The 56,051-nt window shown below is 72.7% G+C and carries 50 protein-coding genes and 2 pseudogenes (2 of these 52 running past the window's edge); 26 read left to right on the forward strand and 26 right to left on the reverse strand.

Annotation, left to right across the window (positions count from 1 at the left end; translation table 11 throughout):
* Both ACH4K1_RS05430 and ACH4K1_RS05435 read left to right on the forward strand, forming a co-directional pair.
* Positions 1-681, forward strand: the 3' portion of a protein-coding gene (locus ACH4K1_RS05430) for a PucR family transcriptional regulator (protein WP_398086904.1). Its footprint begins 1,065 nt before the window's first position; only the last 681 of its 1,746 coding nucleotides appear in the window; its start codon lies off the left edge, out of view; its stop codon occupies positions 679-681.
* A gap of 171 nt (positions 682-852) precedes the next feature.
* The gene (locus ACH4K1_RS05435) at positions 853-1,635 is read left to right on the forward strand and encodes a hypothetical protein (protein ID WP_398086906.1); all 783 of its coding nucleotides are present in this window, start codon (positions 853-855) and stop codon (positions 1,633-1,635) included.
* A 354-nt stretch (positions 1,636-1,989) separates the two neighbouring features.
* Here the strand turns inward: ACH4K1_RS05435 and ACH4K1_RS05440 are convergent, their stop codons facing one another.
* A complete protein-coding gene (locus tag ACH4K1_RS05440) occupies positions 1,990-2,817 on the reverse strand; it encodes a GntR family transcriptional regulator (protein ID WP_398086907.1) in 828 nt (275 codons plus the stop codon).
* A gap of 146 nt (positions 2,818-2,963) precedes the next feature.
* Between ACH4K1_RS05440 and ACH4K1_RS05445 the strand changes: the two genes are divergently transcribed.
* Together ACH4K1_RS05445 and ACH4K1_RS05450 are read left to right on the forward strand one after the other, a co-directional pair.
* Positions 2,964-3,812, forward strand: coding sequence for a (2Fe-2S)-binding protein (locus tag ACH4K1_RS05445; RefSeq protein ID WP_398086909.1), 849 nt, complete (start codon positions 2,964-2,966; stop codon positions 3,810-3,812).
* 192 nt (positions 3,813-4,004) lie between these two features.
* Positions 4,005-5,108, forward strand: coding sequence for a DUF2637 domain-containing protein (locus tag ACH4K1_RS05450; RefSeq protein ID WP_398086911.1), 1,104 nt, complete (start codon positions 4,005-4,007; stop codon positions 5,106-5,108).
* Between the two features lie 24 nt (positions 5,109-5,132).
* Here the strand turns inward: ACH4K1_RS05450 and ACH4K1_RS05455 are convergent, their stop codons facing one another.
* A complete protein-coding gene (locus ACH4K1_RS05455) occupies positions 5,133-5,510 on the reverse strand; it encodes an ATP-binding protein (RefSeq protein WP_398087434.1) in 378 nt (125 codons plus the stop codon).
* 343 nt (positions 5,511-5,853) lie between these two features.
* Between ACH4K1_RS05455 and ACH4K1_RS05460 the strand changes: the two genes are divergently transcribed.
* Positions 5,854-6,288 carry a ribonuclease domain-containing protein gene (locus ACH4K1_RS05460; RefSeq protein WP_398086913.1) on the forward strand — a complete coding sequence of 145 codons (435 nt, stop codon included), beginning with the start codon at positions 5,854-5,856 and terminating at the stop codon, positions 6,286-6,288.
* A 73-nt stretch (positions 6,289-6,361) separates the two neighbouring features.
* Here the strand turns inward: ACH4K1_RS05460 and ACH4K1_RS05465 are convergent, their stop codons facing one another.
* From ACH4K1_RS05465 to ACH4K1_RS05475, 3 genes are all read right to left on the reverse strand, one after another.
* Positions 6,362-8,104, reverse strand: coding sequence for a pyruvate dehydrogenase (locus ACH4K1_RS05465; RefSeq protein WP_398086915.1), 1,743 nt, complete (start codon positions 8,102-8,104; stop codon positions 6,362-6,364).
* A 112-nt stretch (positions 8,105-8,216) separates the two neighbouring features.
* On the reverse strand, positions 8,217-9,953 hold the full coding sequence (locus ACH4K1_RS05470) for a protein phosphatase 2C domain-containing protein (RefSeq protein WP_398086916.1): 1,737 nt from the start codon (positions 9,951-9,953) through the stop codon (positions 8,217-8,219).
* Positions 9,954-10,141: 188 nt separating this feature from the next.
* Positions 10,142-13,909 (reverse strand): S8 family peptidase, encoded by a 3,768-nt coding sequence (locus ACH4K1_RS05475; protein ID WP_398086917.1) that lies wholly within the window; start codon positions 13,907-13,909, stop codon positions 10,142-10,144.
* A 211-nt stretch (positions 13,910-14,120) separates the two neighbouring features.
* Between ACH4K1_RS05475 and ACH4K1_RS05480 the strand changes: the two genes are divergently transcribed.
* Both ACH4K1_RS05480 and ACH4K1_RS05485 read left to right on the forward strand, forming a co-directional pair.
* Complete coding sequence (locus ACH4K1_RS05480) at positions 14,121-15,113, forward strand: helix-turn-helix domain-containing protein (RefSeq protein WP_398086918.1); 993 nt, start codon at positions 14,121-14,123, stop codon at positions 15,111-15,113.
* Between the two features lie 89 nt (positions 15,114-15,202).
* Positions 15,203-15,685 (forward strand): DUF456 domain-containing protein, encoded by a 483-nt coding sequence (locus tag ACH4K1_RS05485; RefSeq protein ID WP_398086919.1) that lies wholly within the window; start codon positions 15,203-15,205, stop codon positions 15,683-15,685.
* Positions 15,686-15,836: 151 nt separating this feature from the next.
* On the opposite strand, the gene ACH4K1_RS05490 is transcribed toward ACH4K1_RS05485, so the two are convergent.
* Both ACH4K1_RS05490 and rsgA read right to left on the reverse strand, forming a co-directional pair.
* Positions 15,837-17,210, reverse strand: a complete 1,374-nt coding sequence (locus ACH4K1_RS05490) for a DNA-3-methyladenine glycosylase 2 family protein (RefSeq protein WP_398087435.1) — start codon at positions 17,208-17,210, stop codon at positions 15,837-15,839.
* A 142-nt stretch (positions 17,211-17,352) separates the two neighbouring features.
* The gene (gene rsgA, locus ACH4K1_RS05495) at positions 17,353-18,510 is read right to left on the reverse strand and encodes a ribosome small subunit-dependent GTPase A (RefSeq protein WP_398086921.1); all 1,158 of its coding nucleotides are present in this window, start codon (positions 18,508-18,510) and stop codon (positions 17,353-17,355) included.
* A 352-nt stretch (positions 18,511-18,862) separates the two neighbouring features.
* Between rsgA and ACH4K1_RS05500 the strand changes: the two genes are divergently transcribed.
* Positions 18,863-19,363, forward strand: coding sequence for a DUF5949 family protein (locus ACH4K1_RS05500; protein WP_398086923.1), 501 nt, complete (start codon positions 18,863-18,865; stop codon positions 19,361-19,363).
* 216 nt (positions 19,364-19,579) lie between these two features.
* Here the strand turns inward: ACH4K1_RS05500 and ACH4K1_RS05505 are convergent, their stop codons facing one another.
* The 6 genes from ACH4K1_RS05505 to ACH4K1_RS05530 all read right to left on the reverse strand — a co-directional run bounded on the left by ACH4K1_RS05505 (position 19,580) and on the right by ACH4K1_RS05530 (position 22,477).
* Positions 19,580-19,987, reverse strand: a complete 408-nt coding sequence (locus ACH4K1_RS05505; protein WP_398086924.1) for a rodlin — start codon at positions 19,985-19,987, stop codon at positions 19,580-19,582.
* 117 nt (positions 19,988-20,104) lie between these two features.
* Positions 20,105-20,311 carry a hypothetical protein gene (locus ACH4K1_RS05510; protein ID WP_398086926.1) on the reverse strand — a complete coding sequence of 69 codons (207 nt, stop codon included), beginning with the start codon at positions 20,309-20,311 and terminating at the stop codon, positions 20,105-20,107.
* Positions 20,312-20,519: 208 nt separating this feature from the next.
* Complete coding sequence (locus tag ACH4K1_RS05515; RefSeq protein WP_073766994.1) at positions 20,520-20,930, reverse strand: rodlin; 411 nt, start codon at positions 20,928-20,930, stop codon at positions 20,520-20,522.
* A gap of 69 nt (positions 20,931-20,999) precedes the next feature.
* Entirely contained in the window at positions 21,000-21,290 is a 291-nt protein-coding gene (locus tag ACH4K1_RS05520) for a hypothetical protein (RefSeq protein ID WP_398087437.1), read from the reverse strand.
* A 258-nt stretch (positions 21,291-21,548) separates the two neighbouring features.
* Positions 21,549-21,782, reverse strand: coding sequence for a chaplin (locus tag ACH4K1_RS05525; protein ID WP_073766998.1), 234 nt, complete (start codon positions 21,780-21,782; stop codon positions 21,549-21,551).
* A gap of 293 nt (positions 21,783-22,075) precedes the next feature.
* Positions 22,076-22,477, reverse strand: a complete 402-nt coding sequence (locus tag ACH4K1_RS05530) for a rodlin (protein WP_398086927.1) — start codon at positions 22,475-22,477, stop codon at positions 22,076-22,078.
* A 544-nt stretch (positions 22,478-23,021) separates the two neighbouring features.
* Between ACH4K1_RS05530 and ACH4K1_RS05535 the strand changes: the two genes are divergently transcribed.
* Positions 23,022-23,717: a chaplin family protein gene (locus tag ACH4K1_RS05535; protein WP_398086929.1), complete on the forward strand. Its 696-nt coding sequence runs from the start codon at positions 23,022-23,024 to the stop codon at positions 23,715-23,717.
* Positions 23,718-23,826: 109 nt separating this feature from the next.
* Here ACH4K1_RS05535 and ACH4K1_RS05540 read toward each other — a convergent pair whose 3' ends face one another.
* The 4 genes from ACH4K1_RS05540 to ACH4K1_RS05555 all read right to left on the reverse strand — a co-directional run bounded on the left by ACH4K1_RS05540 (position 23,827) and on the right by ACH4K1_RS05555 (position 30,754).
* Entirely contained in the window at positions 23,827-24,108 is a 282-nt protein-coding gene (locus tag ACH4K1_RS05540) for a hypothetical protein (protein WP_398086931.1), read from the reverse strand.
* A 118-nt stretch (positions 24,109-24,226) separates the two neighbouring features.
* The gene (locus ACH4K1_RS05545; RefSeq protein WP_398086933.1) at positions 24,227-28,225 is read right to left on the reverse strand and encodes a polymorphic toxin-type HINT domain-containing protein; all 3,999 of its coding nucleotides are present in this window, start codon (positions 28,223-28,225) and stop codon (positions 24,227-24,229) included.
* Between the two features lie 237 nt (positions 28,226-28,462).
* Positions 28,463-29,683 (reverse strand): acetyl-CoA C-acetyltransferase, encoded by a 1,221-nt coding sequence (locus ACH4K1_RS05550; protein WP_398086935.1) that lies wholly within the window; start codon positions 29,681-29,683, stop codon positions 28,463-28,465.
* A gap of 153 nt (positions 29,684-29,836) precedes the next feature.
* On the reverse strand, positions 29,837-30,754 hold the full coding sequence (locus tag ACH4K1_RS05555; protein WP_398086937.1) for a LysR family transcriptional regulator: 918 nt from the start codon (positions 30,752-30,754) through the stop codon (positions 29,837-29,839).
* Positions 30,755-30,921: 167 nt separating this feature from the next.
* Here ACH4K1_RS05555 and ACH4K1_RS05560 point away from each other — a divergent pair, with 167 nt between their 5' ends.
* From ACH4K1_RS05560 to ACH4K1_RS05575, 4 genes are all read left to right on the forward strand, one after another.
* Positions 30,922-31,881, forward strand: a complete 960-nt coding sequence (locus ACH4K1_RS05560; RefSeq protein ID WP_398086939.1) for a CoA transferase subunit A — start codon at positions 30,922-30,924, stop codon at positions 31,879-31,881.
* A 53-nt stretch (positions 31,882-31,934) separates the two neighbouring features.
* Entirely contained in the window at positions 31,935-32,747 is an 813-nt protein-coding gene (locus tag ACH4K1_RS05565; protein ID WP_398087439.1) for a CoA-transferase subunit beta, read from the forward strand.
* Positions 32,748-32,792: 45 nt separating this feature from the next.
* Positions 32,793-34,343, forward strand: coding sequence for a 3-hydroxyacyl-CoA dehydrogenase (locus ACH4K1_RS05570; protein ID WP_398086941.1), 1,551 nt, complete (start codon positions 32,793-32,795; stop codon positions 34,341-34,343).
* Between the two features lie 125 nt (positions 34,344-34,468).
* Positions 34,469-34,918, forward strand: a complete 450-nt coding sequence (locus tag ACH4K1_RS05575; protein WP_398086943.1) for a VOC family protein — start codon at positions 34,469-34,471, stop codon at positions 34,916-34,918.
* On the opposite strand, the gene ACH4K1_RS05580 is transcribed toward ACH4K1_RS05575, so the two are convergent.
* A complete protein-coding gene (locus tag ACH4K1_RS05580) occupies positions 34,801-35,616 on the reverse strand; it encodes a DUF6597 domain-containing transcriptional factor (RefSeq protein ID WP_398086945.1) in 816 nt (271 codons plus the stop codon). The two genes, ACH4K1_RS05575 and ACH4K1_RS05580, sit on opposite strands and share 118 nt — an antisense overlap.
* 9 nt (positions 35,617-35,625) lie before the next feature.
* Complete coding sequence (locus tag ACH4K1_RS05585; RefSeq protein WP_398086947.1) at positions 35,626-36,828, reverse strand: YihY/virulence factor BrkB family protein; 1,203 nt, start codon at positions 36,826-36,828, stop codon at positions 35,626-35,628.
* Between the two features lie 458 nt (positions 36,829-37,286).
* On the opposite strand from ACH4K1_RS05585, the gene ACH4K1_RS05590 reads away from it, so the two are divergent.
* The 13 genes from ACH4K1_RS05590 to ACH4K1_RS05650 all read left to right on the forward strand — a co-directional run bounded on the left by ACH4K1_RS05590 (position 37,287) and on the right by ACH4K1_RS05650 (position 48,974).
* The gene (locus tag ACH4K1_RS05590) at positions 37,287-38,549 is read left to right on the forward strand and encodes a GAF domain-containing protein (RefSeq protein WP_398086949.1); all 1,263 of its coding nucleotides are present in this window, start codon (positions 37,287-37,289) and stop codon (positions 38,547-38,549) included.
* Positions 38,550-38,635: 86 nt separating this feature from the next.
* Positions 38,636-39,226: a GNAT family N-acetyltransferase gene (locus ACH4K1_RS05595; RefSeq protein ID WP_398086950.1), complete on the forward strand. Its 591-nt coding sequence runs from the start codon at positions 38,636-38,638 to the stop codon at positions 39,224-39,226.
* A gap of 255 nt (positions 39,227-39,481) precedes the next feature.
* Positions 39,482-39,565: a putative leader peptide gene (locus ACH4K1_RS05600; RefSeq protein ID WP_310739661.1), complete on the forward strand. Its 84-nt coding sequence runs from the start codon at positions 39,482-39,484 to the stop codon at positions 39,563-39,565.
* A gap of 115 nt (positions 39,566-39,680) precedes the next feature.
* Positions 39,681-41,378, forward strand: coding sequence for a nitrite/sulfite reductase (locus ACH4K1_RS05605; RefSeq protein ID WP_398086952.1), 1,698 nt, complete (start codon positions 39,681-39,683; stop codon positions 41,376-41,378).
* The gene (locus tag ACH4K1_RS05610) at positions 41,375-41,554 is read left to right on the forward strand and encodes a hypothetical protein (protein WP_073767022.1); all 180 of its coding nucleotides are present in this window, start codon (positions 41,375-41,377) and stop codon (positions 41,552-41,554) included. Before ACH4K1_RS05605 ends, ACH4K1_RS05610 begins: the two co-directional genes overlap by 4 nt.
* The gene (locus ACH4K1_RS05615; RefSeq protein ID WP_398086954.1) at positions 41,551-42,267 is read left to right on the forward strand and encodes a phosphoadenylyl-sulfate reductase; all 717 of its coding nucleotides are present in this window, start codon (positions 41,551-41,553) and stop codon (positions 42,265-42,267) included. The genes ACH4K1_RS05610 and ACH4K1_RS05615 overlap by 4 nt, the downstream gene beginning before the upstream one ends.
* Before the next feature lie 23 nt (positions 42,268-42,290).
* The gene (gene cysC, locus ACH4K1_RS05620; RefSeq protein ID WP_398086955.1) at positions 42,291-42,836 is read left to right on the forward strand and encodes an adenylyl-sulfate kinase; all 546 of its coding nucleotides are present in this window, start codon (positions 42,291-42,293) and stop codon (positions 42,834-42,836) included.
* Positions 42,833-43,771 carry a sulfate adenylyltransferase subunit CysD gene (gene cysD, locus ACH4K1_RS05625; protein WP_398086957.1) on the forward strand — a complete coding sequence of 313 codons (939 nt, stop codon included), beginning with the start codon at positions 42,833-42,835 and terminating at the stop codon, positions 43,769-43,771. Before cysC ends, cysD begins: the two co-directional genes overlap by 4 nt.
* Before the next feature lie 2 nt (positions 43,772-43,773).
* Complete coding sequence (locus tag ACH4K1_RS05630) at positions 43,774-45,117, forward strand: sulfate adenylyltransferase subunit 1 (RefSeq protein WP_398086959.1); 1,344 nt, start codon at positions 43,774-43,776, stop codon at positions 45,115-45,117.
* A gap of 224 nt (positions 45,118-45,341) precedes the next feature.
* Complete coding sequence (locus ACH4K1_RS05635) at positions 45,342-46,454, forward strand: aliphatic sulfonate ABC transporter substrate-binding protein (protein ID WP_398086961.1); 1,113 nt, start codon at positions 45,342-45,344, stop codon at positions 46,452-46,454.
* A gap of 48 nt (positions 46,455-46,502) precedes the next feature.
* Positions 46,503-47,294, forward strand: a complete 792-nt coding sequence (locus ACH4K1_RS05640; RefSeq protein ID WP_398086963.1) for an ABC transporter ATP-binding protein — start codon at positions 46,503-46,505, stop codon at positions 47,292-47,294.
* On the forward strand, positions 47,281-48,201 hold the full coding sequence (locus tag ACH4K1_RS05645; RefSeq protein WP_398086965.1) for an ABC transporter permease: 921 nt from the start codon (positions 47,281-47,283) through the stop codon (positions 48,199-48,201). The genes ACH4K1_RS05640 and ACH4K1_RS05645 overlap by 14 nt, the downstream gene beginning before the upstream one ends.
* Positions 48,202-48,209: 8 nt before the next feature.
* Entirely contained in the window at positions 48,210-48,974 is a 765-nt protein-coding gene (locus ACH4K1_RS05650; protein WP_398086966.1) for a sirohydrochlorin chelatase, read from the forward strand.
* Positions 48,975-49,035: 61 nt separating this feature from the next.
* Here ACH4K1_RS05650 and ACH4K1_RS05655 read toward each other — a convergent pair whose 3' ends face one another.
* From ACH4K1_RS05655 to mgt, 7 genes and pseudogenes are all read right to left on the reverse strand, one after another.
* Positions 49,036-49,653: a DsbA family protein gene (locus tag ACH4K1_RS05655; protein ID WP_398086968.1), complete on the reverse strand. Its 618-nt coding sequence runs from the start codon at positions 49,651-49,653 to the stop codon at positions 49,036-49,038.
* Positions 49,654-49,928: 275 nt separating this feature from the next.
* Positions 49,929-50,477: a DUF1697 domain-containing protein gene (locus tag ACH4K1_RS05660; RefSeq protein ID WP_398086970.1), complete on the reverse strand. Its 549-nt coding sequence runs from the start codon at positions 50,475-50,477 to the stop codon at positions 49,929-49,931.
* Between the two features lie 23 nt (positions 50,478-50,500).
* A complete protein-coding gene (locus tag ACH4K1_RS05665; protein WP_398086972.1) occupies positions 50,501-51,958 on the reverse strand; it encodes an NF041680 family putative transposase in 1,458 nt (485 codons plus the stop codon).
* A 97-nt stretch (positions 51,959-52,055) separates the two neighbouring features.
* Positions 52,056-52,544 (reverse strand): hypothetical protein, encoded by a 489-nt coding sequence (locus ACH4K1_RS05670; RefSeq protein ID WP_398086974.1) that lies wholly within the window; start codon positions 52,542-52,544, stop codon positions 52,056-52,058.
* A 288-nt stretch (positions 52,545-52,832) separates the two neighbouring features.
* A pseudogene (locus tag ACH4K1_RS05675) lies at positions 52,833-52,979 on the reverse strand (hypothetical protein); the annotation flags it as partial.
* 114 nt (positions 52,980-53,093) lie between these two features.
* Complete coding sequence (locus ACH4K1_RS05680; protein ID WP_398086976.1) at positions 53,094-54,296, reverse strand: S8 family serine peptidase; 1,203 nt, start codon at positions 54,294-54,296, stop codon at positions 53,094-53,096.
* Positions 54,297-54,865: 569 nt separating this feature from the next.
* Positions 54,866-56,051 (reverse strand): annotated as a pseudogene (gene mgt, locus ACH4K1_RS05685) (macrolide-inactivating glycosyltransferase); it runs 69 nt beyond the window's last position.

Consider the following 56,051-nt stretch of genomic DNA (forward strand, 5'->3'; position numbering starts at 1 on the left):
ATCCTCGTCGATCCGGCGGTCGGCGGCCCCGACTCGGCCGACCGGATCGCCGTCGCCCACACGGGTGAGGAGGCCATCGCGCTGGTGCCGCTGCCCTCCCCGGCGGACCCGCCCTCGGACGCCGGGGAGGGCGCGGCGGGGGCCGCGGCGGACGGCGCGGACGCCGACGCTCCCCACGGGGAGCCCGGACTCCACGCCGACGCGCTGCTCGCCTCCGTGCGCGAACCGCTCTCGGCCGGGCTCGCCGACGACGGCCGGCTGACACTCGGTGTCAGCGCGGCCGTGCACTCCGCCGAGGGGCTGCGCGGCGCGCTGGAGGAGGCCCGGCACGCGCGGCGGGTGGCCGCCGCCCGGCCCGGCCGGGTCTGCGCCGCCGGCCACCACGAACTGGCCTCGCACGTGCTGCTGCTGCCGTTCGTCCCCGACGACGTCCGGCGCGCCTTCACCGCCCGGCTGCTGGACCCGCTGCGCGACTACGACCGGCGCCACCGGGCAGAGCTGATCGAGACGCTGGAGGCGTTCCTGGACTGCGACGGGTCGTGGACCCGCTGCGCGGCCCGGCTGCACCTGCACGTCAACACCCTGCGCTACCGCGTCGGACGAATCGAGCAGTTGACGGGGCGTGACCTCGCGCGCCTGGAGGACAAGCTCGACTTCTTCCTCGCCCTGCGCATGAGCTGACGCTCCGGCGGCGGACGGGGCCGGCGGGCCCCGGAGCGCTCCCGCCGATTGTGAAATATTTCACCTGACATCGTCCGGCCCTCTTGGCCCGGAGTGCCGATCCGTGCTGAGATGCGCCGTACCCAACAGCACGATGGCGCGCTCGGGGAGGGCAATGTGGCGCATACCGCCATGTCTGGTTCCGGAACGACAGCAGATGACGATCCGCCGCTCCAGACCGCGGTATGGCGGCTGCGGTCCCGCGCCTGCTGGACAGACGCGGCCGCCCTCCTGGAGCGCCACGCGGGTACCGACGCGGCGGCCGCCCTCCAGCGCACCGCGCTGCTGACCGAGCGGTGCCTGTACACCGGGCAGGGCTGGACCGAGGCGGAGGACGCCCTGCGGACGGCGGAGGCCGTCGCCCGCAGCGACGACGAACGGGGGTCGGCCGCCTCGGAGCGGGGTCACCTGGCGTACGCCTCCACCCTGCTGGCGGTACGGGACCGGGCCGACGAGGCGAGCGTGGCGCTCAGCCGGTCGGCGGCGCTGCTGGCCCCCGCCTCCCCGGCCCGGCCGCTGCTGGACTTCCGGCGCGGGCTGATCGCCCAGAACATCGCGGAGTCGCCGCAGTCGGCACGGGCCGCGTTCCGCCGGGCGCACGCCGGTGCGGCGGCGCAGGACGACGCGCTGCTGCTGTCGTCCACCTGGCGACACCTGGCCGCCCTCGACCTGCGCGAGGGGGAGCTGGCCGCAGCCCGGCAGGGCTTCGCCGAATCGCTGCGCATCCGCGAGGAGTTGGGGTTCCTGGTCGGTACGGCTCCGGCGCTGATCTCGCTCGCGGAGACGGCGGAGGAGCCGGAGGCGGCCCGGCTGCGCGCCGAGGCCGGCCGGCTGTTCCGGCTGCTGGGCGGCGTGCCCACCTGGCTGGCCCCGTACCTGGGACCGCCTGCGCCCCGCCCGGGCGGGGCGGACTGAACCCTCGGGGTCCACCGGCTCCGGCCCGGCCCCGGTCGTTCGGGGGGCGAGCCGAGGCCGGTGCGGACTGCACGGGTACGGGCCGTGCATCCGCCTGACGGCGCGGGCGACGGGGTCGGGTGCGCCGCCGGTGCGGACGCGACCCCTGCGGACGCGACCCGTTGGAGTGCGGGCCGTCCGGGTGAAAGCGGCGGGCGACCGGGAGGCTCGGGTAGCCGGGAGCCTCCGTGACCAGGAGCCTCCGGTGACCAGGAGGCTCGGGTGGCCGGGAGGCGCGGGTGGCCGGGAGGCGCGGGTGGCCGGGAGGCGCGGGCCTCCCGGGCCGCGGCCCCCTGGGCCACGGCCCTCTGCGCGTCAGCTCTCGGCGCCGGTGAAGTGCTCGCTGACCAGGGCCCGGACGACGGTCAGGTCCTGGGCGACGAGCGCGTCGAGCAGGGCGGTGTGCTCGGAGGCGTCCGCGAGCAGATCGGCCCGGCGGGCGGCGGGCCCCGAGACGGGCGGCCACTGGGCGCGCCGGTGCAGTTCCTCGGCGACGGCCACCAGCTGCCCGTTGCCCGACAGCGCGAGGACCGCGCGGTGGAAGGCCCGGTCCGACTCCGCGTAGGCGGCCAGGTCGCCCACGGCCGCCGCCGCGACCGTGGCGTCCGCCAGGGGGCGCAGGGCGCTCCAGCGGCGCGCCGGGACCGTACGGGCCAGGTCCAGCATCACCGGGACCTCGATCAGGGCCCGCACCTGCGCCAGCTCGGCCAGCTCGCGGGGGCCGCGCTCGCTGACCCGGAAGCCGCGGTTCGGCACGACCTCGACCGCGCCCTCGGCGGCCAGCTGCTGCATGGCCTCGCGCACCGGGGTCGCGGAGACCCCGAAGCGCGCGCCGAGCGCGGGGGCGGAGTACACCTGGCCGGGCGCCAGCTCGCCGTCGACGAGGGCGGTGCGCAGGGCGTCCAGGATCTGTCCGCGCACGGAGTGCCGCCGCACGGCGCGCGGCGCGGGCGGCTCGCCCGGAAGGCGCTCCCCGTGGGTGTGTTCGCCCCGGGCCCGCTCGGGCTCCGGAGCGCGTCCAGGCTCCGGAGCGCGTCCGGGCCCCGGCGCCTGTGCCGGAACGCGCGCCCCGACCACCGCGCGCGGGAACACGCCGGGGGCGTACGCCGGACGTGCGCCGTCGTGCGCGCTGCCCTGCTCCACCCGGACCTCCTCCGCCCGCCGCATGCCGGCTCGCGTGGGCCGGACCTCCTGTGCACGATAGAGGGAGAAGGTCGCGGTTCCTACCTCGACGAGATCGGATAAGGTAAGCCTTACCTGCAACCGATCCCGATTCGGTGGTCCCCTGCATGCCTCTCTCCCCGCCGCTCACCGACGCCGCGACGTCCCCCGCGGCCGCCGCGTACGCCCGCCTGAGCGAGGTGTTCCCCGGCCTGCGGGTCGACGTGCTCGACGGCGACGCCGCCGCCCCGTCCGGCGCGGGCTGGGTCGGCGCGGCGGAGCTGGCGGCCGGCGGGGAGGCGGTGGACTCCTTCCTCGCCTGGGACGACGCCCAGGTGGTGCGCGACTACGGGCAGCGGGCCCGTCCGGACGTGGTGGCCAGCTTCGGACTGCACCGGTACGCCTGGCCCGCCTGCCTGCTGGTGACGGTCCCGTGGTTCCTTCAGCGCCGGGTGCCCCGCGTCCCGGTCGGGGCCGTGGCCTTCCAGCGGGCGCTGGGGCGCCTGACGGTGCGGACCGGGGAGTTCGCCTGCCTGCCGGACGACCCGGCGGCCGCGCTGCCCGGGGCCCGGACCGTCCCGGACGAGGCGGCGCTGCGGGCCGAGGTCCTGGACTCCCTGGCCGAACACCTCGGCCCGGTGCTGGAGGGCTTCGGACCGCGCATGCGGCGCGGGAAGCGGGCCCTGTGGGGGATGGCGACGGACGAGATCGTCGAGGGCCTCTGGTACATCGCGCACCTGCTGGGCGAGGAGCGCCGAGCGATGGCCGAGCTGGAGCTGCTGCTCCCCGGCACCACCAAGCCGTACGCCGGCGGCGCGGGCTTCCGGGAGCTGACCGGGCCCGACGGGCAGCCCCTGCCGACCCGGGACCGGGCGAGCTGCTGCCTGTTCTACACGCTGCGGCCCGACGACACCTGCGTCACCTGCCCGCGCACCTGCGACGCGGAGCGGGTGCGGAAGCTCGCCGCGGCTTCCTGATCCACACCGCCCTTCCGGAGGACGGAAAATCGAACACAACTCGGCTTTACCGAGCGGGAGTTCGAGGAATTTCCACCCATCGATAGCGCCTCCCACCCCCATGGCGTGCTCTTGTCCCGAAACCACCGGAGCGGCACGGTAATTCCGTCACGATGGCGCACGAAACGCCCTACGTGACGCAAGGGACCGCGCATGAGACTGACCGACATATCGCTTGACTGGCTGCTTCCGGGCGCCGTACTGCTCGTGGGGGTCATGGCGGCGGTGACGGTGGTCGCACGCGGCAAGCGTGCCGCCGGCAAGGCCGCGGCGGCCGACGACTCCTGGGAACGCAGCGAGGAACGCCGCAGGCGCAAGGAGGCGCTGTACGCCACCGCCTCGTACGTCCTGCTGTTCTGCTGCGCGGCGGTCGCCGCCGCGCTCTCCTTCCACGGGCTCGTGGGCTTCGGCCGGCAGAACCTGAACCTCAGCGGCGGCTGGGAGTACCTGGTCCCGTTCGGGCTGGACGGGGCCGCGATGTTCTGTTCCGTGCTGGCCGTACGGGAGGCGAGCCACGGAGACGCGGCGCTCGGCTCCCGGCTGCTGGTGTGGACGTTCGCCGGGGCCGCCGCCTGGTTCAACTGGGTGCACGCGCCCCGGGGCATGGACCACGCGGGCGCACCGCACTTCTTCGCGGGGATGTCCCTCTCGGCCGCGGTGCTCTTCGACCGCGCGCTGAAGCAGACCCGCCGTGCTGCGCTGCGCGAACAGGGGCTGGTGCCCCGTCCGTTGCCGCAGATCCGGATCGTCCGCTGGCTGCGGGCCCCCCGGGAGACCTTCGGCGCCTGGTCGCTGATGCTCCTGGAGGGCGTCCGCACCCTGGACGAGGCGGTGGACGAGGTGCGGGAGGACCGCAAGGAGCAGGAGCAGACCCGGCTGCGCCGCCGGGAGCAGGCCAAGCTGGACCGGGCCCGCATCAAGGCCCTGAACCGGCAGAACCGGGCCTGGGGGCGCGGTGTCCGGGGCGGGCACCAGGTGGACGCGCCCGCCCTCGCCCCGTCGCCGGCCGGCTCCGCGCCGGCCGTCACGGAGCCCGCCATAGCGGAGCCGGGTCAGCTGCCCCTGCGACCCCGGCCATCCCTGCAAGCCGTCGGCCCGAAGCAGGCGGACGGCCCGGGTTCGAAGAGCCTGGACGCGCCCAGCCGGGGAAGTGACCCGCGGACCGTCGACCTCACCGCCGAGGACGACACCCAGACACTCCCCCGGCTGGACTCCCTGGAACAGAAACTCAAGGACCTGGAGCAGCAGTTCGGCTGAACCCGTGGTGCGGCGGAGGGCCTTTCAGGGCCTTCCGCCGTGCAGTTCGAACCAGACGACCTTGCCCAGGACCTGTGCTTCCACCCCCCACGCGTCGGCCAGGCTACGGACCAGGATCAGCCCCCTGCCGTGCGTACCGTCGTCGGCGTTCGGTACGTACGGGGCGGGCAGGTCCTCCGAAGCGAAGTCCTGTACCTCGACGCGGAGTCGGGCGGGCGTCGCCGTGGCGGTGACCACGGCGCCGTGCCTCGTGTGGATGAGGGCGTTGGTCACCAGTTCGCTCACCAGCAGCTCCGCCGCCTCGACCTGCTCCCGTCCGGAGCGGTGCTCCAGGAACTCCCGCAGCTCCCGGCGGACTTCCCCCACCGCGGACCGGTCGGCGTGGCCGACTCTTCGGCGCATCCGGGCCGGCTGCGGCGCATCGCCCGGTCTGCGCCCCCGGGGGCCGCGCACCTCGACGACCCCGGCCCTCTTCTGACGTTTCGTCATTTCCCCCGCCCGCACAGTCGCCTACCCCCTTCGGTCCGGCTGCCCGTCGAACAGCCTCACGGGATGCATGCCCCTGTACGCACACGGTCACGCTTGTCGGCTCATCCCTACGTGTGCGGCCGGAAGCGGCGAGGGGCGCACAGAACATCCCACCCGCGCACGCCATCACCACATAGGCGCAGCCGAGGTCAACATCCTGCGAGCAGGGGGTGGTTGGCGTTGACCGTGCGCCGTCTACGCGCGTCATCATGATGGGATGCGCATCCCCCCACGGATCACCCGGTTCGGCGGCGCGGCCGCCCTCCTCTCCCTCCTGATCGCCTCGGGGCCGGTCGCGGCCCAGGCGGCCGGCCCCGCCACGGCCACCACCGTCTCCCACTCCGCGTCCGCGTTCCGTGCGGCGGCGGTCGGGAGCATCTGCTACTCGGCCCTGCCGCCCCAGGCGCACGACACCCTGGACCTGATCGAGCGGGGCGGCCCCTTCCCGTACGAGCAGGACGGCACCGTCTTCCAGAACCGCGAGGGCCTGCTCCCCGACCGGTCAACCGGCTACTACCACGAGTACACCGTGATCACGCCCGGCTCCGAGACCCGCGGCGCCCGCCGGATCGTCACCGGTGAGCAGAACGAGGAGGACTACTACACCGCCGACCACTACGCCTCCTTCGACCTGGTCGACCACGGCTGCTGATCCGACGCCGAGCCTCCCCCCGGGGCCGGCGGTCACCCCGGTGGCCGCCGGCCCCGGCCCGGGCGCCCAGGGGTCAAGGGCGCGGCACGTTGCGGAGGTTGGAGCGGGCCATCTGGAGCATCCGGCCCACTCCCCCGTCCAGCACGATCTTGCTGGCGGAGAGCGCGAAGCCGGTGACCATGTCGGCGCTGATCTTCGGCGGGATGGAGAGCGCGTTCGGATCGGTGACGACGTCGACGAGTGCGGGGCCCTTGTGCTTGAACGCGTCCTTGAGCGCGGACTGCAGCTGCTTGGGCTTCTCCACCCGTACCCCGTAGGCGCCGGCCGCGCGGGCGATGGCGGCGAAGTCGGGGTTCTTGTTGGTGGTCCCGTACGACGGCAGCCCGGCCACCAGCATCTCCAACTCGACCATGCCGAGGGAGGAGTTGTTGAAGAGGACGACCTTCACCGGCAGGTCGTACTGGACCAGGGTGAGGAAGTCGCCCATCAGCATGGAGAATCCGCCGTCGCCGGACATCGCGACGACCTGCCGGTTCCGGTCGGTGAACTGGGCGCCGATCGCCTGCGGCAGCGCGTTGGCCATCGAGCCGTGGCTGAACGAACCGATCACCCGCCGCTTGCCGTTGGGCGTCAGGTAGCGGGCGGCCCACACGTTGTTCATGCCGGTGTCGACGGTGAAGACGGCGTCCTCGTCGGCCATGTCGTCCAGCACGGAGGCGACGTACTCGGGGTGGATCGGAACGTGCTTGTCGACCTTGCGGGTGTACGCCTTGACCACGCCCTCCAGGGCGTTGGCGTGCTTCTTCAGCATCCGGTCGAGGAACTTGCGGTCGGACTTGGGCTGCACCCGGGGGGTGAGGCAGCGCAGGGTCTCGCGCACATCGCCCCAGACCGCGAGGTCGAGCTTGGAGCGGCGGCCGAGGCGCTCGGGGCGCACATCGACCTGGACGATCTTCACGTCGTCCGGCAGGAAGGCGTTGTACGGGAAGTCCGTGCCGAGCAGGATGAGGAGGTCGCACTCGTGCGTCGCCTCGTACGCGGCCCCGTAGCCGAGCAGTCCGCTCATACCGACGTCGTACGGATTGTCGTACTGGATCCACTCCTTGCCGCGCAGCGCGTGGCCGACCGGGGACTTGACCTTCTCGGCGAACTCCATGACCTCGGCGTGCGCCCCGGCGGTTCCGCTGCCGCAGAACAACGTCACCCGTTTGGCCTCGTCCACCATGCGGCAGAGCTTGTCGATCTCGTCGTCGCCGGGCCGTACGGTGGGCCGCTCGGTGACGAGCGCGTGCTCGATGGACTTCTCGGGGGCGGGCTTGGACGCGATGTCGCCCGGCATGGTGACGACGCCGACCCCGCCGCGCCCGATGGCGTGCTGGATCGCCGTCTGGAGCAGCCGGGGCATCTGCTCCGGGTTGGAGATCATCTCGTTGTAGTGGCTGCACTCCTGGAACAGCAGCTCCGGGTGGGTCTCCTGGAAGTAGCCGAGGCCGATCTCGCCGGAGGGGATGTGCGAGGCGAGGGCCAGCACGGGGGCCATCGACCGGTGGGCGTCGTACAGGCCGTTGATCAGGTGCAGATTGCCGGGCCCGCAGGAACCGGCACAGGCCGCGAGGGAGCCGGTGACCTGCGCTTCCGCACCGGCCGCGAAGGCGGCGGTCTCCTCGTGCCGGACGTGGATCCAGTCGATGGAGGAGTTACGCCGGATGGCGTCCACGACGGGGTTCAGGCTGTCGCCGACGACGCCGTACAGGCGTTTGACGCCTGCCCTGGCGAGGATGTCGACGAACTGCTCCGCCACGTTCTGCTTGGCCATGGGTGCGCGCCCTTCCTTGCCCGTGATCCGTGCACTTCGGTTGTCCGGAGACCGGAGCGGCGAAACACCGCGCCGCCGGGCTCCGGAATCCATCAACCCACGGTGGGCGCGGTTACGCCTCCCAGACGGCGGCGCAGGTGCGGTCGTCGGCGTACCCCGCCACCCGGAGCTGGACGTCGGCGAGGAAGGCGGGCAGCCCGGGCGGGCCGCCGCTCCCCCAGCGGTCGGCGAGCTCGGCGGAGAGCTCCGGTTCGCCGCGCATCGGCTCGGCGAGGCCGCTGCCGCAGAGCATCAGCGTGTCGCCGGGCCGTGCCACGGAGGCCCGGAAGCGGAAGGGCTCGGCGGGCGGCCTCGGGGGCCCGCCGGTCTCCGCCGACGGAGGCGCGGTGATCTGGAGGTCCATGGTCAGCCGATCGCCGTCCGCCCCTTCCGCCGGTCCGCCGCCCGGCCGGCCGGTCGCGGCCTCGGGAACGACCGGTTCCAGGTCCTGCCACAGTCCGTCGCGGAGCCGGAAGAGGCCGCCTCCGCCGACGCCGAAGAAGACCCGGGTGCGGCATGCGGGGTCGGCCGACAGCAGGAGGCAGCGGAGGCTCGCGGTGTACGCGTCGGGGGCGACGCCCAGTTCGGCGGCGCGGGCGCGCAGCCTTCCGTACGTACGGTCCGTGAGCCGGTGCAGCCCGGACTTCAGGTCGCCCCGGCGACCGGCCCGTATGTCCTCGGAGAGCCGCAGGTGGCTGCGGGCGACGGCCCCGCCGATCCAGCGGCAGGCGTCGGCGGCGGCGAGGTGCGCCGCTTCGCCGGACCGTCTGCCGCCGGCCACGGCGACGAGGACGAGGGCGCTCTCGGCGGACCCGAAGCGGGCGGTGAGCAGCCCCTCGCGCCGGGGCTCGCCCCGGAAGCGGGCGGAGTCGCCGCGCACGGAGGCGGAGCGCAGGGTGTACGTGCCGTACCGCGCGCCGTCCAGGACGGTGTCGGGGACGAGCGTGTCCAGGTTCTCCGAGGTGGCGGAGGGCAGAGCGGCGGGCTCGGCGTCGTAGGTGGGGGGCCGCTCCCCGAGGTGGCCGACGACGGGCCGGTCCTCGGCGGCGAAGGCCTCGGGGCCCGGCGGACGTTCGTGCGGAGCCCCGGGGCCGGCGGGGGCGGAACCGGCCGGCCCCCGGGGCGCGGTGAAGGTCCGGGGCCCCGTCTGTCCGCCGGGCGTTTCCCAGGGAGCGGGGAAGACGGCGGTACGGGGCGACGGCGGGGGCGGCGGCGACACGGGCGGCGGGGCGGGCGCGCGGCCCTGGGCCGGGAGCGGGAGCGCCACACGCGGGTCCGGGGGCGGGGGCGACACAGGCGGGGCGGAGGGCGGGGGCGACGCAGACGGGGCGGGCGCACGGTCCGGGACCGGCGCCGCGTCCGCGGTCCCGTCCTGGTCCGGCGGCAGGACCTGGAGCCGGGAGGCGTCCCCGTGCGGATCCTGGGGGCGGTCCGCCTCGCGGGCCGCGAACGCCTCCTCCTCGCGGTCCGTCTCCCAGGGCGTTCCCGGCGCCCCGGTCGGCTCCCGGGGGCGGTCCGCCTCCGTCTTCGCGCCGCGGGCCGCGTACGGCTCCTCCTCGCGGTCCGGCCCCTCGTACCGATCGGCGTACGGGTCCTCGTACGCCTCCGCGTACGGGTTCCGGACGGTCTCGCGCACGGGGGCCCGGCAGCCGTCGTCCACCGGGCCGCCCACCGTGTCCGACACGGAGTCGAAGCGGTCGTCGAGGCTGTCGGCCGCGCTGCCGGGACCGGTGTCCGGCGCGGTCTCGTCGTACAGCTTGCGCCACCAGTCGTCCTCGTGGGCGGCGGGCGTCTCCCCCTGCTGACTCATGCCCCTATTGTCCACCACCGGGGCGGTCCGAAAACGGGACATCGGGAAAATGCGGCCCGGGAAAAGGGCCCGCCGGGCGCCTCACCCCCCACGGGAAGGACGCCCGGCGGACCGGTCGGCGTGATCGGCATATCGGCGTTCCGGCCGCTCGTACACTCAGCCGATCAGCGGTTCAGCGGTTCAGCGGTTCAGCGAACGGTGTACGCGTCCTGGACGGTCTGGACGACGGAGTTGCCGTTGGCGTCGGTCAGTTCCGTCCGCAGGGCGACGGACTCGCCCCGCGCGTCCGCGTGGTCGACGGTCGCGGTCCACCGGCCCCCCTTCACCGCGGTGGTCGCCGCGTGCCACGTCTCGCCGCCGTCGTAGCTGAAGGAGACCTTCGCGGCGGTGAGTTCGCCGGGGGCGTACCCGGCGTGCCCGGTGGCGGCGAGGCCGATCCGCTGACCGTTCTTCGCGGGCACGGTCTTCATGCCGTCCATCGGCACGTCGTAGCGCGGGAAGAGCATCGGGAGCCCCTGCGACACCACGTCCGGCTTCCGCTCCGACCGGAAGCCCCAGGTGGTCTCCGTCAGCGTGGACCGCTTCCAGACCTTGGCGGGCGAGCCGATCTTGGTGGTGGTCATGGTCAGTTCGTACGCGCCGTCCTCGGCAGGCACGCGGAACGCACCGTACGGGTAGCCGGTCTGGCCGACGACCTTGCCGTCGCGCTTCAGCCTCATGTTCCCGACGTCACCGAACGAGCCCTGCTGCCCGACGTGTTCGGAGTCGGTCATGAACGCGGGAGCCGCGCCGATCACATTGTCCTGGCGCTCGCCGGCGAGCGCGGTCCCGCCCTTCTCGTCACGCGGAGCCCCGGGAACCAGGAGACCCCGGTACCAGTTCTCCGTCAGGGTCCGGCCGGCCTGGTGGGTACGGGCGTCGCCCGTCATCAACTCGCCCCACGGGAAGCTGGAGGAGAGCATCTTCTGCCAGACGGTGTCGCCCGCCGAGTAGTACTCGGTGCGCTTTCCGGGGGTGGCGACCACGGCCATGGTGGACGCGAGGAAGGTGCCGCCGTACGGGCGGCCGACCAGGAGCGTGTCGACGAAGTCGGTGGCCACGCCCATGGATTCGTGGGTGGAGACGACCGCGCCGAGCTTCTCGTCCTTGACCTTGTAGGTGCGGTCCGAGGTGATCTGCCCCTTCTCGGGGAACGACAGGTTGTAGACATACGGGCTGACGGCCGTGGCCGTCCAGGAGACCTCCGTCCTCCCCTCGCCCAGGGCCTTCTTCAGCACGGCGGCCTCCTCGGCGCGCAGTCCGAGGACCGGCAGGGGCGCGGCCCCGTAGCCGAGGCTCGGCTGCCAGTCTCCGGCCGCGGGGCGGTGCACCAGGAGTGCCTTCGCCCCGGCGGCCTGGGCGGCCCGCGCCTGGGCCACGGCGGTCGAGTCGTCGTCGCCCACCTTCACCAGGGCGATCCGGCCCTTCACTCCGGCGGCCGCCAGTTCGGCGGCGCTGCCCGCACCGGCGTCGACGACCTCGGCGCGGTCGGTGCCGTCCAGGTTGACCGAACCGGTGGTGGCGGGACGAGGGTGCAGGGCCGCTCCGCCGACGAGGCCGAACTTCTGGATCTGCGGTGCGTAGGCACGCCAGAAGGAGGTGAAATCGAAGTCTCCGTCACGGGCCTTGCCCTGGACGTCGACCCTGTAGTCCTTGACGATCCCGGGGCCGGAGATCGACCCGGAGTGCAGCCAGGTGTCGTCCCATGTGCGGCCGAACGACAGGGTGGCGCCCCGGGTTTCGGAGACCCGGTCCTCGGTCCGCACCTTCAGCCGGTGGGCCTTGCGGACGTCGAGGACGACCGTGGTGTCCTTGGTGACCTGGAGCTGGGGGCGGGCCAGGTAACCGACGGATCCGGTCAGCCGGCCGGTCGAGTCGGCGGTGTCGGGCGACTCGATGAAGCTGGAGACGAAGTACGCGCCGGGCCGCACCCGGTAGCTCTGGTCGGTCGCACCGGCGTTGAAGCGGCGCTCGCCCGACGAGGTGTCGGTGCCGATGAGGTCGAGGGAGGAGACGCCGTCCGCGGGCTTGCCGTTGCCGTCGACGAGCTTGACGCGCAGGGTGACCGTCTCCGGGGCCACGTACAGGGAGAAGGGGGTGGAGACCTTCACTCCCCCGGGGGCCGTGGCGAGGATCCGGCCGGTGACGTCGCCGTACTGGGCGGCGGTCAGCCGGGCGTCGGGGTCGAGGGTGAGCGGGACCTCGACGGTCCCGCCGGCGGGCACGGTGACCGACGTGCGGTTCAGCTCGGCGATCCGCGAGCGGACCGCCGAGCCGTCGTTGCCGGTGACCCCCGCGAGCTTCAGCGAGAGCTTCACCGGCTTGCCGCCCGTGTTGGTGTACGGCACGGCGGCGGTGGTGCGGTCGCTCTTGTCCTGCGGCCAGTTGAAGGTGCCGCCCTGCACGGCGGAGGGGCCGAAGACGGGCGTACGGATCGCGCGGGCCACGTCGAGGCGGCCGCCGCCGGTCTCGCGGACGTCACCGGGGACGGCGCTGTGCGCCGAGGAGACCAGGGCCGCCTTGATCTGCTGGGCCGTCCATTCGGGACGGCGCTGCTTCAGCACGGCCGCGGCGCCCGCCACGTGCGGGGTCGCCATCGACGTACCGGACATGGAGCGGTACGCCTCCGAGCCCCGGCCGCCCGCCGCCGCGGCGGAGATGGCGACGCCGGGCGCGGCGATCTCGGGCTTGAGGGTGTGCGCACCGAGGGTGGGGCCCCGGCTGGAGAAGCCCGCGGTGGAGTCGTCGCGGTCCACCGCGCCCACCGTCAGGACGCCGGGTGCGCAGCCGGGCGAGGAGACGGTGTTCAGGGAGGGGCCGAGGTTTCCGGCGGCCACCACGAACAACGTGTCCTCGCTCTCGGCGAGTTCGGTGGCCGCCTGGGCCATCGGGTCGGCGCAGTCGGTGGGGCCGGCGCTGCCGAGGCTCATGGAGACGACGTCGGCCTTGTTGTCGACGGCCCACTGCATGCCCGCGATGATCCAGGAGGTCGCGCCGGAGCCGCCGTCGTCGAGGACCTTGCCGACCATCAGGTCGGCGCCGGGCGCGACGCCCTTCTTCGTGCCGCCGCTCGCCGCGCCGGAGCCGCCGACGGTGGACGCGACATGGGTGCCGTGGCCCTGGTGGTCGTCGGTGTCCCCGGATTCGGTGAAGTTCTCCGACGCGGTGATCCGGCCCTGGAGGTCGGGGTGTTCGGCGTCCGCGCCGGTGTCCAGAACGGCGACCTTGGTGCCGGTGCCGTCGTAGCCGGCGGCCCGGGCGAGGTCCGCGCCGACCTGCTTCGTCGACCGGTCGAGGCTCGCTTCCACCTTGCGGTCGAGCCAGAGCTTCTTCAGGCCGGAGCCGGACAGGGTGCGGGGGGTGGTGAGGTCGGCCCAGAAGTCGGCGGCGCGCTTCTTGTCGGCCTTCAGCGCCTGTCCGCCGATGACGTCGAGGACCGCTCCGCGCTCGGCCCCGCGCGGGGCGGCGAAGGAACGGCGGGCCGCGTCCCCGGTGTAGGTGGCGATCAGCGGGACGGAGTCCGTGCGGCTGTCGTCATAACCCTGGCGGATGAGTCCGGTGACGTTGAACAGTTCCTCGTCCACGGTGCCGGCGGCGAGGGCGGGGACGGCGGACTCGGGGTAGACGTACAGGTCGGGGCCGGACTGCCGGGTCTGGACGAGCGGCACGCTGCCGTCCTCGCGGGGCAGCGCCGTGGCGTTGGACGCACCCGAGGCGTTCTCGGTCACCAGGATCCGGTCGCCGGTGACGAGGGTCACCGTGACGGGCTTCCGGTCCGCGGCGGGCGCCGCGCTCCCGGTGATCGGTCTCTTCGCGCCGGGCGCGTCCGGTGGCACTGCCACGGACGGTGCCACGACGGTGACGGCGAGCACGGCGGCGGTCGCCGCTCCGAGTGCCGTACGCGATATCGGGCGCATCGCTCTCCCCTGGTCAATCCGGAATGAATCAGCCCAAGGGGCAGAATTCCGGGGCTCGTTGGTGCTGCGGTGGCGCCACAGTGGCAGAGGTGCCAGGGGTACGGGGGATGATGGGGGCGGCGGGTTTACGCCGTGGCCCTTTCCCGCCATCCGGGGCCCGGCCGCAGGGGCGCCACCGTGCGCGATCAGCACGTTCGGGGAGGTCGGGAGAATGCTGGGGGCCCTGGGTCTGGACGAGAGGCAGGAGGCGGCGTACCGCGCGCTCGTCGCGGCGGGGGCGGCGGAGCTGACCGATCTGGCGCACCGCCTCGCCCTGCCGGAGGCGGATGCGGAACGGGTGCTGCGGCGGCTGGAGCAGCAGGGGCTCGCCGCCCAGTCGTCGGCCCGGCCCGGCCGGTGGGTGGCGGCCCCGCCCGGGGTGGCGCTCGGCGCGCTGCTGATCCAGCAGCGGCACGAGTTGGAGCAGGCGGAGCTGGCGTCCGCGCTCCTCGCCGAGGAGTACCGGGCCGAGGCGAGCCAGCCGGCGGTGCACGACCTGGTGGAGGTGGTGACGGGGGCGAGCGCCGTCTCCCAGCGTTTCCACCAGTTGCAGCTCGGGGCGGCGTCCGAGGTGTGCGCCCTGGTGACGGGTACGCCGGCCGTGGTGACCGGGATGGAGAACGAGTCGGAGGAGCGGGCGGCCTCGCGCGGGGTGAGCTACCGGGTGGTGGTCGAGCGCGAGGTGCTGTCGACGCCGTACGGGATCATGGAGCTGTCGGCGGCGCTGAGCCGGGACGAGCAGTGCCGGGTGGTGGGCCGGGTGCCGACGAAGCTGGTGGTCGCCGACGGGAGTCTCGCCATGGTCCCGCTCACCGGGCGCGGCGCGGAGCCCGCCGCCCTGGTCGTGCACGCCAGCGGGCTGCTGGAGTCGCTGATGGGCCTCTTCGAGTCGGTGTGGCGCGACGCCATGCCGCTGCGGCTGGGCGAGGACGGCGGGGTGCGTGAGGACGGGGCCGGGCCCGACCCGACGGACCTGGAGATCCTGTCCTTGCTGCTGGCCGGGCTGACCGACGCCAGTGTGGCCAAGCAGTTGGATCTGGGGCTGCGGACCGTGCAGCGGCGGGTGAAGGGGCTGATGGAGCTGACCGGGGTCTCGACGCGGCTCCAGCTGGGCTGGCACGCGTACGAGCGCGGCTGGGTGGCCCGTACCCCTCCGGGGGGCTGAGGGCCCGGCCCGGGCCCGTCGCCGCATCCGCGCAGGTGGCCGGGGTGTGCTGACGGGCGGAGCAGGGCGCTCTCGGGCAGGCTGGTCGGATGAGTGTGTGGCAGCTCGTCGCCGTGGGCCTGGTCCTGCTGCTGGGTCTGGTCGGGGTGCTGGTGCCGGGTGTGCCGGGTCAGGCGATCGTCTGGGCCGCGGTGCTGTGGTGGGCGCTGACGGACATGACCCCGACCGCGTGGGGCGTCCTGATCGGCGCGACGGCGCTGATGCTGGTGAACCAGTCCCTCAAGCCGCTGCTGCCGCCGCGCCGCCCGGGCGAGTCGGGCGCGCCCCGCCGGACTCTGGTGCTCGGCGGGGTGGCGGGGATCGTGGGCTTCTTCGTGGTGCCCGTGGTGGGCGGGGTCCTCGGATACGTGGGGGCCGTCTTCGGTGCGGAGCGGCTGCGGCTGGGCAGCCGGGGCGCGGCCTGGACATCGGTGCGCTCGGTGATGCGGGCGACGGGCTACGCGGTGCTGGTGGAGCTGTTCTGCTGCCTGCTGGTGGCGGGCGCCTGGCTGGGGGCGGTGCTCTGGGGCTGACCGGGGCCCCGGGAGGCCGGAGGGACGGCGGGCCACCGCCCCCGGCCGGTCCGGGAGCCCGGCGGTCCGGGAGCCCCGGCCGTCCGGGAGCCCCGGCGGTCCGGGCCCGGCTCCCGGCCGGGGCCTCGGGACTTCCGGGTGGGGCGGGGCGTCAGCTCGGGTGCGGGGCCGCGTCCGCTTCCAGGTGGCGTACGGCGTAGGAGCGCCAGGGCCGCCACCGCTCCGCGCCGGGCGTTCCGCAGGGGTCCACATCCGGGTCCCCGAGCGCCCGCATGCGGATCAGGGCCGCGGTACGCCGGCCGATCCCGGGCAGCGTCAGCAGGGTCCGCTCCGCCTCGTCCCGGTCGGCGCCGGCGTCCAGCCGCAGCACGCCGTCGTCGAGCGCCGCCGCCAAGGCCCGCAGCGCCGGGTCCTCGGCGGAGTCGGCGAGCACACCGGGCTCCGGAAACAGGTGGGTGAGCCCGCCGCACGGCAGGTCCAGCCTCTTCCCGTACCGCTCGACCAGTTCCTCGGCCTCCGCGCGCCCGACCAGGGTGCGTACCGCGGCCTCCTCCGGGTCGGCCGCGCCCGGCGAACGCAGCCCGGGGCGGGCGGCGACGAGCGGGGCGAGCCGGGGGTCGGCGGCCAGCGCCTCGTCCACCGCGTACGGATCGGCGTCCAGGTCGAACAGCCGGCGCACCCGCTGGACGGCGGTGGTGAGGTCGCGCAGGTCGGTGAGGTGGACGCGGGCCTCCAGCCAGGGGCCGCCCGGCGGGGCCTCGTCGACCGCGACGATCCCGCACCCGTAGGGCAGCCGCAGGGTACGCCGGTAGACGCGGCGGCCGGGCGGGCCCCCCACCTCCTCCACCCGGGCGAGCGCCTCGGCGGCCAGCAGGTCGAACAGGGCGGCGGTGGCGTACGGGCCCCGATGGGCGAGCCTCAGCGGGATGCCGGAGCGCAGCCCCTCGCGGCGTCCGCCGCCCAGGCCGGTACCGGCCTCGGCGCGCAGGGCGCTGGGGGTGCGGGCGTAGATCTGCCGGATGGTGTCGTTGAACTGCCGCACGCTGGCGAACCCGGCGGCGAAGGCGATCTCGGTCACCGGCAGCCCGGTGGTCTGGAGGAGCACCCGGGCGGTGTGGGAGCGCTGGGCGCGGGCGAGCGCGACGGGCCCGGCGCCCAGCTCGGCGGTGAGCTGGCGCTGGACCTGGCGGGCGCTGTAGCCGAGCCGTCCGGCGAGGCCGGGAACCCCTTCGCGGTCCACGACGCCGTCGCCGATCAGCCGCACGGCCCGGCCGACGACGTCCGCGCGGGCGTTCCACTCGGCGGAGCCCGGGACGGCGTCCGGCCGACAGCGGCGGCAGGCCCGGAAGCCGCCCGCCTGGGCCGCCGCCGCGGTGGGGTAGAAGCGCACGTTGGCGCGTTTGGGTGTGACGGCGGGGCAGCTCGGCCGGCAGTAGATGCCGGTGGTCACGACGGCGAAGAAGAACGCGCCGTCGAACCGTGCGTCACGGCTGCTCACCGCCTCGTACCGGGTCCGTTCGTCCATCACACCGTCCAGTGTGCGGCAGCCGGAGCCCCCGGACTCGCGGTTTTCGGACGTCGAAGCCGGGGCCGGACCGCTACCGCACCCGGTCGGCGCCCGGCCCCCCGTCCGCTACCGCACCCGGCCGACGCCCGACCCCGGACCGCTACCGCACCCGGCCGCGCTTGGCCTGCATGGCCGCGCGCCCCTCCGCGCCCTTGCGCTTCCAGTCCCGCAGGATCTCGGCGCGTACCCGCGCGTCGGTCTTGGCGACGATCCGCTGGTTCTCGCGGATCAGCTTGCGGTAGCTCTCCAGCCGCCGCTCGGGCAGGGTGCCGTCCTCCAGTGCGCCGAGGACGGCGCATCCCGGCTCCGCCTCGTGGGCGCAGTCGTGGAACCGGCAGTCGGCGGCCAGCTCCTCGATCTCGGAGAACACCTCCCCGACCCCGGCCCCGGCGTCGTAGAGCCCGACCCCCCGCAGTCCGGGGGTGTCGATGAGGACGCCTCCCTGCGGCAGGACGAGCAGGTTGCGGGTCGTGGTGGTGTGCCGGCCCTTGCCGTCCACGTCCCGCGCGGCCCGCACCTCCATCACGTCGCTCCCGAGCAGGGTGTTGGCCAGGGTGGACTTGCCGGCGCCGGAGATGCCGAGCAGCACACTCGTGCCGCCCGAGACGATGGCGCCGAACACGTCGAGCCCCTCGCCGGTGGTGGAGCTGACGGGCAGCACCTGGACGCCGGGCGCGATGGCCTCGATGTCCTGGACCAGGTGGGACAGGGTGGCCGCGTCGGGTACGAGGTCGGCCTTGGTCAGGACCACGATCGGCTGGGGCCGGTACGCCCCGCCGGTGCCCTCGCCCAGCAGCGCGGCCCCCTCGGAGCTGGACAGGGCGAGCGCGAGGAACCGTTCGACCCTGCCGAGATCCAGTTCGACGGCGAGCGAGACGCAGATGGCGATGTGGTCGATGTTGGTGGCGAGCACCTGGCCCTCGGACCTCTGCGAGGAGGTCGAGCGGACGAAGGCGGTCCGGCGCGGCAGCAGCGTACGGACGAACCGGGGGTCGCCGTCCGCGTCGAGCGCCACCCAGTCGCCGGTGCAGACGATCCGCATCGGGTCGCGGGGGACCACGAACGCGGTGTCGGCGCGGACCGTGCCGTCGGCGGTGACCACGTCGCACTGGCCGCGGTCCACCCGCACGACCCGGCCGGGCACGAGGCCCTGCTCGGCGTACGGGGAGAAGGCCGCCGCCCAGTCCTCGTCCCAGCCGTACGGAGCCAGCGGGTGCGAGGAAGAGACGGTGGAGGAAGAAGAGAACGAGAAAGACAAGGGAAACCCTTCACAGGGTGGCCCCGGCACGCGCGCTCGGCGCGGAGAAGTGGGAGAAGGAGGTCAGCCGGTGGCCACGGGGATGAGGACGATGCTCTTCCGGTTGTGGGCAGTGCCCACCGCAACGACAGTCATCAATGTCCTCACCTCCTGGTTCCTCGGGCTTCCGGTCGCACACGTCAGCGCCGCGTGCGGAACGGACATCACCCTAGCGCTCACCCGGGGACCGCCGTCAACGGGTTTTCCGCGGCGCTGCGGGACCGGGGCTTTTCTCCGGGCTCAGCCGCAGATCTCCCTCTATCGAGTGATACGGGTGCATGAGGCCCGGTCCGCGGCCGTTAGGGTGCCGAGCATGACCACACCCCAGGCCCCCGTCGGCACGTTCACCCAGGCCCACTTGGGCACGCAGATCCTGATCGGCTGGAGCGGCCGGCAGCCCGGCGCCGACCAGGACACCGCCTTCCTCCTCGCCTACTCGCTGGGTGACGGCCAGGACGGTCCGGTGGTCGGCCGCGAGGCGATGCGCGCCGCCCTGGGGCGCGCGGGCCTGCGTGTCGGCGGTCCGATCCAGGACGCGGCCGAGACTCCGGGCATCCAGGCGAAGCTCCTCGTCCAGGCGGGGCAGGCCGTTCTGACGCTGCCTCACCTCTCGGCGCAGTACCCCGCACCCGCGGAGTGGCTGGCCGCGGCCCGGGGGCAGGGGCAGGTGTACGGGATGTTCGCCACGACCCCGTGGCCGGAGGCCGTACCCGGGCTCCCGGTCGGGGAGGACCGGCTGCGGGCCTTCGTCACGGACGAGGACGTCGTCCGCTCGGCCGCGCACTGCCTCCTCCCGGTCCGGTCCCTGGGCTGAGGCCGCCGGCCCCGCCGCCCCGGAGACCCGTTGAGGCCCACCGCCCCGCAGGGGGCGGTGGGCCTCGCCCGTGCGCGCGGCTTCCGTACGCCCGGGCAGGTGTGCCGCCCCCGCGTCGCCGCGGACGGCGTGCAGGTCAGTCGCGGGAACGGCGGCGGGCGGCCCGGAGAGTGACCCTCCGGACCGCCCGCGGTCAACGCTTCAGGCTGGGGAGCGTCAGTTGTTGCCGACGCCGTTGCCCGAGAGGACCGGGATGTCGTCCAGGATGTGCGACAGCGGCTCGTCGCCCTTGGCCTGGGTCGAGTTGTCGGCGCACTGCTGGTTCTGCGGGTTGGAGAGGACGTTGACGTCCTGGACCGCGATCGGCACGATGCCGACGAGCGAACCGACGTTGGCCTTGAGGGGCAGGCCCACGCACAGCTTGTTCAGGGTGCCCTGGACGAGCTGGCTCTGCGGGCTGAAGTCGCCCTCCGTCTCCGCGTTGCCGATCTCCGACTCGGCGCCGTTGCCGTTGAGGGTGGTGGTTCCCCCGTCGTTGCCGATCGCCATGGCCGTGGGGGCCGCGGCCGCGGACAGACCGAGCAGGGACACGGCCACTGCAGCGCCGGCCATCATCTTCTTCATCAACTTCACCTTTCGGAGCGTTCCGTTGTGGAACGTACTGATCAACTGCCGCTGCCCCTGATCGGTTGCGCGGTACCACTCAAATGGGTTGTTTCCGGCGCAAGAACGACGGTTTCCTCAGTTCCCAGGGGCCGGTTCCGAGGTACGCGCCGCCGGTACGAACCCGACGCCGCGGCGCGGGGCCGCGCCCGGGGCCGGTTCGGCGAAGGGGTGGTCGCCGCCGGCGGCCCGCCATTCGGCGACGAGCCGGTCGTAGATCGGAGTGCCGGTCGGTGCGGGGTACTGCTCACCACGCTGCGAGGTCTGACTGTCGTACGGATCCATGGGGAGGCCCTACCCGGCCCGGCCCGGATCGTCAGCCGGGGCTACGGCATCCGGCCCAACCGGATGCCCCGGCCGGAGGCTCCCGTACAGCGGGGTCCGCGCACCCCGAAGGGCCGGCCCCGGCCGTCACGGCGAAGAACGGTCGCCGTGACGGGGGAAGGGACCGGCCCCACGCGGGTCGGACGGTGCGGACCCGGGCTTCCCGGTCTCAGTTGTTGCCGGCGCCGTTGCCGGAGAGGATCGGGATGTCGTTCAGCAGGTGCGACAGGGCCTCGTCGCCCTTGGCCTGGGTGGAGTTCTCGGTGCACTGCTGGTTCTGCGGCGAGGACAGGACGTTGATGTCCTGGACCGAGATCGGCACGACACCCAGCAGCGAACCGACGTTCGCCTTGGCCGGCAGGGCGATGCAGGGCTTGTTCAGCGAGCCCTGGATGAGCGCGAACTGCGGGCTCCAGTCACCGTGGGTCTCGGAGTTGCCGTACGCCTGCGAAGCACCGTTGCCGTTGACCGTCGTGGTGCCGCCGTCGTTGGCGATGGCCATGGCGGAGGGGGCGGCCGCGGCGGAGACGCCGACGATGGAGACGGCGACGGCCGCCGAGGACATGATCTTCTTGAACATGGAAAAGCCCTTCTGGGTACGGATGCGGATCAGACGAAGAAGTCTGGGGAATCAGCCGTGTCGCGGCGGTCAGCCGCCGAGGGGGACGCCGCCCAGCAGCGGAGCCGCGCCCTCGACCGCGCCGGTCGCCCGGCCCGCCAACTTCCCGACCGTGCCGTTCTCCGAGAGCGTCCCGGTGGTCTCGGCGGCCGTGTCCACCAGGGGGTCGACGACCTGCGGGGCGCTGGCCATCACCTGGTTGAGGCCGCCGTCGAGGCTGAAGTTGGGGGCCGTGGGCGTAGTAACGGCGAAGGCGGGGGCGGCCGCTCCGAGGGCGGCCACGGAACCGGCAACGAGGGCGGCGGTCTTCGCGTACTTCACTTTTCTGGTTCCCTTCCGCGCGGCGTCTGCTTCGGTCACGTTTCCGTGCCGCACACAAGGCCTTCTTTGCCTGTGTCTTCTGCCGCTTTCCCTCTGATCAACGATCAGTGCGTATTCGGGAAACTGTGGGACACCGTTTTTCTCCGGTCTCGCCCACCTGTCCGAACGGTGGTGAATACGGCACGGGAAAGGCCCCGGACGACATCTGCCGTCCGGGGCCACCGGATACACGGGCCTGCGGCCCGGCCGGTCACGAGGTCACACGTTGGCGCAGGTGTTGCCGAAGGCCGGGTTCAGCACGCCGATCACGTTGACGGTGTTGCCGCAGACGTTGACCGGGATGTGGATCGGGGCCTGGACGATGTTGCCGGACAGCACGCCCGGGGAGTGCGCGGCGACGGCCCCGGCACCGGCGTCGGCCATGGCCGGCGCGGCGACGCCCATCGCCATGAGCGTACCGGCGGCGACTGCGGCAACCTTGGTGTACTTCACTTCTCTACCCTTTCCTCGGCGGAGTCCGGTGCGGCCACGACTGTCGTGGCCGCCCGAGTCAGGTTCTGATCTCTCACGACTCCGGCGCTGTCCTACGTAACGATGAACGTCCGGAACAGGAACTGTTCGACGGGCGAATTCCCGGATATACGCCCGAATGCCGCAACGCCCGGCGTGCCGCGCCGAGGAGAACGCGCAGGGCGCCGGGGGCCCCGCGCCCGGGCAGAGCAACGGGCCCGAGCCGCTCGGTGGAGGAACGCCGAGGGCTCGGGCCCGGGTCGGGAGGCCGCGGATCAGTTGTTGCCGGCGCCGTTGCCGGAGAGGATCGGGATGTCCTCCAGGATGTGCGACAGGGCCTCGTCGCCCTTGGCCTGGGTGGAGTTCTCGGTGCACTGCTGGTTCTGCGGCGAGGACAGGACGTTGATGTCCTGGACGGCGATCGGCACGATGCCGATCAGCGAACCGACGTTCGCCTTGGCCGGCAGGGCGATGCAGGGCTTGTTGAGCGAGCCCTGGATGAGCGCGAACTGCGGGCTCCAGTCACCGTGGGTCTCGGAGTTGCCGTACGCCTGCGAAGCACCGTTGCCGTTGACCGTCGTGGTGCCGCCGTCGTTGGCGATGGCCATGGCCTGCGTGGCGCCGAGACCGAGGACGGAGGCGGCGACAGCGCCCGTAGCCAGAACCTTCTTGATCACGATTAACCCTTCTCGCACTGATTGCCCCGTGGCGGAGCGCCCTGACCAACCCGGCCCGGGGCCTTTTGGTTGCGCGCGTTCACCCGAATGCCGGACGCGGGGAACGGTCACGCCCCCTGTTTCGCACGGCGCCCCGTTCGTGAAGGAAATGCGCACGCCCTCCCCTGCCCGCGTTCGCCCGAACGGGTGATCGACGGTCACCGGTTCCGATGCCCGGCCTCTTCCGTCGAGGAAGAAATGCGCGGTCAATACCGTGCAACAGACGGCCAGTTGACGGCGAATCGTTTTTCTCGCTCTCTCCGCAGGGGCAGACGGGGATGAGGGACACCACCTATTCGGGTGATGACACATTTTCCCCTCAACTCCAAGTTTCCCGCTCACTCCCGAGTCGTTAGGACAGTCGTCCAGCGTGCACGTCTTCACCACCTTTCACCATGGCGTCCCGCGGGTTCCGGCTGTGCTGCGGCTCCGCCCCACGACAGCCCGGTCCGCGTACGAAGCACCCACGCGATGTCCTCGCGAATGTCCTAAGGAAGGGCAAGTAATGCGACAGGTCTTGAACAAAAGCATGATCGTCATGGCGGCCGCATCGGGCCTCCTGGCGGCGGTGGGCGGCACCGCGCACGCCGACGCGACAGCCGAGGGGGCGGCGGTCGGCTCACCGGGGGTCGGTTCGGGCAACACCGTGCAGGTGCCTGTGCACATCCCGGTCAACGTCTGCGGCAACACCGTCAATGTGATCGCCCTGCTGAATCCGGCCTTCGGCAACAAGTGCGTGAACGCCGACGGCCCGAAGCACGACCACCCGCCGGTCGACAAGCCCCCCGTGGACAAGCCCCCCGTCGACAAGCCGCCCGTGGACAAGCCGCCGGTCGACAAGCCGCCCGTGGACAAGCCGCCGGTCGACAAGCCGCCCGTGGACAAGCCGCCGGTCGACAAGCCGCCGGTGGACAAGCCCCCCGTGGACAAGCCCCCGGTCGACAAGCCGCCGGTGGACAAGCCCCCCGTCGACCACCCGCCGGTCGACGAGCCGCCGGTCGACGAGCCGCCGGTGTACCAGCCGCCGACCGACACCCCCGGTACCGACACCCCCGGCTCCAACACGCCCGGACCCAACACTCCGGGCGCGCACCTCGCCGACACCGGCGCCGCCGACCTGGGGATGGCCGCCGGCGCGAGCGCCGCACTCCTGCTCGGCGGTGCGGTGCTGATGCGCCGCGCCCGCAGCGCGCGGGACTGATCAGGGCTGACAGAGCTCCCACGGGAGAACGAGGTCCGGCCGGGCAGCGGGGACTGTCCGGCCGGACCTTTGCGTCTGCGTCTACGGCAGTCAGTTCGACGCGGTCAAGCTACGGACGCAGACTCCAGATCAGGTCGCGCGGCCCGTCCTGATCGTGCCCCGAACCGCCCTGGGGGCGCCTTCGTTCAGCTGTGATCTTCGCGCACTGCACGTAGCCCCCGCCTGATCGGGAACTCAGGCGGACGATGACGAAGGAATCTCGCCACTTCTCGTCCACACCAGAGCTGTCGAAGACCTCCCGGAATTCTTTCCCGTCCACGGGATGCAGCCGCAACTCCTCGTATCGCATGGCGAGCTGCATGGCGGCGACTCCTTCGAAGAGAAGGTCCACCCCTTCATCCTCGGACTCCCCTGAAGCCGCCCGAAGGAGGAGCTGCGAGTGCCCGACTCCGTATCTCCACACCCGGAACGTGAGGTTGGATTCGAAGATCACCGGCACAGAATCGTTCTTACTCAAAGGGGGTGTCGACCTTCTTTCCGTTTCGATACCAGGTGATCCTATCCCACGCGTGGGAGGATTGACTGATCTGATAGAGCTCCCAGGCAGTGAACCCTTCGAAGTCATTGGCAGGATTGACGCTCTTCCCGCGCGCAGCATAAGCGACGGGATCGGAGATTCCATCCAGGTTGAACGATATACGCGTGGTGTTCCCCTGGGAAAGAAATTCCTTTACGTGGGTGTACCACTGCTTGTCGCCAGGCCAGTGCTTGTACATGTCCGCCCCATGCTCCATGGCGAACTCGACGAGGGCGAACGGGTTGTCGTCCGTCTCCGACTTCCCCAAAGCGATGTGCGGGCAGTCGGAATTGTGGACCAGTACAGGGGTTTCGCCCGCCAGCACGTAGTAGGTGTGGAGGTCGTCGACCGTGAGGTTATAGGTACGGGCGTGCTGGGTGAAGGCCGCGTTGCCCCGGACGGCCGGCCGGGAGCCGTCGTCGCTGAGGAGGGTGTCGCCCGCTTCGAGATCGGCCGCTTCGACCCATTTCCCGCGTGACGGGCTCCAGAACGGGTGCTCGTACGTGGCTGTCAACTCGGCCGGCCCCTGGCGGGTTCCCACCGTGAGGGTGTTGAAGTGCTTGTCGTGTTCAGTGACGATGAGGCGGGTCACCTTGCGCGCGGCCGTGCGGCCTGTGACCGGGTCGGTCGCCCGAACCAGGTCACCCCATTCGACGTCCTCGATGTTCCTGTGACTGCCGTCCGCCATGAGCACCTTGGTACCGGCGGGGAAGCACGTCTCACAGGAGATCCGGTTCAACGCGCGCAGGCCCTCGTAGGCGCCCTTCAGTAGCCTGATCTTGTTGTTGATGGCCGCGTCCTGCGCCAGATCGGCGCAGGCTTCGAGATCGTAGTCCAGACAATTCTTGAGCTGACTGAGGCCGGCTATCGCCACTCCGAGCTCGAACATCGCCTGGGCATAGGGTTCCACTACCTTGGCCATCGCGAGCGAGGTGCAGAAGGGATCGCCAGGAGGTTTCCGGTCGCAGTAGAACGGATCGTTCTCCTTCGGGCACCCCAGAAGACCGCATTTTCGCATGCGTTCGGCCGGGGTGTCCTGCCGAAGCTTTCGGCGTTCCGCCTCGGCTTCCGCCTTGAGCTTGTCGATGGCGACACCGAAAGCATCCCTGGCCGCCTTGTCAGCGGCGGCCCAGTCCTTCCCCGCAGCGACAGCGGACTCTCTTGCCTTGTTCGCGTGGGCCCAGGCGGTGGTGGCGGAAGCCCGGGCCAGTTCCGAGGACACCGTGGCGTCGGCCGCGGAGACACTGGCCCGGGCCGCCGATCTGCCGGCTGCGTCCGCCGCCCGCCGGGCGGTCGCGGCAGCCTCCGCGGCCCTGGCGGCGGAGGCTTCGGCCTCCTGGGCAGACCGGGCGGCCTGCTCCGCGTACGTACCGGCACTCTTCGAGGCGGCCGAGGCCTCCTCCGCGTACGTCTTCGCTTCGTCGGCCGCCTTACGGGCGATCGCCGCTACCCGGTGGGCCTCCGCCGCATTCTGCTGGGCCCGGGCGGCCGTTCCGGCTGCCTGCGCCACAAGCCCCTGCACGCGTGCGACGTGCGTCGCCGCCAGCAGATCCTTGCGCTGGGCCATGTACTGGCCTGAATCGATGAAGCGGTGCAGTAGCTCATCGGGGCCTTCCAGGGCGATCCGTGCCGCGGACCGCACCTCGGGGCCTCCGCTGTCCATGAGCTGTGCCGCGCGGACCCGGTCGTCCTGCACCTGCGCGCTGTGCTGGCCCGTCTCCAGGAACGCACGGTAGGAATCGAGGGAGTGGGAATTCAGCGCGGCACGGGCGGCGTCACTGAGCACAGGGCCACCGGTGTCGGCGAGCTGTGCGATGTGAATCCGGTACTGCGATTCACCGGCCTGGTACTGGCCAGTCTTGAGGAACTCCGCGACGGCGGCCGCGTCCCCGCCGAGGGCCTGCTCCGCCGCGTTGCTGATCGCCGGGACCGGGCTGTCCGTGGAGAGACGGGCCACCTGGGTCCGGTCGTCTTCGTGGGCGGCCTCCAGCCAGCCGCCGCGCACATAGGCGATGACCTCCGCGTCCGGACCCGCGACCGCCGCCTCGGCGGCTGCTTGGGCCCAGGGGCCACCGTCGGTCAGCGTCAGAACGGCCAGGCGGCGCCCCTGCCGGGCCACAGCCGCAGGGTCCGCGTCCGGGCGTACGGCTTCCGCCGCGAGTCTTCGGGCCTCTGCGGCCCGCTCCGCCGCCAGTTGGACCTGCGTGCGCCGGTCCTCAATGCGGGCCGATTCCTCAGCCTTGAGGTCCTTGGCCCGCTCGATGCCGGCGTTGGTGCGTGCCTGCAGTTCGGCGGCCTCGACCTCGCGGGCCAGGGCAAAGATGTCCTTCGCCTTCTTACTGGTCGCCGTCGCGTTGTCCGCTGCCTCCTTGGCGGCGACGGCGTGTGCCTTCGATTTCGCGGCGGCAGTCTCGGCGTGACCCGCCTGATCGGCGGCCTCCCTGGCGGCCTTGGCCGAAGCACGGGCATGCCCGGCCGCCGACCGGGCCGCGTCACGCGCCTCCCCCGCGGCCACAGCGGACTTGCGTGCCAGGGCCACCGCCGCGTTTGCGGCGCGGGTCGCTTCCGCCGCGTGGCGGCGTGCCGCGGCGGCCGCCTGGCGGGCCTCGATGGCTCTGGCGTCGCTCTGATCGGCGTACCCGCCGGCCTCAGTGGCGGCCGTGGCGGCAGCGGTGGCATTCGCACCGGCGGCCAGCGCTGCGGCCGCCGCGTCCCCCGCCGCGTTCGCCGCGTTGGTGGCCTGGTCCGCGGCCTCCGCACCCTCATCGGCACCGCGCGCCGCGGCTTCAGCCTCGTCCGCCGCCTGGCGTGCGGCACTGGCCTTCGTGGCGTCGGTCGCCGCATCCGCTGCCGCGCTTCGGGCGCGGGAGGAGGCTCTGGCCGCACCGGCAGCCGCGGCCGACGCCTGGGCTGCCGCGTTGGCGGCGATGCGGGCGGCGTTGTTCGCCGCGGCGGCGGACGCGATGGCCTGACGCGCGGCGGCGGCGGCCTGGGTGGCGGCCGACGCTGCCCGGCCTGCCGCACTGGCGGCCTTGCTCGCGTCGCCCGCTGCCTTGGACGCCTCGTCGGCTGCTCTGAGCGCCGCCGCCTTGGCCAGCTTGGACGCCTCGACGGCACGGGCGGACTCGGTCTTGGCCGCGGCTGTCTCGGCCGCCGCCTGCCGACCGGCCTCCTTGGCCTGTTCGGCGAGCTGGGCGACCGTCAGGTGCTCCTGGTCGCGCGCCCGGGCCACATGCTGTCCGACTTCCAGGAACTCGCTGATGTCCTCGGGCGAACCCTGAAGGGCGAGTCTGCCGGCCGCCCGGACAGCGGGCCCACCTGTACTGAGGATCTGCACCGTGGCGACCCGCTCGTCCTGCTCGCGCAGTCGGTATTGACCGCGCGCGAGAAACTCCCGTACCGCTTCGGGTGTGCCGGCCAGGGCTGCCCTGCCCCGCTCCTGAACGTTCGGCCCGCCGGCATCGATCACCTGGGCGGCCCGGACCCGCTCGTCCTGCTCGAGGGGCGCGCGCCATCCGAAGTCGAGGAAGGTCCTGAGCCGTTCCTGCGAGCCGGCGAGCGCCGCGCGCGCCGCCTCGATGGTGTTCGGGCCTCCGACGCTGGCGATATTGGCCGCGGCGACCCGATCGTCCTGGTGGGCGTTGGAGGCGGCCTCGGCGAGGAAGCGGTCGATGTCGGTGTCACTGCCCGACAGTGCCACTTCGGCGGCGGCCCGGACACCGGGGCCGCCGACCTTCCAAAAGGTCAAGACCCGTCCGCGATCCGTTGGTTCGGCTACGGCAGCCTGTGCGCTGCCCGTCGTCGGGGCGGCCGCGCCAGCCGGGACGGGATTCAGCAGACCGACCAGGCAGGCCAGCGGAAGGAGGCTCAGACAGAGGAACCGCGAGACGGCTCTCCCCGGTCCGATGATTCTGCGACGGTGGTTGTCCATCGTTGGTGAAGCACTCCATTTCGGAGAGCCCGTGCACCTCTGCGGAACACGAACGTTCAGAGGCAGGCAACCGATGCGCACGGTGCGGCGGTTCGAGCCGGATCACCGCTCAGACCGGGCCTGAGTCCATGTCCACTTCCCGGACCAGGCATCGAGCTTATGTTCGATCGACCTGCGAGACCTCCAAAACCTACGTAGCCCTTCACATCGTGTCCACTTGTATGCGCGAGAACAGGCCTAGTCCGCGATGCGTTCGAAAATCGCGGCGAGCCCCTGGCCGCCGCCGATGCACATCGTCTCCAGGCCGTACCGGCCCTGGCTGCGGTGGAGTTCGCGGGTGAGGGTGGCGAGGATGCGGGCTCCGGTGGCACCGACCGGGTGGCCGAGCGAGATGCCCGAGCCGTTGACGTTGATCCGCTGGTCGTGGTCGGTCTCTCCGAGGCCCAACTCCCGGGTGCAGGCCAGGACCTGGGCGGCGAACGCCTCGTTCAGCTCGATCAGGTCGAGGTCGGCGAGGGTGAGGCCCGCCCGGTCCAGGGCGGTGCGGGTGGCGGTGACGGGGGCGATGCCCATCGTCGCCGCGGGAACCCCGGCGCGGGCGAAGGAGACCAGGCGGACGAGCGGGACGAGTCCGAGGCGTTCAGCGGTCGCGGCGCTGGTGACCAGACAGGCGGCGGCCGCGTCGTTCTGACCGCTGGCGTTGCCCGCGGTGACGGTGGCGTCCGGGTCCGATCCCGCCATCACCGGGCGCAGGGCGGCGAGTTGTTCGGCCGTGGTGTCGGGCCGGGGGTGCTCGTCGGCGGTGACGACCGTCTCGCCCCTGCGGGTGCGCACGGTGACGGGGACGGTCTCGGCGTCGTAGCGGCCCTCGGCGGCGGCGCGGGCCGCGCGCCGCTGGGAGCGGAGGGCCAGGGCGTCCTGGTCGGCGCGGCTGATGCCGTACTCCCGGCGCAGATTCTCCGCGGTCTCGATCATGCCGCCGGGGACCGGGTGGTGGACGCCGCCGGCGGTGACGCGGCCCCGGGCGAGGGCGTCGTGGAGCTGGAGGCCGGGGCCCTTGATGCCCCAGCGGCCCTCGTGGGTGTAGTACGGAGCGGCGCTCATCACGTCGACGCCGCCCGCGATCACCACGTCGCTGAACCCGGCCCGGATCTGCATCGCCGCGTCCAGCACCGCCTGGAGCCCGGAGCCGCAGCGCCGGTCGGTCTGGGAGCCGGTGACCGTGGCGGGCAGTCCGGCGTCCAGAGCGGCGACCCGGCCGATGGCGGGGGCCTCGCTGGTCGGGTAGGCGTGGCCGAGGATCACTTCGTCGACCCGTGCGGGGTCGATGCCGGTCCGGGTGACGATCTCCGCGATGACGTGCGCGGCCAGCGCGGCCGGGGTCTGCTGGGCGAAGGCCCCGCCGAACCGGCCGATGGGGGTGCGCAGGGGCTCGCAGATGACGACGTCGGGCTGCACGGCGGGGCCTTCCTTCGGGGGCGGGGGCGGGGTGCCGGGGCGGACACGGTCCGAGGGCGGGGCGCGGGACGGGCCGGGTGTGGGGTGACCTTCGCATCCGGTGACTGAGTCGGTCCAATACCGAATGCGCCTCTCCATGAGATGTTCGGCGTCTCAATCGGGCGCCATCACCGGTCCGGCTCCGGGGGTCGGCAGGGCGTCCCGGGCGACGGCGAGCACCGCGTGCAGGGCGGCGGAGGGGTTGTCGGCCCGCCAGGCCAGGGCCGCCCGGAGGCGGATGGGCGGTCCGGCGAGGGGCCGGTAGACGAGTCCGCTCTGCTGGATGTGGCGTACGGAGGTGACCGTGAGGGTGACGCCGACCCCGGCGGCGACGAGCGCCATGATGGTGTACGAGTCGGGGGCCTCCTGGACGACGCGCGGCGTGAATCCGGCGCTCTCGCACGCCTGGGTCAGGGCGTCGCGCACGGTGGAGCCGGTGTTGGCGGGGAAGGAGACGAACGGTTCGTCCGCCAGCTCGCCGAGCGGCACGGCGTCGTACCGGGCGAGGGGGTGGTCGAACGGCAGGGCGCAGAGCAGCTCCTCCTCGTCGATCACCCGGTGCTCCACCCCGGGCCGGTTCACCGGCAGCCGGACGAAGCCCAGGTCGAGCGAGCCGTCGGCGACCCGGTTCAGCGCGACGTTGGCGTACGTCTGCCCGGTCATGACCAGTTCGAGTCCGGGGTGCGCGGCGCGCACGGCGCGGGTGAGACGGGGCAGCGTCTCGTGGCTGGAGGCCCCGGCGAAGCCGATGGTGACGCGGCCGTACTCGCCCCGGCCCGCCGAGCGGGCGGCCCGTACGGCGGTGTCGAGGTCGTCGAGGACCGTCCGTACGGGATCGAGGAACGCCTCCCCCGGGCCGGTGAGCCGTACGGAGCGCGTATTGCGGTGGAAGAGCTGGACGCCCAGTTCCTTCTCCAGCTGCCGGATCTGCTGACTCAGCGGCGGCTGCGCCATCTGGAGGCGCTTGGCGGCCCGGCCGAAGTGCAGTTCCTCGGCCACGGTGAGGAAGGCCCTCAGATGGCGCAGCTCCATGCGGGTCCCCCTCTTCCCGGCCCTCTTCCGGTTTCCCGGTCCTCTCCGGCGGGGCGCCGCCCCGGTGATACCTCCGGCATCTCAATGCGAGCCTAATTCGGTATTGGACACCGATCAATGGGCCCTGGCACGGTGGGGCGACCTGCACACCGAGGCCGGGGAGCGCTGTGGAACGGACGACGGCCGACGGCGGGGCCGCGGACAAGGTCGTCTCCCTGCGGGAGGCCGTCGCGCGCCATGTGCGCGACGGGGACACGGTGTGCCTGGAGGGTTTCACCCATCTCGTCCCGACCGCCGCGGGCCACGAGATCATCCGGCAGGGCCGGCGGGATCTGACCGTCGTGCGGATGACGGCGGACATCGTGGTGGACCAGATGCTGGCGGCAGGCTGCGTGACGCGGCTGGTCTCGTCGTTCGTGGGCAACTCCTCCGCCGGTTCGCTCGGTGAGCTGCGGCGGCGGATCGAGCGGGCCGATCCGGAGCCGCTGGAGTTCGAGGAGTACAGCCACTACGGGATGGTGTGCCGGTATGTCGCGGGGGCGCAGCGGCTGCCGTTCCATCCGCTGCGCTCGTACGGCGGCAGCGACCTGCCCTCGGTCAACCCGGCCATCCGCAAGGTCACTTCGCCGTACCCGGGACCGGACGGCCGGCCCGAGCAGATCTACGTGGTGCCGCCCGTCAACCCGGACGTGACGATCATCCACGCGCAGCGCGCCGACCGCCGGGGCAACACCCAGATCTGGGGGCTGACCGGGGTCCAGGCCGAAGCCGTGTACGCGGCGGACCGGGCGATCGTGGTGGTGGAGGAGCTGGTGGCGGACGAGGTGGTCCGCGCGGACCCGAACCGCACGCTGGTCCCGGCGCACGCGGTGGACGCGGTGGTGGTCTGCCCGCGCGGGGCGCATCCCTCGTTCGCGCAGGGCTACTACGACCGGGACAACGCCTTCTACCGTTCCTGGTCCGCGATCAGCGCGGACCCGGCGCGGCTGCGGGCGTGGCTGGAGGAGTGGGTGTACGGGACGGCGGACCACGCGGAGTACGTGGCGAAGCGGGGCGAGGAGTTCTGGGCTCGGCTCGCGGTGGGCGAGGCGCCGAGCGGGCCGGTGGACTACGGGAGGCGGCTGTGAGCGGGCGGGAAGCGGCGCGTACGAACGGCTCCGGGACGTCCGCCGCTCCCGCCGTGCCGGAAGGGCCGGGGCGGCGGCCCGCCGTACCGGAAGAGAGCGGGGCCGGCGCTCCCGTCACCGCCTCCGAGCTGCTGTCCGTCGTCGCCGCGCGTGAACTGGCGGGACGCCGCACGGTGTTCGCCGGGATCGGCCTGCCCACCCTGGCGGTCGAGCTGGCGGCGCTGACCGTCGCACCGGACATCGAGGTGGTGTACGAGTCCGGGGTCTGCGGGGCGCACCCGTCCCATCTGCCGGAGACCATCGCGGACGCCGTCCTGATCACGGGGGCCGAGGCGGTGGTGTCCATGCCGGCCCTGTTCGGCGCGGTGCTCCAGGGCGGCCGCATCGACGTGGGTTTCCTCGGGGCCGCGCAGATCGACCGGTGGGGCAGCCTCAACACGTCCGTCATCGGGGAGTGGGAGCGCCCGGCGGTACGGCTGCCGGGCTCCGGGGGCGCGGTCGAGGTGATGGCGAACGCCCGGGAGGTGTTCGTCGTGATGCGCCGCCACACCCCGCGCTCCTTCGCCGACGTGCTCGACTTCTGCACCACCCCCGGCCCGGAGCGGGCGCTGGCGGACGGCATCCGCCCGCTGGGCGTCGGCGTCACCCGGGTCGTCACCGAACTCGGCGTCCTCGCCCGGGACGGCGTCGGGGAGGAACTGCGGCTGGTCGCCGTGCACCCCGGGGTGACGGTCGAACAGGTGCGCGCCGCGACCGGCTGGGAGCTGAGGACCGCCGGCCGGGTCACGACGACGGACCCGCCCACCGTCGCGGAGCTGCGGCTGCTGCGCGACGATGTCGATCCGCACCGCGTCTACCTCCGCTGAGCCGGCTGTCTCCTCGTCCATCTCTGTCGAAAGGGCCCCACCGCCATGCGTATCAGGATCGTCGGAGCCGGGGCCATGGGCCGTGGCATCGCCCAGTGGGCGGCGAGCGCCGGTCACACCGTCGAGCTGGGCGACGTACGCCCCGAGGCGGTGGAGGAGGCGCTGGGCTTCGTCGCGTCGATGCTGGACCGGGCGGTCGCCAAGGGCCGGATGTCCGCCGCCGACCGGGACGCGTCCACGGCCCGGCTGGTGCCGCTCGCCGATCCGTGGGCGGCGGGTCCGGAGGTGGAGTTGGTGATCGAGGCCGTACGGGAGGACCTGGACACCAAGGCCGAGGTCTTCGGGAGGCTGGAGCGGGTGCTGCCCTCCTCCACCGTCTTCGCGACCAACACCTCGTCCCTGTCGGTGACGCGGATCGCCGCGGCGCTCCAGGACCCCTCGCGCCTGGCCGGGCTGCACTTCTTCAATCCGGTGCCGCTGATGCGGATCGTCGAGGTGGTGCCGGGGGCCGCGACCCGCCCGGAGATCCCGGCCCTGCTGACCGCGCTGGTGGAGGGCTGCGGCCACCGGGCGGTGACCGTCGCGGACACCCCCGGCTTCCTGGTCAACCACGCGGGGCGGGGGCTGGTGACCGAGGCGCTGGCGCTCCTGGAGGAGTCGGTGGCGGACCCGGCGGAGACCGACCGGATCGCCCGGGACGTCCTGGGGCTGCGGATGGGCCCCTTCGAGCTGATGGATCTGACCGGCCTCGACGTGACGGCCGCGGTGATCGACTCGATCTGGCAGGGCTTCCGGCACGAGGACCGGCTGCGCCCGTCCTTCCTGACCCCGAACCGGGTGGTGGCGGGGCTGCACGGCCGTAAGACGGGCCGGGGCTGGTACGCGTACGGCGACGGGGCGCCCGGCCCCGCGCCGGAGAGCCCGGTCACCGGGGACGGGGGGCGTCCGGTGTTCCTGGTCCGCGGCGGGCGGCCGGAGACGGCGGCGTACGAGGAGGGGCTGGCCGGGTCGTTGGAGGCGTCGGGGGCCCGGGTCGAGCGGGGCGCGGGGCCGTCGCCCCGGGCCGTGGTGCTGGTGCCCGTCTGGGGCACGGCGGTGTCGGCGGCGGTCGCGGAGGGCGGGCTGCCCCGGGAGCGTACGTTCGGCGTGGAGGTGCTGCCGGCGGCGGGGCGGCGGCGGGTCCTCGCGGTGACGGCGGCCGGCGACCCGGCGGCCGCCCGGGACGCGCGGGCGGTGCTGGCGCGGGCCGCCGAGGGCGAGGAGCCGTACGCGGTGTCGGTGGTGCGGGACACGGCGGGCTCGGTCGCGCAGCGGCTGCTTTCCTCCGTCGTGGCGGTCGGCTGCTCGATCGCGGAGCGCTCGCTCGCCGCGCCCGCCGACATCGATCTGGCGGTGACGGCGGGCCTCGGCTATCCGGCCGGGCCGCTGGCGTGGGGCGAGCGCGTGGGGGCCGGACGGATGCTGGCGCTCCAGCGGGCGCTGCACGCGGCGACGGGCGACCCGCGCCACCGGCCGACGCGGTGGCTCGCCGAACGGGCCGCCCTCGGCATGGCGCTGACCGATCCGGGGACTTCTCCCGCCGACTGCCTGGGGTGAGGGCGGTGGCGGGGCGGCCGGCCGGTGGTGCGTCCGACCGGCGGGGGCGGGAAAGCGGGCCGCCGCCCGGCCGGGTGACCGATTCCTCCAAGACGGGGGCGGGGCCGGGCGCCTACGGTCGGGGCATGACTCCACGATTCGACGCCATCAGCATCATCACGGCCGACCTCGCCGCCTCGTTGGCCTTCTACCGGCGGCTCGGCCTGGACATCCCCGAGGGGGCGGAGTCCGCTCCGCATGTCGAGGTGGCCCTGCCGGGCGGGCAGCGGTTGTTGTGGGACACGGAGGAGGTCATCGCCTCGTTCGATCCGGAGTGGAAGCGTCCGGCGGGCGGTGAGCGGGTGGCGCTCGCCTTCGCCTGCGACGGCCCGCAGGAGGTGGACGCGCTGTACGCGGAGCTGGTCGCGGCCGGGTACACCGGCCATCTGAAGCCGTGGGACGCGGTGTGGGGGCAGCGCTACGCGGTCGTACTGGACCCGGACGGCTGCGGGGTGTCGCTGTTCGCCCCGGCCTCCCCGGCGGCCTCTCCCGGCGCTCCCTCTTCCGGAGCCGGCGCCTCGTCCGGCGTGAAGTAGGCGCCGAGCGTCGTGCCGGCCAGGGCGCGCATCTCGCGGGCCAGGTGCGCCTGGTCGGCGCAGCCCGCCGCGTGGGCCGCGTCGGCGTAGGGCAGGCCCGTGCGGACGAGGGCGAGGGCGCGCTGGAGGCGCAGGACGCGCGCCAGGGTCTTGGGGCCGTAGCCGAACGCCGCCAGGGAGCGGCGGTGCAGCTGGCGGGCCCCGAGGCCGACCTCGGCGGCCGTGTCCGCGACGGAGCTGCCGCGCCGCAGCCGGTCGGCGACGGCCGCCGTGAGCGGGTCCGGCGGACCGGTTTCGGCGGCCCGGGCGAGGGCGAACTCCTCCAGGGCGGTGGCGGGATCGGCGGCCCGCCCGATCCGCCCGGTGACCGCTGCGACGGTGGTACGGGGCCAGAGTTCGGCCAGCTCCACCCGGCGGTCGCGCAGTTCGTGGGCCGGTACGCCGAGGAGTACGGGGGCGGTGCCGGGCCCGAACCGGACGGCGGCGCAGGGGCCGCTGGTACGGGGGTCGACCCGGAAGGCGCGGGTGTCGGGCCCGGCGACGACCAGCCGGCCGGCGGTCCAGATCAGGTCCATGCAGCCGTCCGGCAGGACGGAACGGGCCTCTGGGCGCGGGCCGGACGGGGCGTCCAGGGTCCAGACGACGGAACCGTCCAGCCGGGACGGCCGTTCCCGGTACCGCTGGGAGGTCGGGGACATGAACCCACGCTAGCGCGGGGGCGGTTCGCCGGCTTCCGTGGGCTCCGCGGCCCCCTTGGCGTCCCTGGACTCCTTCTCCCGGGTCGCGTGCAGCCGGGACTTCACGTCGTCGGGCGGCAGGAAGCGGGACCAGCGCTCGGGGAACTCGGAGGGCATGTACGCGGGGCCGCCGTCCTCGTCGTCTTCGTCCTCGTCGTCGTCGCCCAGGGTGGCGTAGGCAGCCGAGCGGGTCCGGGCGACGAACTCGGCGGCCTGCGCGGCCCGGGCCCGTTCGGTGGCCTCCCGGGCGGCGGCCGTGGCGAGCGAGGGCCACACGCGGTCGATGGCCGCGTTGACCGCGGCGCCCACCAGGACCGCGAAGGCGGAGATGCCGATCCACAGCAGGACGGCGATGGGCGCCGCCAAGGAGCCGTAGATGGTCGGGCCTTCGACGGTGCTGGTCAGGTAGATCCGGAGGAGGAAGCTGCCGAGGACCCACATGGCGAGCGCCACCAGCGCGCCGGGGACGTCCTCGATCCAGGGCGAACGCACCGGTACGGACACGTGGTAGAGCGTCGTGAGGAACGCGATGGTCAGCAGGATCACGAGCGGCCAGTACAGGACGGCTATGACCTCGGTGCCCCAGGGCACGAACTCGACCACCCGGTCCGGGCCGACGACCAGCAGCGGCAGCACCACCGCGCCCAGCAGCAGGGCGACGACGTACAGCAGGAAGGCGAGCAGCCGGGTCTTGACGATGCCGCGGTGGCCGTCGAGCCCGTACATGACGGTGATGGTGTCGATGAAGACGTTCACCGCCCGGGAGCCGGACCACAGGGCGATCGCGAAGCCGATGGAGATGATGTCGGGGCGGGCCCCGGTCGTGACGTCGGCCAGCAGCGGCTTGGCGAACTCGTTGACCCCGCGCTCGGACAGCACCGTGTGGGAGGCGGAGAGGATGTTGCGCTCGATGGAGGCGACCGTGGTGGTGGCCGTCCACTCGTCGACGTATCCGAGCAGGCCGATCAGGCCGAGCAGCAGCGGGGGCAGCGAGAGCAGGGTGAAGAACGCCGCTTCGGCCGCGAGTCCGAGGATGCGGTACTCGATGCACGAGTTGACGGTGTCCTTGAGCAAGTGCCACGCCATACGGCGTTTGGAGACGTTGCGGTAGAGCGCTCGCGCCCGGTGGAGCCGGCCCGGCGGCCGCTCGGGTGTTTCGTTTGCTGCCTGCACCTCCTTACCGTATCGGCATGGCGGCCACCGCCCGCACCGTGACGGATCGGGTTCCCGCGCAGGTCGGCCAGGACGTTCTTCGCCGCCGGCGGGGCGCTGCCGGGGCCGTCGGGCGGCCGGTCGGGCCCGGGGTCCGGGGCGGGGCGGCGGAGGGGCCGGGCGAGCTGGCACGGGGGCCGTCGCGGAGGGGCGGCGGGGCCGGGAAGCGACGGAGGGTGGTGCTGCGCCGACACGGCACCACCCTCCATGCTTCTGCGACACCGGGCGACCGGTCCATGCCTGGCGCACCGTGTCTCTGTCACTCTGGTACGGCGCCGGGAACCTTGCCAGGGTTGCAAGGGGTTGCACCATGGGGTGGGCCGCTCGGCGGCCCGGCAGGACGGGTCCGGCGGACGGGCCGGGAAGCGCTCGGGGGGACGGCGACCATGACGGGGACGGGTTCTGCGGAGGTGGGCCGGATGACGGGCCAGGCGGCGGGCCGGCGGACGACCCGCCTGCTCCACCGGGCGCGGGAGGCGCGGCTGGCCGGGGAGCGGACCGCCGTGGCGCCGCGGGCGGAGATCGACGCCTCCTGGGACCGGGCGGTGCGCTGCGGCGTCGACCCGGACCAGTCGCCGGAGAGCCGGCTGCTGGAGGCCGAGGAGATCGAGCACCGGCGGCGCAGTACGGCGCTCGGCGAGCTGATGCCCGTACTGCGGGCGGGGCTGGTCTCGATCGCGGACGCGACGCAGCAGATCATGGTGGTGACCGACGCCGAGGGCCGGGTGCTGTGGCGGCAGGGCGATACGGGGGTGCTGCGCCGGGCCCGCGACATCTGCCTGGAGGAGGGGGCGGCCTGGGCCGAGGCGGTGACCGGGACGAACGCCATCGGGACGGCGCTGGCCGCCCGGGTTCCGGTCCAGGTCCACTCGGCCGAGCACTTCATCCGGGCGCTGCACGGCTGGACCTGTGCGGCCGCCCCGGTCCGGGATCCGCGCGACGGGCGGCTGATCGGCATCGTGGACATCAGCGGGCCGGCCTCCACGTTCCATCCGGCGACGCTGGCCCTGGTCGACTCGGTGGCGCGGCTGGCGGAGGGCGAGCTGCGCACCCGCCACCTGGCGGAGATCGAGCGGCTGCGGGCGGTGGCCGCGCCGATCCTGTGCCGGGTCGGCGGGCGGGCGCTGGCGGTGGACGTGCACGGGCGGCTGGCGGCGGTGACCGGTATGGCCCCGGTGGACCGGCTGCCGCTGCCCAAGTCGCTGCGGCCGGGCCGGGTGTGGCTCTCCTCGCTCGGCATGTGCCGGGTCGAGCCGCTGCCGGGCGGCTGGCTGGTGCAGGTGGGCGAGGGCGCGGCCGGGGAGACGCCGCGCAGGGTGGTGCTGGACCTGAGCCGGCCCCGGGCGCTGGCCGTGCGGTTGACGGGGCCGCTGGGCGACCGTACGCAGCGGCTGTCGCCGCGCCACGCGGAGCTGCTGTTCGCGCTGGCGGCGCACCGGGAGGGGCGGACGGCGTCGGAGTTGGCGGGGGACCTCTTCGGGGACGCGACCAGGACGGTGACGGTCCGGGCCGAGGTCTCCCGGCTGCGGCGGCAGCTGGCGGAGGTGCTGGCCCACCGCCCGTACCGCTTCGCCGACGGGGTGGAGGTGGAGGTGGTCCGGCCGGAGCACGGCGCGGATCTGCTGCCGCACTCGGTGGCGCCGGTGGTGGCGGAGGCACGCAGGGCGGCCCGGGCGGGCTGAGGGGGCGGAGGGCGTGCGGTGCGCGGCGGCGGTCCGGGGCGGGCCCGCCGTGCGGGCGTCGGGGGCGCCGTGGTTTTCTGGCCGTCATGAGCGACACCCCGCAGCCCGCAGCCCCGACCACCGAGGTGACCGTCTGGTCGCTGGAGCAGACCTCGCCCGCCGATCTCCGTCCGGCGTCCGTGCCGGAGGGCGAGGTGCGCGTCGTCCGGTCCGAGGTCCCGTCGCCGGAGTTCAGCCGGTTCCTCTACACCGCCGTGGGCGGGGACATCCGGTGGACCGACCGGCTGGGCCTCACGTACGCCGAGTGGGACGAGCTCCTGCGGCGGCCGGGGGCGGAGACCTGGGTGGCGTACGAGAACGGGACGCCCGCCGGGTACGTCGAGCTGGTCGCGCAGGACGACGGCGTGGTCGAGATCGTGTACTTCGGGCTGATCCCGGCGTTCCGGGGCCGGCGGATCGGCGGGCACCTCCTGTCGTACGGGACGGCGCGCGCCTGGGACCTGGCGGAGCGGTGGCCCGAGCGGCCGGCGACGAAGCGGGTGTGGCTGCACACCTGCTCGAAGGACGGCCCGCACGCGATGGACAACTACCTGCGGCGCGGCTTCCGCCTCTTCGACACGAGGACCGAGGTGGAGCCGGACGTGGCGGCGCCGGGGCCGTGGCCCGGGGCCTACTGAGCCGCGCGCGGCCTCCGGAGGCGGTGGGGCGGCGCTCCACCGCCTCCACCGGGGGTCCTTGAGCGGGGGCCCGGCCCCGGCGGTGTCGGTTCGGGCGGTCCACGGCTCCCACCGACTCCCCTATGGGCGGTTTGCCAGGAAATGGCGTCGCCCCGCAGCGTGACCGGCACCACACCATCTCACCCTTCGGGACATACACGTCCACATAGCGGATAGTGGTGGACTGCCTCAAGATGCGCGTGACACGCTTCCGTCATGCCTGGAACTGGAATTGCCTTGGTGAGTCGACGCCACGTCGACCTCGGCCGCATGTCCAGCGCCATCTGTCCGGCGAGCTGAGAGACCCAGCACCGCCGCCCTCTTCTTCCCTCTGAACCGCCCTGCGCACCGCCGCGCCTCCACGCGAGTGTGCCGCTCAGAGCCGCCCTCCCGCAGTCCCGAAGGACGTATTGTCATGGCCGCTACCCCGGATCAGCCTGCGCCCGCCACGCCCCGCCGCAAGGCCGGACGCCACCGTGGCGAGGGCCAGTGGGCCGTGGGCCACCACACCCCCCTGAACGGGAACGAGCAGTTCAAGAAGGACGACGACGGTCTCAACGTACGGACACGTATTGAGACGATCTACTCCAAGCGCGGCTTCGACTCCATCGACCCGAACGACCTGCGCGGACGCATGCGCTGGTGGGGGCTCTACACCCAGCGCAAGCCCGGCATCGACGGCGGCAAGACGGCCGTGCTGGAGCCGGAGGAGCTGGACGACGACCACTTCATGCTGCGGGTCCGCATCGACGGCGGCCGGCTGACCACCCGGCAGCTGCGGGTGGTCGGGGAGATCTCCGAGGAGTTCGCGCGCGGGACGGCGGACCTCACCGACCGGCAGAACGTGCAGTACCACTGGATCCGCATCGAGGACGTGCCGGAGATCTGGCGGCGGCTCGAAGAGGTGGGCCTGTCCACCACCGAGGCGTGCGGCGACACGCCCCGCGTCATCCTCGGCTCGCCCGTCGCGGGCGTCGCGGAGAACGAGATCATCGACGGCACCCCGGCCATCGACGAGATCCAGCGCCGGTTCATCGGCAACCCCGACTTCTCCAACCTGCCCCGCAAGTTCAAGACGGCGATCTCCGGTTCCCCGCACCTGGACGTGGCGCACGAGATCAACGACGTCGCCTTCGTCGGCGTGAACCACCCGGAACACGGCCCCGGCTTCGACCTCTGGGTCGGCGGCGGTCTCTCCACCAACCCCAAGCTGGGGGTGCGGCTCGGCGCCTGGGTGCCGCTGGACGAGGTGCCCGACGTGTTCGGCGGGGTCATCGCGATCTTCCGCGACTACGGCTACCGGCGGCTGCGCAACCGCGCCCGGCTGAAGTTCCTGGTCGCGGACTGGGGGCCCGAGAAGTTCCGCCAGGTCCTGGAGGACGAGTACCTGAAGCGGAGGCTGGTCGACGGGCCCGCGCCCGAGCAGCCCGCCCAGACCTGGCGCGACCACCTCGGGGTGCACCGGCAGAAGGACGGCCGCTTCTACGTGGGCTTCGCCCCCCGGGTGGGCCGGGTCGACGGCTCCACCCTCACCAAGATCGCGGATCTGGCGGATCAGCACGGCTCCGGCCGGGTGCGGACCACCGCCGAGCAGAAGATGATCGTGCTGGACGTGGCCGAGGAGCAGGTGGACTCCCTGGTCGCCGGGTTGGAGGCGCTCGACCTCAAGGTCTCCCCCTCCCCCTTCCGGCGCGGCACGATGGCCTGCACCGGCATCGAATTCTGCAAGCTGGCGATCGTCGAGACGAAGGCGCGCGGTGCGGCCCTCATCGACGAACTGGAGCGCCGCATCCCGGAGTTCGACCACCCGATCACCATCAACATCAACGGCTGCCCGAACGCCTGCGCCCGTATCCAGGTCGCGGACATCGGCCTCAAGGGCCAGCTGATGCTGGACGAGAACGGCGACCAGGTCGAGGGCTACCAGGTGCACCTCGGCGGGGCGCTCGGACTGGAGGCCGGGTTCGGCCGCAAGGTCCGCGGCCTGAAGGTCACCTCGGCCGAACTGCCGGACTACGTCGAGCGGGTGCTCGGCCGCTTCCAGGAGGAGCGCGAGGACGGCGAGCGGTTCGCGGCCTGGGCGGCGCGCGCCAGTGCGGAGTCGCTGTCATGAGCGAGCGAGCCGCCCCGTTCCACTGCCCGTACTGCGGAGACGAGGACCTGCGCCCCAACGAGACCGGTCACGGCGCCTGGGAATGCGCCTCCTGCAACCGTGCGTTCCAGCTGAAGTTCCTAGGCCTCCTGGCCCGGGGCGTACAGCGCAACGACGGTGGAGGAGAACGGATATGACGGGCACTCAGCTGATCGAAGGGCTGACCGACGAGGGGCTCCGAGAGCTGGCGGAGCGGGCCGGGCGAGAGCTGGAGGACGCCTCCGCCACCGAGATCCTGAGGTGGGCCGCCGAGACCTTCGGGCCACGCTTCTGCGTCACCTCCTCGATGGAGGACGCGGTGGTCGCGCACCTGGCCTCCCGGGTGATGCCGGGCGTGGACGTGGTCTTCCTGGACACCGGCTACCACTTCCCGGAGACCATCGGAACCCGCGACGCGGTGGCCGCGGTGATGGACGTCCGCGTCATCACGATCACCCCGCGGCGGACGGTCGCCGAACAGGACGCCGAGCACGGCGAGAAGCTGCACGACCGCGACCCGGACCTGTGCTGCGCGCTGCGCAAGGTGAAGCCGTTGGAGGACGGTCTCACCGCGTACGCCGCGTGGGCGACGGGGCTGCGCCGCGACGAGTCCCCGACCCGCGCGAACACCCCGGTGGTGGGATGGGACGCCAGGCGCCGCAAGGTGAAGGTCTCCCCCATCGCCCGCTGGACCCAGGACGACGTGGACGCCTACGTCGCCGAGCACGGGGTGCTCACCAACCCGCTGCTGATGGACGGTTACGCCTCCGTCGGCTGCGCACCCTGCACCCGCCGGGTGCAGGAGGGCGAGGACGCCCGGGCCGGGCGCTGGGCCGGGCGCGGCAAGACCGAATGCGGGCTGCACGGCTGATGACGACTGATCAGGAGACTTCGATGAGCGTGACGGAGACGGGGGCCACGATCTGGCTCACCGGTCTGCCGAGCGCCGGCAAGACCACCATCGCGTACGAACTGGCGGGCCGGCTGCGGACCGAGGGCCACAGGGTGGAGGTGCTCGACGGCGACGAGATCCGCGAGTTCCTCTCCGCGGGCCTCGGCTTCTCCCGCGAGGACCGCCACACCAACGTGGCCCGGATCGGCTTCGTCGCCGAACTCCTCGCCGCCAACGGCGTGAAGGTGCTGGTCCCGGTCATCGCCCCGTTCGCCGACAGCCGCGAGGCCGTCCGCAAGCGGCACGCCGCCGAGTCGACCACCTACCTGGAGGTGCACGTCGCGACGCCCGTCGAGGTGTGCTCCGTACGCGATGTGAAGGGGCTGTACGCCCGGCAGGCCGCCGGCGAGATCAGCGGGCTCACCGGGGTGGACGACCCCTACGAGGCGCCGGAGTCGCCCGATCTGCGGATCGCGTCGCACCAGCAGACCGTGCAGGAGTCAGCGGCGGCGCTCCACGCGCTGCTCACCGAGAGGGGCCTGGCGTGAGTGCCGTCACCACCACCGTGCCGGAAGGCACAGCGAACCCGTACGCGCTCAGCCACCTGGACTCCCTGGAGTCCGAGGCGGTCCACATCTTCCGGGAGGTGGCGGGCGAGTTCGAGCGGCCGGTGATCCTCTTCTCCGGCGGCAAGGACTCGATCGTGATGCTGCACCTGGCGCTGAAGGCGTTCGCGCCCGCGCCGGTGCCGTTCTCCCTGCTGCACGTGGACACCGGGCACAACTTCCCCGAGGTCCTGGAGTACCGCGACCGCACGGTGGAGAAGCACGGGCTGCGGCTGCACGTCGCCTCCGTACAGGAGTACATCGACGCCGGGAAGCTCCGCGAGCGCCCCGACGGCACCCGCAACCCGCTCCAGACGGTCCCGCTCACCGAGGCGATCCAGCAGCACCGCTTCGACGCGGTGTTCGGCGGCGGGCGGCGCGACGAGGAGAAGGCGCGGGCGAAGGAGCGGGTCTTCTCGCTCCGCGACGAGTTCTCGCAGTGGGATCCCCGCCGCCAGCGGCCCGAGCTGTGGCAGCTGTACAACGGCCGGCACGCCCCCGGCGAGCACGTACGGGTCTTCCCGATCTCCAACTGGACCGAGCTGGACGTCTGGCAGTACATCGAGCGCGAGGGGATCGAGCTGCCGGAGATCTACTTCGCCCACGAGCGCGAGGTGTTCAACCGCAACGGCATGTGGCTCACCGCCGGCCACTGGGGCGGCCCCAAGGAGCACGAGGCCGTGGAGACCCGGCTGGTGCGCTACCGCACGGTCGGCGACATGTCCTGCACCGGGGCCGTCGACTCCGACGCCACCACGCTGGACGCCGTGATCACCGAGATCGCCGCCTCCCGGCTCACCGAGCGGGGCGCGACCCGCGCCGACGACAAGATGTCCGAGGCCGCGATGGAAGACCGCAAGCGCGAGGGGTACTTCTAACCATGACCACCCAACTCCGTTCGGCCGAGCAGCTGTCGGCCACCACCCTGCTGCGCTTCGCCACCGCCGGGTCGGTCGACGACGGCAAGTCCACCCTGGTGGGACGTCTGCTGCACGACTCCAAGTCGGTCCTCACCGACCAGTTGGAGGCCGTCGAGCTGGCCTCGCTCAACCGCGGCCAGGCGGCGCCGGACCTGGCGCTGCTGACCGACGGGCTGCGGGCCGAGCGCGAGCAGGGCATCACCATCGACGTCGCCTACCGCTACTTCGCCACCGCCCGCCGCCGGTTCATCCTCGCCGACACCCCGGGCCATGTGCAGTACACCCGGAACATGGTGACGGGAGCCTCCACCGCGGAGCTGGCCGTGGTCCTGGTCGACGCCCGCAACGGGGTCGTGGAGCAGACCCGCCGGCACGCCGCCGTCGCCGCGCTGCTGCGCGTCCCCCACGTGGTGCTGGCCGTCAACAAGATGGACCTGGTCGACTACGCGGAGCCCGTGTTCGCCGCGATAGCCGAGGAGTTCACCGCGTACGCCGCCTCCCTCGGCGTCCCGGAGATCACCGCGATCCCGATCTCGGCGCTCGCCGGGGACAACGTGGTCGAGCCGTCCGCGCACATGGACTGGTACGGCGGGCCGACCGTCCTGGAGCACCTGGAGACGGTGCCGGTCAGCCACGACCTCACCGCCTGCCACGCGCGCTTCCCCGTGCAGTACGTGATCCGCCCGCAGTCCGCCGAGCACCCCGACTACCGGGGGTACGCCGGGCAGATCGCCGCCGGGGTGTTCCGGGTGGGCGAGGCCGTCACCGTACTCCCCTCGGGGCGCACGACGACGATCACCGGCATCGACGCCCTCGGCAAGAGCGTCGACATCGCCTGGGCCCCGCAGTCGGTGACGCTCCGGCTCGCCGACGACATCGACATCTCGCGCGGCGACCTGATCGCCCCGGCCGACGACGCCCCCGCCGTCACCAGGGACGTCGAGGCGACCGTCTGCCACGTCGCGGACGAGCCGCTGTCGGTCGGCCGGCGGGTGCTGCTCAAGCACACCACCCGCACCGTCAAGGCGATCGTCAAGGACATCCCGTCCCGGCTCACCCTGGACGACCTCTCCCAGCACCCGGCCCCGGGACAGCTCGTCGCCAACGACATCGGACGGGTCGTCGTGCGCACCGCGGAACCCCTCGCGCTCGACGCCTACGAGGACTCCCGGCGCACCGGTTCGTTCCTGCTGATCGACCCGGCGGACGGGACGACGCTGAGCGCCGGCATGGCGGGCGCCGCGTTCGCCGCGGCCGCCGAAGCCGTCACGGCCGCCGACGACGACGCCGCTTGGGACTTCTGATGACCGACTTCTTCTCCACCTTCGCGAAGGAGGGCGGCCGCGTCGGCAGCGGCGCCCTCGGCAGCGGCCAGGGGGGCGTCGGGCGATGTGCGTGATGACGTACGCGCACCGCTCGCGCGCCCTCCAGCACCGCCCGCACCGCCGAAGACCTGCCGATCTCCCGGCCGCGCCCCCCTGACCGACAGCGGGACGCGAGCACCGGGCCGACGAGAGGAAGACCTCCCGTGCCTGCCCCACGTTCCACCGTCCGCCGCGGCCTCGCCGCCGTCGCCGCCCTGCCGCTGCTCGCCGTGGCGGCCACCGCCTGCGGCTACGGCTCCGAGGCGAAGGACGACGACGCCAAGGCGAACGTCTCCGCCGGAGGGAAGAAGCTCTCCTCCGACACCGTGAAGATCGGGTACTTCCCGAACCTCACGCACGCCACCGCCCTGGTCGGCATCGAGGAAGGCACCATCCAGAAGGAGCTGGGCGGCACCCGGGTCGAGTCGACGACCTTCAACGCGGGCCCGTCCGAGATCGAGGCGCTGAACGCCGGCTCCATCGACATCGGCTTCATCGGCCCCTCCCCCTCCATCAACGGGTACAGCAAGTCCCAGGGCAAGGGGCTGCGGATCATCTCCGGTTCGGCCTCCGGCGGGGTGAGGCTGGTCGTCAACCCGAAGAAGATCACGACCCTGGACGACCTCAAGGGCAAGAAGATCGCCACGCCGCAGCTCGGCAACACCCAGGACGTGGCCTTCCTCAACTGGATCTCCGAGAAGGGCTGGAAGGTCGACGCCCAGAGCGGCAAGGGCGACGTCTCCGTGGTCCGTTCGGACAACAAGGTGACGCCCGACGCCTACCGGGCCGGGGACCTGGACGGCGCGTGGGTGCCCGAACCGACCGCCTCGAAGCTGGTCTCCCAGGGCGCGAAGGTGCTCCTGGACGAGACGGAGCTGTGGCCGGACAAGAAGTTCGTGATCACCAACATCATCGTGTCGCAGAAGTTCCTCGCCGATCACCCGGACGTGGTCGAGGCGGTGCTCAAGGGGTCGGTCGCCACCAACAAGTGGATCAACGCCAACCCGGAGAAGGCCAAGGCGTCCGCCAACGAGGCGCTGGAGAAGTTGAGCGGCAAGCCGCTGCCGAAGGAGATCCTCGACCCGGCGTGGGAGTCCATCGAGGTCACCGACGACCCGCTGGCCGAGACGCTCAAGACGCAGGCCGGGCACTCCGTGAAGTCCGGCCTGCTCAAGGAGCCGAACCTGCGGGGCATCTACGACCTCGGCCCGCTGAACAAGATCCTCAAGGCCGAGGGCCGGCCCGAGGTCGCCGACGCCGGTCTCGGCGTCGAGTAGCTCCGCCCATCCGTACCAGGACGCAAGGATTCCCAGGAGGTGACGACCATGGCGACCCCCATCCTCACCAAGGCCGAGGACCGTACGGCGGTCGGGCACGCCGCCCGTCTCACGCATGTCTCGAAGTCCTTCGCCGGACCCACGGGTGCGCAGCTCGTGCTGGACGACATCTCGCTCGATGTCGCTCCGGGCGAGTTCGTCACCCTCCTGGGGGCCTCCGGGTGCGGAAAGTCGACGCTGCTCAACCTGGTGGCCGGACTCGACCGCCCGTCGAAGGGGTCCATCGAGACCCCCGGCGGGCGGCCGGCCCTGATGTTCCAGGAGCACGCCCTCTTCCCGTGGCTGACCGCGGGCAAGAACATCGAACTGGCCCTGCGGCTGCGCGGGGTCCCGAAGGCGGCGCGCCGCACCGAGGCGGAGCGGCTGCTCGAACTGGTCCGGCTCGGCGGGGCGTACGGCAAGCGGGTGCACGAGCTGTCCGGCGGGATGCGCCAGCGCGTCGCCCTGGCCCGCGCCCTCGCCCAGGACAGCCAACTGCTGCTGATGGACGAGCCGTTCGCGGCGCTGGACGCCATCACCCGCGATGTGCTGCACGACGAACTGACCCGGATCTGGGCGGAGACGAACGCCTCGGTCCTCTTCGTCACGCACAACGTGCGCGAGGCGGTACGGCTCGCGCAGCGCGTCGTTCTGCTCTCGTCCCGGCCGGGCCGGATCGCCCGCGAGTGGACGGTCGACATCGAGCAGCCGCGCCGCATCGAGGACACCGCCGTGGCGGAGCTGTCCGTCGAGATCACCGAAGAACTGCGTGGGGAGATCCGCCGACATGGCCAGCACTGACATCACCTCCGACCGGAAGCGGCCGGACGGGGCGGCCGGCGGGTCCGGGGCCGACGACCTGGCGGGGCTGGAGGCGGGGCTCGACGCGCTCGACGCCGTGCAGATCCGCCGCACCCCGGTGCGCGAGGTGCTGCTCCACAAGGTGCTGCCGCCGGTCGTGGCGGTGGCGCTGGTCCTGGTGGTCTGGGAGCTGCTGGTCCGCGCCCGGGTCACCGAGGTGTACAAGCTGCCGCCGCCGTCCGCCGTATGGGACAGCGCGCGCGACATGTGGCTGGCGGGCACCCTGCTGGAGGTCGTCTGGACCAGCGTCTCGCGCGGTCTGCTCGGCTTCCTCCTCGCGGTCGCCATCGGTACGCCGCTGGGAGTGCTGGTCGCCCGCGTGAAGCTGATCCGGGCCGCGATCGGCCCGACCCTGTCCGGGCTCCAGTCGCTGCCCTCGGTGGCGTGGGTGGCCCCGGCGGTGATCTGGCTCGGGCTGAACGACCGGATGATGTTCGCGGTGATCCTGCTGGGCGCGGTCCCCTCGATCGCCAACGGGCTGGTCTCCGGCGTCGACCAGGTGCCGCCGCTGTTCCTCCGGGCGGGCCGCACGCTGGGCGCGACCGGGCTGCGCGGGACCTGGCACATCGTGCTTCCGGCGGCGCTGCCCGGCTACCTGGCGGGGCTCAAGCAGGGCTGGGCGTTCTCCTGGCGCTCGCTGATGGCCGCCGAGATCATCGCCTCCTCCCCGGAACTGGGCCTGGGGCTGGGCCAGTTGCTGGAGAACGGCCGCAGCAACTTCGACATGCCCGGGATCTTCCTGTCGATCCTGCTCATCCTGTTCGTCGGCATCGCGATCGACCTGCTGATCTTCAGTCCGCTGGAACGGTGGGTGCTGCGCAGCCGCGGTCTCCTCGTCAAGAACTGAGCCTTCCCATGACGTCTCCCACCCTCCTCGTCATCGCCCACGGCAGCCGCGACCCGCGGCACGCCGCGACCGTGCACGCGCTCACCGAGCGGGTACGCGCCGAGCGGCCGGGGGCGCGGGTGGAGACCGCGTTCCTGGAGTTCAACGCCCCTTCCGTGCCCCGGGTGCTGGAGCGCCTGGCGGCGCAGGGGACGGACGAGGTGGTCGCCCTGCCCCTGCTGCTCACCCGGGCGTTCCACGCCAAGACCGACATCCCCTCGGTCCTGCGCGAGGCCCGCGCCCGGCTGCCGCGGCTGCGTATCCGCCAGGCCGACGTACTCGGCCCGTCCCCGCTGCTCGACGCCGCTCTCGGGCGGCGGCTGCGGGAGGCCGGGGCCCGCCCCGGCGACCGCCCCCGGACCGGGCTCGTCCTGGCCTCGGCGGGATCCACAGACCCGGAGGCGATCGCAGTGATCGCTGAAATCGCGCGGGAGCTGCGGCACACCGGTTGGTGCGCCGTGCGGCCTGCGTTCGCCTCCGCTGCTCATGCCGGGAGCTTTCCCCCCACCGAGGACGCGGTGCGGGCCCTGCGCGCCGAGGGCGTGGAGCGGGTGGCGGTGGCCCCGTACGTCATCGCGCCCGGCCGCCTCCCCGACCGCATCGCGGCCGGGGCGGAGGCGGCCGGGGCGGACGTCCTGGCCGACGTGCTGGGGCCCGCCCCGGAGTTGGCGCGGCTGCTGCTCGACCGGTACGACCGGGCGAGGACGCCGGTGGGGGCATCGCTGTCGGCGTGAGGACCCGGGCCGAGGGCGGGCCCCGGCGGGCCGGTCGCCGGCAGGCCGGTGGTGGTCCGGCTCAGTCGTAGGACAGTCCTCCGGACCGGGCCCGCTTGAGTTCGAAGAAGCCCGGGTGGTTGGCGAGGACCCGGAAGCTGTCGAAGAGTACGGCCGCCTCCGTGCCGCGCGGGATCGCGTTGAGGACCGGACCGAACCAGACCGTGCCGTCGACGTGGATGGTCGGCGTGCCCACGTACGCGTCCTGCTCCGGGTCCTTGCCCGCCTCGTGGCTGCGGGCCACCTCCTCGTCGTACGCGGTGGAGTGCGCCGCATCCGCCAGGACGGCGGGCAGGCCCAGTTCGGCGAGGGAGGCGGCGATCACGGCGTCGAAGTCCTCCTCCTTGTGCTGGTGGATGCGGGTTCCGAGCGCGGTGTAGAGGTCCCGCAGGACGGTGTCGCCGTGGGCGGCGGCCGCGGCGACGGCCACGCGGACCGGACCGATCGACTTGTCGACGAGTTCGCGGTACCAGGCGGGCAGTTCGTTGCCCTGGTTGTGCAGGTAGAGGCTCATGGGGCGGAAGCGCAGGTCGATGTCCCGGTGCCGCTCGACCTCCAGCATCCAGCGGGAGGCGATCCAGGCGAACGGGCAGGCGGGGTCGAAGAAGAAGTCGACGGTGGTGCGTTCTCCGGTGCTCATGGGCCGAGCCTAGGAAGCAGGGAGCGGGGAATCCCGGGCCAATCGGGTTCCGGTCGGGTGGGCCAGTTGCGGTGGGGGCGGGGGCGGGCCGCAGGGCAGCGGGCCCGGGCCGGACTTCCCGGGCCGGACTTCCCGGGCCGGGCTCCCCGGGCCGGGCTCCCCGGGCCGGGCTGGCGGCCCGCGGGGGCCTGCGGAGGCCCGCCTCGCGTCCGGCAGCCCGGGTGTCCGTGGTACGCCGCGCAGCGCCCGGGTTCCGCCCTCCGGCCGGGGCCGGCTCAGCCGCGGGTCAGCTCCACCAGTTTGGCGACGGTGTTCCAGTTGCGGGTGGTGGCGGTGAGGCCCTTGACATGGCGGGGACGGGTCAGCGCCACAGCCAGCTTGGAGCGGCCGAGGCCGTCCGGGGCGTACAGGTACAGGCAGCGGTCGCCGAGGCGGAACTCCTCCGGCAGGAAGGACTCCGGCTCCAGGCCGGCGAAGCGTTCCGCGTCCACGGCCCGGTCGAAGTAGGTGACGTGGAGCTGCTTGCCCGCCAGTTGGGCGGCCGGGAAGGGGCAGGCGCCGGCGACGGCGGCGAGGTAGCCGACGTCGCGGACGAGGCAGTCGACAGGGAAGCCGAACCGCTGGTGCAGGGCCTGTTCCAGGGCCGCGGCGAGCGCGTCCTCGTCGTCCTCGTCGCTGCGGAAGACGGCGTTGCCGCTCTGCAGGTAGGTGGCGATTCCGGTGTGTCCCAGCTCGGTGAGCACGGTGCGCAGTTCGGCCATCGGAACCCTCTTGCCACCGCCCACGTTGATCCCGCGCAGCAGGGCCGCGTACGTCGTCGTCATGGCGACCCACCCTAACTTGATCTTTAACCTGTGCGGCGTGGACGTGGGGTCGTTGACTTCTTCGTTCGTCGCTTTGCGGGGCGGGGTTTGCCGACGGTGTGCACGTCGTAGCGTGCGGTGGGCTGGCTGTTCTTGCGGCCGGGTGGCCGCCCTGGACCGGGCTGCGTGAATTTTGATGCTCCGGCTGGGCAGGCGGCCTTGGTGCGCAGGTGCCGAAAGTCGCGGCGGACTCGTGCGGGGGTGAGCCTGGCGGGCGAGGCCGGTTTCTCCCACGGCCGTCGGAGGTCGGCCGCCAGCGGACGGGCGAGCCGTAGCTGGGTGAAGACGGTGAGGATCAGCCAGGTCCAACGGTCGGCGGCTTCAGCGGTGCGGATCTTCGGACAGGTCCAGCCCAGGGTCTGCTTGAACAGGCGGAAGGTGTGCTCGATGTCGAAGCGCCGCAGGAATGCCTGCCAGAGCGTGTCGACTTCGGTCTCACAGGCGCCGGTGCCTGACCACCACAGCCAGACCGGCTTCGGTGTCGCGCCGCTGAGCAGGTGCTCGAGCTGCAGACGGATCACCGTGCCCTCGATCAACGGCAGAGCACCCAGCTGGTAAGTCCAGGCCGAACGGTGGGTCAGTCGCGGATGAAGTCGGTCCCATGCCCGTGCGGTGGCGGTGCCGTAGAGGCGGGTTGTGGTGACTGTCTGGGCGTCGGGGGTATCCCAGGTGGCCGGGTCACCGAACACAAACTCGCCGCCATGACGGGGCGGCCGACCCCGGACACCGGGCTCGCGCGACGGGACCGCGCGTCGCAGGACGCGGTCCGAGCGCATGCGTCCCAGTACCTGCACCGGCAGATCTTGCAGAAGGAAGGCCAGTCGGGGAACGTCGTAGCCGGCGTCCACCACGACCAAGATCTCCGGGTCGCCGTCCGTCCACTGCCCGGCATCGATCAGCCGCTCGACGAGCTCGCGCATCTGCCGAGCCGTGACGGTGGCGGCGTCATCACCCGGTGCCAGACGCAGCGCGTCCAGCGGCACCGTCCAGGAACTGCGGCCCGTCTCCAGCGCGCAGATCACCGAGTAGGGCCAGCCGGGAACGGGAATGTGCTGATCCTTGCCCCGCCCATAGGTGTGGCACAGGATCCGCTGTGGTGAGGTGTGCGCGCTGGGCCGCAGCCAGCAGGTGAGGTCGGCGGCCAGGACCAGCCGGCCGTCCGCCGCCCGCGGCAGAGGCACCGCGGCCAGGGCCCGGCGCAGCCGGGCCACATCGACCCGGCCCGCGGACAGGGTGCCATAGAGCCCGCCGTGCCCCCGCCGGTGTTCGCCCACCAGCGACAGCTCCGCCAAGGACCGGACTGGGCCGTCCGCGCACAACACCGCGTCCGCGAGTTCGAACAAGGCGTCCGCACGCCTGGTCAGACAGGAGGAGAACTCATCCCGGAAGCGTGACAGTCCCGCAATCGGATCCTGCCGGACGACGTGATGCGACAGACTCATCCCCACGGCCTTCGTGCTGAGCGTTGTGTGTTCCTTGGTCGGATCACATGCTCAGCCGAAGGCCGCCCGCACGCACGGCAGTTACCAATCCGAGTGATCAAGTACGACGGACCGTTCGGACCTCGAGTTCAGCCGCAGGCTGACCAGCTGGGGCCTCATCAGGCTGTTGCTGGCACTCGACCCCAGCCTCGACACCAGCGGCACGCAGCCGGTCGACGAGAAGAGTCATCTCGGGCATCGTCCCTGCGAACATGCCAGCCCGGATCTGCTGGAACGTCCTCTTCGTCTGAGCCAGATCTCCAGCAAGTTCGACGCGAAGAACCTTCATCACGTGGACCGGACTGACGAGAGGATCACTGAGTACGAGCCGTGCCTCGCCGTGCTCCGCCAGAAGACGACGGCGCAGGTCGTCCGGTATGGAGCTTCCGCCTTGCCCGCACTCGTACAAAGCGTCACCGCAGCCGGAGCAGTGGTAGCCGATGTCCCATTCAAGGCTCTGCCCGACCAACGCCTGTACGCCGACGCACTCCAGCTCCGAGCCGCAGCCCGAACACTGTGCCGGGTACCTGACAGACACGATCAGCACGACATGTCCCATCCACTGGCCCGACCCTGACGACCCAGGCTCCCGGGCCTCGAGGTTAAAAGGCAAGTTAGTGATCTGAGTCAGAGGTTCGTCGGCGGTGGGCGGCGATCTTGTCGAGGATCTCGTCGGCTGTCTTGGTCCAGACGCAGGGGCTGGGCTGGTTGTTCCCGTCGGCGGTCCAGGTTCTGATATCGCGTTCGGGGCCTGGGCGGAGTGGTGGACGCCGCGCTTGAGCTTCTTCTGGGACAGCTCCGCGAACCACCGTTCGACCAGGTTCAGCCAGGACGCACCGGTCGGCGTGAAGTGCGGCTGGAAGCGCGGGTGGGCCAGGAGCCACTTCTTGATGCCGATCCTCTTGTGGGTCGCGTAGTCGTCCAGGACCAGATGAACCTGGAGATCGGCCGGGACCTGCTGCGGCCCCGGGGAACGGGGCAGCCGCCGCGCCCCGTGGGGGAGAGCGCGGCGGCTGGTGTGCGGTGGCCGGGCTGCGGGGTGTGGGGCCGCCGCCGCCCGGGGCCGGGCACAGAGCCGGGACGTCCGGCCCGGGTGTTACTCGACGACCTTGAGGAGCTTGTTGGCCGTGCCCTCGGTGGCGTTGCCGATGGCGTCCGGGGTGGCTCCTTCGGTGAGCGCCGTGGCGACGGCCTGCGGGGTGGCGTCCTGGTGGCCCGCCAGGTAGACGGCGGCCGCGCCGACGACGTGCGGGGTCGCCATGGACGTGCCGGAGATGGTGTTGGTGCCGCTGTCGCTGTCGTTCCAGGTGGACGTGATGTCCGAGCCCGGGGCGTAGATGTCCACGACCGAGCCGTGGTTGGAGAACGACGACTGCTCGTCGTCCGCGGTGGACGAGGCGACGGTGATCGCCTCGGGGACGCGGGAGGGCGAGCCCTGGCCGGCGTCGCTGGACTCGTTCCCGGCGGCCACACCGAAGGTGATGCCCGCGGCGATGGCCTTCTGGACCGCCGCGTCGAGCGCCGGGTCGGCCCCGCCACCGAGGCTCATGTTGGCGACGGACGGGCCCTTGGCGTTGGCGGTGACCCAGTCGATCCCCGCGATGACCTGCTCGGTGGTGCCCGAGCCGTTGTCGTCCAGGACGCGGACGGCGACGATCTTCGCCTTCTTGGCGACGCCGTGCGCCGCACCGGCTATGGTGCCCGCGACGTGCGTGCCGTGGCCGTTGCCGTCGTCGGCGTCGTCGTCGTTGTCGATAGCGTCGAAGCCGGAGGCGGCGCGGCCCTCGAAGTCCTCGTGGGTGACGCGGACACCGGTGTCGATGACGTACGCGGTGACGCCCTCGCCGCCCGCGTCGGGGTAGGTGTACGCCTTGTCGCCCGCGGTCTCCGTCTGGTCGATGCGGTCCAGACCCCACGACGGCGGGTTGTCCTGGGTGGCGTCGATGCTGAACTTCTTGTTCTGCACCACCTTGGCGACGGCCGGGTCGGCGGCGAGGCGCTTGGCCTCGGTCTCCGAAAGCCCGTTGGCGGAGAAGCCGTTGATGCTGGAGGAGTAGGCGCGCTGGAGCTTGCCGCCGTACTCCTCGGCCAGCTCGGCCTTGTCGGCCTTCTTCTCGTCCAGCATGACGATGTAGCTGCCGGAGACGGCGGTGGCCGCGTCCGTGCCGTAGACCGTGCCCATCGGAGCCGGCGCGGCTCCGGCGAAGGAGATCCCGAAGAGGGTGACTCCGGCCGCCGCCGCGACGGCGGTGACGGCGGCGGTCAGCTGGGTGCGGCGGGTGCGCTGGTGCTTGGCCATGAAGAGGGTTCTCCTCGTCAAACTTTGTGGGGGGGTTGGCCCTCGGCCGGAAGATCTCCGTGGGCTGGCTCGAAACCCTGACCGATTGACGAGCACAGTTCAAGACCTTCATGGAGGTGGGACTTGCTCAACAAGGTTGCGTAACGGGAAATCGGCCTTGGCTGGTCACAGCGGTCGCGGAGCGCCGCCGAGCCGCCGACCCCACCGGATCGGCCCCCTGCGAGCAGCTTCGCACGGCCCCACCACGAGCGCATATCGCCTGCTCAGCAAGGCTGTTGGGGTAACGGCCGACCGCCCTCGGCGATGACCGGAGACGCACCGGCGAGGCCCTCGGGCCGATGTGACGCCGCGTGAAGACTCGTGAAGGCCTGTGAAGGCGCGCGCGTGGAGGGTGAACGCCTGGCCCCGGCTGTGAAATCGCCGGGGCGTGCGTGCAGATGCGCCGACCGGAACCGCCGTCACACCGGTTTCACGGCGCCGAAACAGAGCCGTCCCGCCCCACGAACCCGCCGGTGGGGGCAGGTGGGAGCGGGACAGGGAACGCCCGGACGTCCGTCAGGCGGATCCGTTCAGTGCGACAGCTCCGCCTCGATGAGGTCGACGGCCCGCGGGGTGCCGCCCTCGCGTGCCATCTGCTCGCTCAACCGCGCGCACCGGGCGGCCACTTCGGGATCGTCCACCAGAGCGAGCACGGCCTCGCGCAGGGTCGCCGCGTTCGCCTCCTCCATCGGGAGGTGCCGGGCCACCCCCAGCGATTGGAGCGTCTCCGCGTTGCCGAACTGGTCGACGGCCTGCGGTACGGCGACCATCGGGGTGCCGGTGGCGAGCCCCTCCTGGCTGCCGCCCGCGCCGGCGTGGGTGACGAAGGCGTCCGCCTGCCGGAGCACGGCCAGTTGGGGCACCCAGTCGCGCACCTCCACGTTGCCGGGTACGTCACCGAGTTCGGCGGGGTCGACGTGGGCGCCGATCTGGAGCACCACGTGCCAGCCGGGCAAGTCGCCGAAGGCGGCGACGCACTCCCGGTAGAAGGCGGGCTGCTTGGTGAACGAGGAGCCCAGGGAGACCAGGATCACCTTCTCGGCACCGGCGGGACGCCGCCACTCCCCCTGGTCGGAGCGGTCGCCCTGGCAGGCCCCGACGAAGGTGTACATCTCGCGGTTCACCCGGTCCGCGTTGGGCTGGAGGGCCTCGGGGATCAGGACGAGGCCGCGGCGCGGGCGGGCCACGAAGTCGTCGACGGGGACGTGGCCGAGGCCGTTCTCCGCGAGCCAGCCCTCGAAGCGCGCGTAGTAGGCCCTGCCGCGCTCGGTCTGCTTCAGTTCGGCGGTCATCGGCTCCCCCACCTCCTTCTCGTACCCGTCCCAGGGGACCAGGTTGGGCCAGAGGGAGACGGCGGGGACGCCCCAGCGGTGGGCGAGGACGCGGGCGGGATAGGAGGTGATGTCGTGCAGGACGAGGTCGGGCTCGTCGCCCGCGAAGGCGTCCGCGAGCTGCGGGAGCGCCTGGACGGCGTCCATGAGGAAGGGTTCGATGTTGTCGATCAGCTCCGTCCCCCAGGCGTCGGGGTCCTCGTCGGTCGGCAGGGTCGAGCTCCAGATCACCGGCTCGGCCCCGGTGGCGGCGACCTTCTCCGCGAAGGAGGCGGGGATGGCGTAGCTGACGCGGTGTCCACGGTCGACGAGCTCGCGGATGACGTCGAGGCTCGGGTTCACATGCCCGTGGGCGGCGATGGAGAACATGGCGATGTGGGCACGC

It is taken from the genome of Streptomyces sp. NPDC017448 (assembly GCF_044330565.1).
Taxonomy (GTDB): Bacteria; Actinomycetota; Actinomycetes; order Streptomycetales; family Streptomycetaceae; genus Streptomyces.

Excerpts from the sequence above, each read along its gene's own strand:
- ACH4K1_RS05630 (WP_398086959.1), top strand. The coding sequence starts at position 43,774 with ATGACCACCCAACTCCGTTCGGCCGAGCAGCTGTCGGCCACCACCCTG.
- ACH4K1_RS05610 (WP_073767022.1), top strand. The coding sequence starts at position 41,375 with ATGAGCGAGCGAGCCGCCCCGTTCCACTGCCCGTACTGCGGAGACGAG.
- ACH4K1_RS05455 (WP_398087434.1), bottom strand. The coding sequence starts at position 5,510 with ATGCGCCGAAGAGTCGGCCACGCCGACCGGTCCGCGGTGGGGGAAGTC.
- ACH4K1_RS05535 (WP_398086929.1), top strand. The coding sequence starts at position 23,022 with ATGCGACAGGTCTTGAACAAAAGCATGATCGTCATGGCGGCCGCATCG.
- ACH4K1_RS05680 (WP_398086976.1), bottom strand. The coding sequence starts at position 54,296 with ATGGCCAAGCACCAGCGCACCCGCCGCACCCAGCTGACCGCCGCCGTC.
- ACH4K1_RS05590 (WP_398086949.1), top strand. The coding sequence starts at position 37,287 with ATGACGGGCCAGGCGGCGGGCCGGCGGACGACCCGCCTGCTCCACCGG.
- ACH4K1_RS05665 (WP_398086972.1), bottom strand. The coding sequence starts at position 51,958 with ATGAGTCTGTCGCATCACGTCGTCCGGCAGGATCCGATTGCGGGACTG.
- ACH4K1_RS05490 (WP_398087435.1), bottom strand. The coding sequence starts at position 17,210 with ATGGACGAACGGACCCGGTACGAGGCGGTGAGCAGCCGTGACGCACGG.
- ACH4K1_RS05510 (WP_398086926.1), bottom strand. The coding sequence starts at position 20,311 with ATGGATCCGTACGACAGTCAGACCTCGCAGCGTGGTGAGCAGTACCCC.
- ACH4K1_RS05615 (WP_398086954.1), top strand. The coding sequence starts at position 41,551 with ATGACGGGCACTCAGCTGATCGAAGGGCTGACCGACGAGGGGCTCCGA.
- ACH4K1_RS05435 (WP_398086906.1), top strand. The coding sequence starts at position 853 with ATGTCTGGTTCCGGAACGACAGCAGATGACGATCCGCCGCTCCAGACC.
- ACH4K1_RS05450 (WP_398086911.1), top strand. The coding sequence starts at position 4,005 with ATGAGACTGACCGACATATCGCTTGACTGGCTGCTTCCGGGCGCCGTA.
- ACH4K1_RS05485 (WP_398086919.1), top strand. The coding sequence starts at position 15,203 with ATGAGTGTGTGGCAGCTCGTCGCCGTGGGCCTGGTCCTGCTGCTGGGT.
- ACH4K1_RS05515 (WP_073766994.1), bottom strand. The coding sequence starts at position 20,930 with ATGTTCAAGAAGATCATGTCCTCGGCGGCCGTCGCCGTCTCCATCGTC.
- ACH4K1_RS05600 (WP_310739661.1), top strand. The coding sequence starts at position 39,482 with ATGCCTGGAACTGGAATTGCCTTGGTGAGTCGACGCCACGTCGACCTC.
- ACH4K1_RS05470 (WP_398086916.1), bottom strand. The coding sequence starts at position 9,953 with ATGAGTCAGCAGGGGGAGACGCCCGCCGCCCACGAGGACGACTGGTGG.
- ACH4K1_RS05595 (WP_398086950.1), top strand. The coding sequence starts at position 38,636 with ATGAGCGACACCCCGCAGCCCGCAGCCCCGACCACCGAGGTGACCGTC.
- ACH4K1_RS05545 (WP_398086933.1), bottom strand. The coding sequence starts at position 28,225 with ATGGACAACCACCGTCGCAGAATCATCGGACCGGGGAGAGCCGTCTCG.
- ACH4K1_RS05445 (WP_398086909.1), top strand. The coding sequence starts at position 2,964 with ATGCCTCTCTCCCCGCCGCTCACCGACGCCGCGACGTCCCCCGCGGCC.
- ACH4K1_RS05650 (WP_398086966.1), top strand. The coding sequence starts at position 48,210 with ATGACGTCTCCCACCCTCCTCGTCATCGCCCACGGCAGCCGCGACCCG.
- ACH4K1_RS05475 (WP_398086917.1), bottom strand. The coding sequence starts at position 13,909 with ATGCGCCCGATATCGCGTACGGCACTCGGAGCGGCGACCGCCGCCGTG.
- ACH4K1_RS05580 (WP_398086945.1), bottom strand. The coding sequence starts at position 35,616 with ATGTCCCCGACCTCCCAGCGGTACCGGGAACGGCCGTCCCGGCTGGAC.
- ACH4K1_RS05555 (WP_398086937.1), bottom strand. The coding sequence starts at position 30,754 with ATGGAGCTGCGCCATCTGAGGGCCTTCCTCACCGTGGCCGAGGAACTG.
- ACH4K1_RS05645 (WP_398086965.1), top strand. The coding sequence starts at position 47,281 with ATGGCCAGCACTGACATCACCTCCGACCGGAAGCGGCCGGACGGGGCG.
- ACH4K1_RS05640 (WP_398086963.1), top strand. The coding sequence starts at position 46,503 with ATGGCGACCCCCATCCTCACCAAGGCCGAGGACCGTACGGCGGTCGGG.
- cysC (WP_398086955.1), top strand. The coding sequence starts at position 42,291 with ATGAGCGTGACGGAGACGGGGGCCACGATCTGGCTCACCGGTCTGCCG.
- ACH4K1_RS05480 (WP_398086918.1), top strand. The coding sequence starts at position 14,121 with ATGCTGGGGGCCCTGGGTCTGGACGAGAGGCAGGAGGCGGCGTACCGC.
- ACH4K1_RS05465 (WP_398086915.1), bottom strand. The coding sequence starts at position 8,104 with ATGGCCAAGCAGAACGTGGCGGAGCAGTTCGTCGACATCCTCGCCAGG.
- ACH4K1_RS05570 (WP_398086941.1), top strand. The coding sequence starts at position 32,793 with ATGCGTATCAGGATCGTCGGAGCCGGGGCCATGGGCCGTGGCATCGCC.
- ACH4K1_RS05460 (WP_398086913.1), top strand. The coding sequence starts at position 5,854 with ATGCGCATCCCCCCACGGATCACCCGGTTCGGCGGCGCGGCCGCCCTC.
- ACH4K1_RS05655 (WP_398086968.1), bottom strand. The coding sequence starts at position 49,653 with ATGAGCACCGGAGAACGCACCACCGTCGACTTCTTCTTCGACCCCGCC.
- ACH4K1_RS05605 (WP_398086952.1), top strand. The coding sequence starts at position 39,681 with ATGGCCGCTACCCCGGATCAGCCTGCGCCCGCCACGCCCCGCCGCAAG.
- ACH4K1_RS05660 (WP_398086970.1), bottom strand. The coding sequence starts at position 50,477 with ATGACGACGACGTACGCGGCCCTGCTGCGCGGGATCAACGTGGGCGGT.
- ACH4K1_RS05500 (WP_398086923.1), top strand. The coding sequence starts at position 18,863 with ATGACCACACCCCAGGCCCCCGTCGGCACGTTCACCCAGGCCCACTTG.
- ACH4K1_RS05575 (WP_398086943.1), top strand. The coding sequence starts at position 34,469 with ATGACTCCACGATTCGACGCCATCAGCATCATCACGGCCGACCTCGCC.
- ACH4K1_RS05505 (WP_398086924.1), bottom strand. The coding sequence starts at position 19,987 with ATGAAGAAGATGATGGCCGGCGCTGCAGTGGCCGTGTCCCTGCTCGGT.